The organism is Methanofollis aquaemaris (assembly GCF_017357525.1).
Lineage (GTDB): Archaea > Halobacteriota > Methanomicrobia > Methanomicrobiales > Methanofollaceae > Methanofollis > Methanofollis aquaemaris.
Map to the genome: position 1 here is coordinate 2,618,271 of NZ_CP036172.1, position 56,380 is coordinate 2,674,650.

Sequence of the window (56,380 nt, forward strand, 5' to 3'; positions counted from 1 at the left end):
TGACCGGAATAAAAGAGAGACCTGAGGATGGATCGGGCCCCGGGTGGATGCCCCCCCTTTTTTCTCAGAGACCCCGGTCTTCAAAATTTTTGCCTTATGACTCCTCGACCAGATGGCCCTGGAGCCACATGACCCCCGAGATGGGGTCACCGACTGCCGGGACATAGCCGTCGGTGACGTGCTCTGCGGCATAGAGCATGATCTCCACATCGTCGTGCCCCTCTCCGTGCATCTGTCTGAAGAGGGGGGCGGTGATCTGGTAGACCGTCCGCGTCCCGAAGGTGAGTTCTTTGACCTGCCTGACCACCGTCTGGAAGACGAAGTCGTCGACATCCCCATTCTGGAAGGGGAGGTATGCCGCCATATGCTCCAGCGATAATGCTCTCCCGTCAGGCCCGGCCACCGTTCCCGGATTCGCTCTCCTGAGTTGGTAGGCAAGAGCGGAGAGAGAGAATCGGTATCGACCGCCGTTCAGGTATTTTTCCCGGTTCATGAAATACCGGGTGTCGAAGAAGGCCAGCCACGCCTCGCCGATATGGCCCCTGACCTGTCCTTCGACCTCGTTCATCCACTCCTCAACCCCCTCGACCTCGACATCGTGGACGATGCCCTCCGTGATGTAGGGATAACCGGTGCAGAGTTCCTGGTCGACGACGACCGAGCAGGTCTTCAGGGGATCGCCTCCTGACTGCGCCGCAAGGACCGTCCTGCGCCCCTTCTCGACCATCTTCAGATCGCCGGGATGTTCCAGTGCGTCGATGATCGATGCCTGGATCTCGCTCTCAGACGTGACGAGCGTGTCCCAGTGACTGCCATGGCACCCGATCTTTTTCGGTTTTTTCTTCTCTTCGGATTTATTTTTGAGTGCATCAGAGATTCCCATCGTATCGCCTCGGGTTATGGGGGATTATGGTGGCTGATTTATCTTTGCAGGAGCATATGGGATTATACATATTTAGTTTACCAGAATAATTTGGACAAATATCATATTCATGACTTAAAAAGTATTTGATAGTGGATTCAATTCGTCTTCAACTTGTTTAATACGGTGTCGCTCGTCTGAAGCAGCTGTTTATCCTCATGTGGTTCAAGTTTTCGGATCGCTGCAGCCCTCGCCTAATGTTCGTGCGAGGAGGATGGTTTCGGGACATGAAAGGGGTGTTGCCGATTTCGAAGTGCTCCCTTTGATGGAGAATCTCCCCTGTGAACAGAACCGCAGGATCGTTTCCGGGCTCCATAAGGAAGAACGATTCGCACCGTTGCAGAGCAAAAAAAGAGTTATTTCGGGATCAGCACCGAGTCGATGACATGGCAGACACCGTTCGAACAGACGATGTCTGGCTGGATGACGCTGACCCCGTTGATCCTGACGCCGCGGGTGGTGTCGACCTCGAGGTCCGAGCCCTGCAGCGACTTGATCGAGCGCATCTTCACGATGTCGTCGGCCATGTGCGTGCCCGAGACCACATGATATTTCAGAACCTCGGCCAGCTGGGTTGGGTTCTCCATCAGGTGGTCGATCGTCTCCTTCGGGATCTTGGCGAAGGCGGCGTCATTTGGTGCAAAGACCGTGAAAGGCCCCGGACTGCTGAGCGTCTCGACCAGACCCGCCGCCTTCACTGCTGCGACCAGGGTGGTGAACTGCCCGGCATCGATCGCGGTCTCCACGATATTTTTCTGTGCTTGAACTGCTCTCTGTTGCATCTCTCATCCCCTCCACGGGAGTCCCCTCATAGAATCTCGTCATATTTAACAGATTCGGCCGAAAATCGCCCCGGTTGCCGGTGCGATCAGGTGGGTGTCAGGACGCTCTGTCCTGTCCGGTTGCCCGGCTCGGATTCGGGCGGTCATGCGGTCTCGTTGCCACGCGGCGCCGGGGTAATGGCGACCTCGGAGGAAGGGGAGACGCGGGAGGGGCCGCGGGTCATGGGTTCAAAGTTGGGAGGCGGGCGATCTGAAAAATTCGCCAGAAAAAAAAATCAGACCGTTGAAGATCCATGCTTCGCCTTCAACTCCCTCACCTGGTCGCGCAAAAGGATCGCCCGCTCGAAGTCGAGGCGCTCCGCCGCCTCGTGCATCTGCGCCTCCATCTCGATGATGAGGTTGGGGATCTCGGCCTTCGGGACATGCTTCGTGTCGGTGAGGTCCACCTCCTTTGCCGGGACCGGTTTGGTGACCGTCTGCGGCACGATCCCGTGCGCCCGGTTGTAGGCGACCTGCATCTGCCGGCGGCGTTCGGTCTCGGCGAGGGCGGTGCGGATCGAGTCGGTCTCGCGGTCGGCGTAGAGTATCACGCGGGCGTTGACATTGCGTGCCGCCCGGCCGATGGTCTGGATGAGACTGCGGGCGTCGCGGAGAAATCCCTCCTTGTCGGCGTCCAGGATCCCGACAAACCCGACCTCCGGGATATCGAGCCCTTCGCGCAGAAGGTTGATCCCGACCAGCACGTCGAAGGTGCCCAGGCGGAGGCGGCGGATGATCTCGCTGCGTTCGAGGGCGTTGATCTCAGAGTGGAGATACCTGGTCTTGATCCCCTGCTCCGCGAGGAAGTCGGTCAGTTCCTCGGCAAGCCGCTTGGTGAGCGTGGTGACCAGCACCCGGTCGCCGCGGTCGACTGTCCGCCTGATCTCCTCCATCACGTCCTCCACCTGCCCCTCGACGGGACGCACCTCCACCACCGGGTCCACGAGCCCGGTCGGCCTGATGATCTGCTCGACGACCGCCGCGGAGTGCTTCAGTTCGTACTCGCCGGGCGTCGCCGAGACGCAGATGACGTTCTTCATGTAGCCCTCGAACTCGTCGAAGGTGAGGGGGCGGTTGTCGAAGGCCGAGGGGAGGCGGAAGCCGTACTTCACCAGGGTCTCTTTGCGGGAACGGTCGCCGTGGTACATCCCCCGCACCTGCGGGAGGGTCTGGTGGCTCTCGTCGACGACCATCAGGAAGTCGTCAGGGAAATAGTCGAGGAGACAGTACGGTTTCTCGCCGGACGTGCGCCCGTCGAAGTGGCGGGAATAATTCTCGATCCCCTTGCAGGCCCCCGTCTCCTCGATCATCTCGATATCGAAGAGGACCCGCTGTTCGAGACGGTGGGCCTCGAAGATGTCGAGGGTCGGGAGCACCTCGTCGAGTTCCTCTTTGATGGAGACGACCGCGCGTTTGCGCTCCTCCTCGGTGGCGACGAAGTGGCGGGCCGGGTAGAGATAGAAGTACTCCATCGTCTCCTTCCTCTTCCCGGTGACCGCATCGATCTCTGATATCCGGTCCACCTCGTCGCCGAAGAGTTCGATCCTGATGATGTCGTTGAAGTACGCCGGGATGAGGTCGATGGTGTCGCCCTTCGCCCTGAACCGGCCGGGTGCGAGGTCGAGGTCGTTGCGTTCGTACTGGATCTCGACCAGACGTTCCATGAGGTCGGCCCGCCGCACGCGGTCCCCGCGCTTCAGCTCAAAGCCCATCCCCCTGAAGTTCGCCGGGTTGCCCAGGCCGTAGATGCAGGAGACCGAGGCGACGATGATGGTGTCTGGCCGCGAGAGCACCGAGGCCGTGGCCGCAAGACGCATCTGCTCGATCTTGGGGTTGACGGCGGTGACCTTCTCGATATACTGGTCCTTTCTCGGGAGGTACGATTCGGGCTGGTAGTAGTCGTAGTACGAGACGAAGTACTCCACCCGGTTCTGGGGGAAAAATCCCGAGAACTCGTGGTAGAGTTGTGCCGCCAGGGTCTTGTTGTGGGCGAGCACCAGGGTCGGCCGCTGCACCGCCTCGATGACGTTGGCGACCGTGAAGGTCTTCCCCGATCCCGTGACGCCAAGGAGGGTCTGGAACCGCTCGCCCCCCTCGATCCCGCCGGTCAGTGCTTTGATCGCCCCTGGCTGCGAACCCTTCGGGACAAATGCCGCATCCAATTCAAATTCAGTCATCCTCTCATCGCCTTCCTCCGCAGGAAGCGGTTGTAGGTGATCGCAAAGCGGTGCGCCTCGTCCCTGATCTCCTGGACGAAGAGGGACGAGCGGGCGTCGTTTTTGATCGGGAGGGGGTACGGGAAGCCCGGCACATAGATCTCCTCCTCGCGCTTTGCGATCGAGATGATCGGGAGGCGGAGGCCGAGGGCGGCGATCGCATCGGTCGCCGCCTTCAACTGCCCCTTCCCGCCGTCGACGATGACCAGGTCAGGCATCGGCTTCTCTTCCCTGAGGAGACGGGCGTACCGGCGGCCGACCACCTCGGCGATCGCCGCGAAGTCGTCGATCCCCTCGACCGTCCTGATCTTAAAGCGTCGGTAGTTCCGTTTGTCCGGCCGCCCGCCCCTGAACTGCACCATCGACCCGACCATCGCCGTCCCGGCGAGGTGGGAGATGTCGAAACACTCGATGACATTCGGGGAGTCGGGGAGACGGAGGTCTTCCCTGAGGGCCTCGACCTTCATCCGGTCGGCGAAGAAGGTGAGGTCCAGGTTCTTGCCCGCGAGGTCGAGGAGCCGTCTCTTGTCGCCCCGCTGCGGGACCGTCACCCGGACCTTCCCACCCCGGCGGTCGGCAAGATACTCCGCGACCGGTTCGCCGACCCCGGCCGGGAGGACCACCTCCTTCGGCGGGGCGTGCTCGCCGTAGTACTGTACCAGGAACTCCTCGACGGCGTCGTCCGAGGACTCGAAGACGTACTCCTGTTTTCCGGTCAGGGTGCCCTTCTCGACATGGAAGAGGAGGAGGAAGAGGTTGCCGTCCTGCTCCTGGTAGGCGATGATGTCCTCGTCGTGGTCGGTCCGCCGCTCCATCCGCTGCCGCTCGGCCAGGTGCCGCACCGCCGCGATCTCGTCGCGGAGTTCGAGGGCCCGCTCGAACTCAAGACGCTCCGACCGCTCGGCCATCTCGGCCTCCATCTCCTCGATGAGGTCCTTTCCCCGGCCCCGGAGCACGGCCCGCGCCCGCCCCACCCGTGCGGCGTACTCCTCCTCAGGCATTGTCCCGGTGCATGGGGCCGCACAGATGCCGAGGTGACGGCGGAGACAGGGGCGCTTGGGGAGGCGCCGGCACGAGCGGAGACCGAAGGCCCTCTTCACCACGTCGAGCACCTCGTCTCGCTCTTTCGCCGAGACGAAGGGCCCGAAGTACTCGCCGTCGTCCCCGACCTCCCGGGCGATCGCGATCCGCGGGAACGGTTCCGCACTGAGATGGATGTAGGCGTACCGCCGGGCGTCCTTGAGGTCGATGTTGTACTTCGGCTGGTGCCGCTTGATGAGCGTGTTCTCCAGGATCAGCGCCTCGACCTCGGTCGCGGTCACGATGAACTCGGCCGAGGCGATCTGCCCGACGAGTTTCTGCGTCTTCGCGTCGTGGTCGTGCTTCTGGAAATAACTCGAGACCCGTCGCTTCAGGTGCTTTGCCTTGCCGACATAGATCACCGTCCCGTCGGCGTCGCGGTACAGATAGCAGCCCGGCTCTTCGGGGACGAGCGCGAGGTCGATCATGGCAGGATCTCTGCGAGATAGTGCCCGGTATAACTCTCCTTCACCCCGGCCACCTCCTCCGGCGTGCCGACGGCGACCACCCGGCCGCCGCCGTCCCCGCCCTCCGGCCCGAGGTCGATGAGATGGTCGGCCGACTTGATCACGTCCAGGTTGTGCTCGATGACCACCACGGTGTTCCCTTTCTCGACCAGGCCGTCGAGGACGGCGACGAGTTTCTTGACGTCGTGGACGTGGAGCCCGGTCGTCGGTTCGTCCAGGAGATAGACCGTCTGCCCGGTCGCCCGCTTCGAGAGTTCGCGGGTCAGTTTGATCCGCTGGGCCTCGCCGCCGGAGAGCGTCGTCGAGCTCTGGCCCAGGGTGAGGTAGCCGAGCCCGACCTGGCAGAGGGTTTCGAGTTTGTTCCTGATCGAGGGGACGTGCTCGAAGAATGTCGTGGCCTCGTCGACCGTCATGGCCAGGACGTCGGCGATGGATTTGCCCCGGTATTTCACCTCAAGGGTCTCGGCATTGAACCGCCGCCCCTTGCACTCGTCGCACTCCACGAAGACGTCCGGGAGGAAGTTCATCTCGATCTTGATGACGCCCTCCCCCTGGCAGGCCTCGCACCGCCCGCCCTTGATGTTGAAGGAGAAGCGGCCCGGTTTGTAACCCCGCACCTTCGCCTCTTTTGTTTCGGCAAAGACCTTCCTGATCTCGTCGAAGACCTTGGTGTAGGTCGCCGGGTTGGACCTGGGCGTCCGGCCGATCGGGCTCTGGTCGATGACCACCACCTTGTCGACGGGAGCGTCGAGGGTGAGGGCGTCGTGGGGGCCGGGGTTTGTCCTGGCGCCCGAGATCTTTCGTGCGAGGGCCGGGTACAGGGTGTCGGCGATGAGCGTGGACTTGCCCGAGCCAGAGACGCCGGTGACGACGGTGAGGGTGCCGAGCGGGATGGCCACGTCGATCCCCCTGAGGTTGTGCGCCCGGCACCCGGTGAGGGTGATGTAGTCGCCGTTGGTCCGGCGCGACGACGGGACCGGGACCGAGAGGTCGCCGGAAAGGTAGCGCCCGGTGAGGGAGGCTGGGTTCTTCGCCACCTCCGCGGGCGTCCCTTCGGCGACCACCGTACCGCCGTGCACCCCGGCGCCGGGCCCGATGTCGACCACATGGTCGGCCGCCCTGATCGTCTCCTCGTCGTGCTCGACGACGACGATGGTGTTGCCGAGATCGCGGAGTTTCTGGAGGGTCTCGATGAGCCGCCGGTTGTCCCGCTGGTGGAGCCCGATGGAGGGTTCGTCCAGCACGTACAGCACTCCGGTCAGGTTGGAGCCGATCTGGGTGGCGAGCCTGATCCGCTGGGCTTCGCCGCCGGAGAGCGTGCCGGCGCTCCTGGAGAGCGTGAGGTAGCCGAGCCCGACCTCCTGGAGGAAGGAGAGCCTGGCCCTGATCTCCTTGAGCACCTGGGCGGCGATCGTCGTCTCCTTTGGGGTGAGGTCGAGGCTCTCGAAGAACTCGACCGCCCGGCTGACCGGCAGGTCGGTCACCTCGATGATGTTCTTGCCGCCGACCTTCACCGCGAGCACCTTCTCCTTCAGGCGACGGCCGCCGCAGGCCGGGCAGGGGAGGACCCGCATGAACTTCTGGAGTTCGTGGCGGCGGTACTCTGACTTCGTCTGCTGGAAGAGGCGTTCGGCCTGGGGAAGGAGCCCTTCCCAGGCGCCGGTGTGCGACCAGCTGGCGTCGCCGTTCCTGGTGCTCACCGAGAAGTGGATCCTGTCCGGCGCACCGTACATCAGGGCATGGTACTGCTCGGGGGTGAGGTCTTTGATCGGCGTGAGCACCGAGAACCCGAAGTGTTTTGCGACGGCCCCGAGGTGCTGGGCCCGGTAGCCGTCGAGGAAGTTCCGGTAGGTTGCCACCGCTCCGTCGACGATGGACATCTCGGGGTCGGGGATGATGAGGTCGGGGTCGAACTCGGTCCTGAACCCGAGGCCGTTGCACTCCTCGCAGGCACCGAAGGGGGAGTTGAAGGAGAACATCCGCGGCTGGAGTTCTTCAAAGGAGAGCCCGCAGACCGGGCAGGCCATCTTTGCCGAGTAGGTCTCTTCCTCGCCGTCCTCGCCGAGGGCGACGACCAGGCCGTCCGACTTTGCGACGCCGGCCTCCACCGCCTCGACGAGCCGCGAGCGTTCGGCCGCGGGGTCGAGGCGGTCGACGACCACGTCGATGTCGTGCTTGACATAGCGCTCCAGCGGATGCTCCTCGTCGGTCCTGACGATCTCGCCGTCGAGACGGACGCGGGCGTAGCCTTCGGCGTCCAGGTCCTTGAGGAGCTGGGCATACGTCCCTTTCTTCTGCCTGACCACGGGAGCGAGGACGGTCACCTGCCGCCCGGCAAATCTCTCGGCGACGGCGTCGGCGATCGCCTCGGGCGAGCGCGACTCGATCCTAGTCCCGTGCTCCGGGCAGTACGGCACCCCGATCCGTGCGAAGAGGAGTCTGAGGTGGTCGTAGATCTCGGTGACCGTGCCGACGGTGCTGCGCGGGTTCTTCGAGGTGGTCTTCTGTTCGATGGAGATCGCGGGGGAGAGCCCCTCGATCGCGTCGACGTCGGGTTTCTGCATCAGTCCGAGAAACTGGCGGGCATAGGCGGAGAGCGACTCGACGTACCGTCGCTGTCCCTCGGCGTAGATGGTGTCGAAGGCAAGGGTCGACTTGCCTGACCCGGAGACGCCGGTGAGGACGATGAGACGGTCCCTGGGGAGCGAGAGGGTGATGTCTTTGAGGTTGTGTTCCCTCGCGCCCCTGATCACGAGGTGTTTCATCTTCAGGATCGTCTTGTCCCTGACCCTAATAGAAGGGTTGGCGCGGGCAGTGAAAGTGAAGGGGTGGGGCGTCGCTCGGGTATCTGGTGCTTTTGTTATCGCGTCCGGGTCAGACCATAACGATTGCCTGGAGGAGAACGTGACGCAGAGTGGGCCGCCTCCATCGCAGGATCTTTTTCACCGTCTCGCGCCGGGGGGCGCGGGCGGCGAAGAACTCTTAAAAATGATTGAAATCTCAAAATAAAGGATGATTATATATTCTGACGAGTTTCCCGGATCTTGCAGGTACGAGATCCCGTGAGCGTGACCCGATGTGTAGAGAATCCGCTCACAATCGATATATATAACGAATATGATATTCCGCCGCGTGGAGATTGAAAGAGATTCCATAGGTCAGGTAATCCCTTCATCTTTTTCGAGGTGAACTGATGAAAAACATTCACTATTATATTGTTGCCTCTGTTATTGTGGTCGTGCTGGCCGTTGTCGTCATATTCATGGTTTCAGATCTCTCCCCTGATGCGACTCCCCCGCAGCAGGAGAACGAAACTCCCCTGCCGACGGTGGAGGAGACCATACGGCCGGACACATCATATATCGAGATCCGCACCATCGATGGCCGGAGGGTCATCCTCTATCCTGAAGACCAGAGATACCCGGCCATCGAAGCGGAGTGCCGCGAGCAGGTGCAGGGTATCAACGGTCAACTCAAAACCGGTTTTTCCCGGCGAGAACTGGATGCCATGAAGCGCAATGGCACCTCTGTGACAATCCACTTCTCAGAACCCACACACTTTGTGACAAGTTACATCGTCGACGGATCACCGAAGGAGATCACCATCGAAGAGGCGCTCTTCTTCCTGGACTACGAAGACGATCCGAATATGGTCATCACCCCGTCACAGAACGGTTCAGGGGTCTGGACTACATCACGCGATCGCTCGAAACTCGCCGCTCTGGCCACACAAGTCCTCGTCGAGGAGGGGCGGAGCGGGGAGAAGGTCTCAACCTCTCCGGCCAACCTCACCTTTGCCCCGGTCGACTTCCAGCCGATGCCTGAGACGGTCCCTCTCTACCGGTTGGAGACGCCTGAGGTGACAAAAGAGATGTTCTCTGAGATGGCGGAGGCGCTGGGACTTGAGGGGACGGTGCGGGAGGCATATGACCAGTTTGTCCTCGAAGACGGAGTCTTCTCGCTGGAGATGCATATGCAGTCCGGCCGCGTTGCCATGATCGACATCTCTCGCTGGGTGATTCCAAATGACAAAGATCTACCCGAAAACCTCCCTTCAGATGAGGAGGCGGTCGAGATCGCAACAGAATATCTAGAAGAAAAGGGGTTGATGCCTCCTGATGCAGTATTGTTGGATGTCCAGCATCCCCATATCATTACAAGCAATGAGAATGGTGAGGTGATCGGTATCGCCTATGAAGCCATCCAGGTCTCGTTCTGCCGCGAGGTCGACGGGCGGGAGGTTGCCGGGTCTGAGTTGACTGTCGATGTCGGCGGCGGCGGGGACGTCATCGGAGTCTACAAACTCTGGCGCGACTGCGTCGAGGAGAGGGAGGTCGAGGTCATCACGCCGGAAGAGGCATTCGAGGAGGTGAAGGCCCTCGGGGTGCCGAATGATCCCATGAAACCGCAGACCGCGGAGATCACCGAGATCGATCTGGGTTACTACGAGGCGCAGGCCATGGAAGCCCCGGCCTACCTGGTGCCGGTCTACATCTTCTCCGGCGAGGTGACGGACGAGAGCACGACGACACCCTTCGTCAGGTATGTCGCCGCCGCCCCAGAGTTCAGGGGTGAAGTGCCGCTGGTCAAGGCGGCATCCTGATTTTTTTTTCATCCGGGTGACGCTTCAGGTCTCCACAGATCCCGTGCCTTCCCTTGTGCCCCAGGCGCCGAGCATGGAGGAAGGCACGTCGATCAGAAGGCCCACCTCGTTTGAAAGATCAGGTCAGAGATCGCGATCTTCTGCTCCCGAGGCGCGGCCCGGGCCGGGCGCGCCTTTATGCCCGGAGGGTCCAAGAGTTGAGAGGATGGAGACAGGAACGGCCGGGGAGCGGGCATGCCGGTTCGCCGCCGGGATTGCGGCGGCCCTCGGGGTGAGGGAGGAGCAGGTGGCGGGGACGGCGGCGCTCCTCGCGGGCGGGGCGACGGTCCCCTTCATCGCGAGGTACCGGAAGGAGGCGACCGGGTGTCTGGACGAGGTGGCCGTCGCGGCGGTCAGGGACTGTCTTGCCGCGATGGAGCGGCTCGAAGAGCGGAGGGAGACGGTGCTCGCGTCGCTCAGGGAGCAGGGCGTGCTCACCCCTGACCTGACGGCGCGGGTGATGGGGGCGGAGAGTCTGGCCGTCCTCGAAGATCTCTATCTGCCGTTTCGGCCCGGACGCCGGACCCGCGCCTCGGCGGCGCGGGAACTGGGGCTTGCCCCCCTGGCCGCGGCGCTGCTCCGCGGGGAGTGTGCCGACCCGCTCGCCGCGGCGCAGAGGTATGTCCGGCCCGACGGCCCGGCCGACGCTGCGGCGGCGCTTGCCGGTGCGAGCGACATCATCGCCGCCACGGTCTCTGAGGATGCCGGTGTCAGGGCGTCGATGCGCCGGCTCTTCATGGAGGCGGGTGTGCTCACGGTGCGGGCGGCCCGCGGGAAGGACCTCGCCGCCACCCCGTACGCCGACTATGCGGGATATACCGGGCGGCTCGGGGCGATGCCCGGCCACCGCGTCCACGCGGTGCTGCGCGGGGCGCGGGAAGGGCTGCTCTCGCTCACCGTCGCCCCGCCTGAGAGACGGGCGCTCGGCCTGATGGGGATGCGGGGCCGCGGTCCGGGGGCGGAGGTGGTGGCTGCGGCGGTGCAGGACGGGTACCGTCGCCTCCTTGCCCCGGCGATGGAGCGCGAGAGCCTCGCGGCCGCGAAGGCGCGGGCCGACGAGGAGGCGGTGCAGGTCTTTGCCGCCAACCTCAGACGCCTCCTCCTCGCACCCCCGCTCGGGAGAACAATCGTGCTCGCCGTCGACCCTGGTTTCGCGGCCGGATGCAAGGTCGCCTGCCTGGACCGGCAGGGGACGCTCCTCCACGCGACGGTCGTCCGTCCCCTCCCGCCGCACCGGCAGGAGGGGAAGGCCGGGGCGGTGCTCGCCGACCTCTGCCGGCGGTACGGCGTCGAGGTGGTCGCCGTCGGGAACGGCCACGGCGGCCGGGAGGCGCGGGCCTTCCTGCTGGGCCTCGGCCTGGGGGTGCCGGTGATCACGGTGAGCGAGTGCGGGGCCTCGGTCTACTCGGCCTCGGCGGAGGCCCGCCGGGAGTTCCCCGACCTCGACCTCACCCTCAGGAGTGCGGTCTCCATCGGCCGGCGTCTTCAGGATCCGCTCGCCGAACTGGTGAAGATCGACCCGCAGGCCCTGGGCGTCGGGCAGTACCAGCACGACGTCGACGGACGGCTCCTGACCGCGGCCCTCGACGACACGGTGGTCAGCGCCGTCAATGCCGTCGGGGTGGAGGTGAACACGGCGAGCGCCCCGCTCCTCGCCAGGGTCTCCGGGATCGGGCCGAAGCAGGCCGGACAAATCGTCGGCTTCAGGGAGGAGCACGGCCCCTTCGGATCGCGGCAGTCCCTCCTCGAAGTGCCCGGCATCGGCCCGAAGACCTTCGAGCAGGCGGCCGGGTTCCTCAGGGTCGTCGGCGGCGCCGACCCGCTGGACGCCACCGCCGTCCACCCGATGCACACTCCGGTCGTCAGGGCGATGGCCGACGACCTGGGGGTCGGGGTCGGCGACCTCGTCGGCAACCCGGCCCTCCTCGGGCAGGTCGAACCGGAACGCTATGTGCACGGTGCCGTCGGTCTCCCGACGGTGCACGACATCTGCGCCGAACTCGCTGCCCCGGGCCGCGACCCGCGGCCGCCCTTCGACCTGAGCGCCTACGAGGGCGCCCCGGCCTCGATCGACGACCTCGCGCCCGGCATGGCCCTCCAGGGCACCGTGACCAACGTGACGGCCTTCGGTGCCTTCGTGGACATTGGAGTCGGGACCGACGGCCTGGTCCACGTGAGCGAACTCGCCGACGCCTATGTCGCCCGCCCCCTCGACGTCGTCGGGGTGCACGACCGCGTCGCGGTCACCGTCCTCTCGGTGGACCTGAAACGCCGGCGGATCGCCCTCTCGATGCGGGAGCGTCGGGAAGGATGAGCGGCCTCCCCCCGGTCGTCGGGCCGTCGCCGATCATTCTCGTGCTCGGGAGTTTCCCGAGCGTCGTCTCGCTCCGCGCTCAGGAATACTACGGCAATCCGCGGAACGGGTTCTGGCGGGTGATGGAGGCGCTCTTCGGGGTGCCGGCAGACCGCCCCTATCCCGAACGGCTGGAAGGACTGAAAGCGGCCGGGGTCGCGCTCTGGGACGTCGTCGGGGCGTGCACGCGGGACGGGAGCAGCGACGCATCGATTAGAGAGGTGGCGGCAAACGACATCCCCGGCTTCCTCGACCGCCACCCGACCGTCTCCGTTGTCGCCCTCAACGGCCGGACCGCGGAGCACTGGCTCCGGCGCGTCCACCCCGCCGTCTGGAACCGCCCCGGCGTGCAGGTGCTCGTCCTCCCCTCGACCAGTCCGGCGAACGCCCGCCTCACCATCGAGGAGAAGATCGAGGCATGGCGGGCGGTGGTGGGGACCGGCGAGAAAGTTTAAACCCGGTGCGGCCCACTGCGGGTGAGCGCCATGCGATGGCCCGGGTTCGTTCTTGCCGGCGGGATCGCCGCCCTCTTTCTCATCGTCAGCCTCAGGGCCGTCATGCAGGGCGGGCCTCCGCTCGGGCTTGCCATCCGCCTCGTCGCCCTCAACGGCGTCCTCGCCCTCTCGGTCGCGGCGGCGATGACCCCCTTCCTCGGCGGGATCAGGGCCGTCTTCGGCCGCTCCTTCCTCACCGTCCACCACCTCTTCGCCGTCGTCGGCCTCGCCGCCGTCATCCTCCACCCGGCGCTCGTCGCCATCAGGGCCGGCGACCTATCGGTCCTCGTCCCATCCTTCGCCTCGTGGACCCTCTTCTGGACCTACGGCGGGCGGGTTGCTCTCATCCTCATCCCCATCGCCCTGGCGGCCGTCCTCCTCAGGAAGCGTTACCCCGCCTCGTGGCGGCCGTTTCATATGCTGATGTACGCCGCCCTTCTCCTCGTCGTTGTTCATGCGAACCTCATCGGCACCGACTTTGGCGATCCGGTCGTCCGGGTGGTAGTGAATGGCGCCTTTGTCGTGGTTGTGGGGGCTTTTGTGGCGAAGCGGTGGCGGGGGAGGAGGAAGAAGGTTGAGGGAAGATAGGGAGGAAGTGGGAGATTCATTGTCTTCCTACGATCTCTTGCCGGATTGTTCACTCCCTGTATGAAATCAGCCTGGAGTTTTTCCAACAAAGTCCTCTTTCCTGTCTTTCATCATCGCCTCCATGACCTGCAGAGAATTCGCACAGAAGGGTCAAATATATCAATGGATCTATTCCTGGTGATGAATGCCAGGATCAATCCCCCAAAGGCGCAGGAAACCGCCGATGATGCTGGAGCGGGAAGAACATGAATATGGAATCCATTCCTGTTCTCGTGGGAATATTTCTTATATTCGGCGTGCCTTTGCTGCTCTTCGCGGCATATACCACCGTGCTCTATTATCTCATCCGGAAGATCCCAAATACCGCCGTCCGTATTCTCGCACCCCTCGGCATCGCCCTTCTGTTTCTCTTCGTCGAACTGGACAATCCATTTTTTATCCTTCAAGCACTGGCTGTCCTCCTGCCGTTTCCGCTCATCGAAGGCCATCTGCAGGCAAAGAGAAAAGGAGTCCCCGTCTTTATCTGTGTAACTCTGACGATGTTCTATGTGTTCATAACCGGGTTTGCGACCTTCATGAGTTATTCCGGGCCTGATAGTAGTGTGGGGCCGTTATTTTTCGATTTAATCCAGCCATGTCTCGATTCTTTCCAGAGCGACTATCTCTTCAAGGTCGTGTACAGGCTGATGCAATTTCTTGAAGCGATTCTTGTGGGGGTGGTGGTCTATGGGATACTTCTCGTTGCGTACAGAGTCAGGGGTATGATGGGCGGGTTAAAACAGTCCGATTCAAGAGATCAATAATCTGGGATCTTCAGTGTTTTCATGATGGAAATATTCCCATGAAACACACCGTGGTGTTTTTCAAAGAATTGTCTGAAGTTCTGTTTCACCGGCGATTCTATCGAACTTGAAAATTATTATTCGAGAGGATCTTATCCTGTGCCGGAGATCATCTCATCCCTTCATCAATCCCCGCGAACGGGTCGAGCAACGCGCCGACCGGCACCCCCCGCAGCGCCACCGCCGCCAGGGCGCCGACGACTCCCCGCCCGCCCTGGAGGAGGATGCCGCTTTCGGCCGCGAGGTTCCTCGCCTCGTCCTGGGTGACCCGCACCGAGCGTGCCCGCACCCCGAAGCCCCGGAGGGCCGGCAGGAGCCTGAACCCCTCCCTGACCGCAACCCCCCACTCAGGCGAGAGCGCCTCGGCCGAGACAAACCGGACCGCCCGCTCCGTGACCTCCTCGACCTTCATGGGCTCCACCGCGAGTTCGATATAACTGCACGAGTTCCCGGCCGTCCGCTCGGGCAGGTCGGGCTTGAGCATCGCCACCTGGTGACCGATCGGGATCACCCCCCTGATGGTGCTCAGATGCTGGAGGAGGGCGAGGGCCAGGGCAAAGGTCGCCCCCCCGCCCGGTGCGTCGGTATCATCGACCCCGATCCCGAGATGGACCAGGGCCCGCGTCCGCACCTCGCCCTCGATCGTCTGGCCGCGCTGCCGCGCCTCGACCCCGCAGACCCCCTCGGCCTCGGCCATCTGGTCGGTGAGCGAGTAGGCCGGGCCGCCGACGCATCGGATCCGCTGCACGATCTCGTCGCCCTCGCGCCTGATCCCGACCACCCCGACCGCCGGCAGGGGGGCAAGCCCGATCTCGACGCCGTCGTGCTCGGAGATGACCCCGCACTCGCGCAGCAGCGTGCCGTCCCGCTGCACATGGAGGAGCGGCCCGCCGGCCAGGGCATGATGATACGCGCAGAAGGCCGCACACCCGCTGCTCATGCACTCGTGATAGCACTCCACCAGGTCGCCGTCGACCGTCGTGAAGATCCGGCGGCACGCACTCGCCGGCAGGGCCGAGGCCGCTGCATAGATCGCCGGGTGCCGCCCGCGCCGCTCCTCCTTCTGCACGATACACCCCTCCTCAAAGAGTCTGGTCACCCAGTCCTGGACCGTGCTCCGCGGGAGCGTGCAGAGTTCCATCACCTCGGGGACCGTGAAGTGTCCCCTTTCCAGTGTCAGCCTGCGCATCACGGCGAGAAGTTCCCGCCGCCTCTCAATGACCCTCGACATGACAGTCTCTGATAAAGAGAAGATCGCCGATGACCGCACTCGCCGTCTCGACCGACCCCGCCCCCTTCCCGACCTCGGTGACCGCTCCGGCAAGGTCGGTGACCACCGTCACCGCGTTGAGGTTGTCGCGGACGACCAGCGGGTGCTTCTTCGGGAGGATCCTGGGGGATACCCTGAGCAGCCCCTTCTCAGGCACCACCTCACCGATGAGCCTGATGGTAGAGTTCTTTCTCCCGGCAAGAGAGAGGGCCTCCACCGTCAGGAGGTCGATGCCCGTGCAGTCGACGTCGGCCAGGGTGGCGCCGTTCTTCCAGATCGTATTGGCCAGGATGACCAGTTTCAGGGCGGTGTCGATCCCCTTCACGTCGAAGGTCGGATCGGCCTCGGCATACCCCATCTCCCGCGCCTCGTCGAGGGCCTGCTCGTAGGTGAGCCCCTCGTCGGCCATCCTGGTAAGAATATAGTTGCAGGTGCCGTTCATGATCCCGTAGACCGCCTGGACCGTGTTCCCGGCAAGCCCGTGCTGCAGCGTCTGGATGATCGGGATCGCCCCGCAGACCGTCGCCTCGTAGCGGAGCTGCACCCCGTGCTCCCCGGCAAGGTCCATCAGTTCCCTGAACCTGAGCGCGAGCGGCCCCTTGTTCGAGGTGACCACATGCTTCCCCATCGAGAGGGCCATCCGGATCGCGGTGAGGCCCGGTTCCCCGCTCTTGATATCGGTGGGGGTCACCTCCACCAGGACGTCGTACTCGCCGCGTTCCACGATCTCCATCGCAGAGATCGCCTGGTCGCCGCAGCATCCGGTCGTCTTCTTCTGTTCGAGGGCGGCCGCAAGATCGATACCCTCAGGCTCGATCAGCCCGCTCTTTGAATCGGCAAGCCCGGTGACCGTGAGCCCGAGCCCCTTCTCGGCGATCACCGAGACGACGCCGCGGCCGACCGACCCCATGCCAAGGACCGCGACTCTCATGCGGCCTCCTCCATCGTCTCGACCATGAGCAGATCCTTCTCCCTGGCCACCGACCTGAGGCCCTCCATCGCACGCTCCATATTTTCCTCGTTGGTTGCAGATATTGTGAGGAGGGCCGACGAACGCTGGTTGATCCCCGGCATGGTCACATGCATCTCCACCACCTCGGCATACCCCGTCTGATCGATCGAACCGACGGTGTCTGAGAGGTCGGTGTGCATGATATGCCCGATCATGATGACGCTCCGTTTCATCAGGAGACGTTCCTCGCCGATCCCCAGGATCGAGACCCCCCGCGCCTTGAGGATCTCGATGAGGTCGTCGAGGCGCTCGTCGGTGATCTCCAGGACCACCTGGACGATACGCGTCTTCGGCCTCAGGGTGGGATCCCACTCATGGATCACCGCCATAATGTTCCCGCCGACCTCAGAAATCGGCTGCAGGGCGCCCACAAGTTGCCCGGGGGCATCTTTCACCTCGATCTTCATGGAAACCTGCAACAAACCACCGTTCTAATATTTACATCCCGGCAAAATAAGCCTTCCATAAGAGCGCACTCCGGGCACCCCCGCGAACTGATCCTATATAATTCACATGAAAAATATATTTATAATCTTACTCCAAAGTTATAAACAACCAGAACAAAAGGTCCCTGCTCACTGTCAGAACACGAAAAAAATCTCGTTTTGGACATCTTATTTATGATGTTCAACATGGGTCCTGACAGAGTTTGGCAGAACACCTGCATTGTCCGGGTATACCTGTAATGCACCTGTAGTGGGGATCCAGAAACCGCTTAGCGGAGGTTTTCATGGATCAGGAGATGGAAAAACCCAAACTCGTTATCAAATCGCTGTATAAAATTTTCGGAAAACACCCCTCCGATGCAACCGCCCTCATCAAGGAAGGACGGTCCAAAGAAGAGATCCTGGAAAAGACCGGGCAGACCGTCGGTCTCAGGGACGTCAACCTCTCGGTTGAAGAGGGTGAAATTTTTGTGGTCATGGGCCTCTCGGGTTCAGGTAAGTCCACTCTTCTCAGATGTGCAAACCGGCTCATCGACCCGACGTCGGGTGAGATCCTCATCGACGACACCGACATCGCTTCTCTTGATGAGGACGCACTCAGAGATGTGAGACGGAAGAAACTGGGTATGGTCTTCCAGAACTTTGCCCTCCTCCCCCACCGCAGCGTCATCGAGAATGTCGCCTTCGGCCTGGAAGTCCAGGGGATGCCTGAGGAAGAACGGATCGAGAAGGCAAAGAAGACCATCGAGATGGTCGGACTTGTCGGATATGAGGAGAGCATGCCGGATGCCCTCTCTGGCGGGATGAAGCAGCGGGTCGGTCTGGCCCGCGCCCTTGCGAGCGACCCCGACATCCTCCTGATGGACGAAGCCTTCAGCGCCCTCGACCCCATTATCAGGAGCGGGATGCAGGACGAACTCCTCGACCTCCAGAACGAACTGAACAAGACGATTATCTTCGTGACCCACGACCTTGACGAGGCCCTCAAACTCGGGAACCGCATCGCCCTGATGAAGGACGGTGTCGTCGTCCAGGTCGGCACGCCCGAGGAGATCCTCACCTCGCCGGCCGACGAATATGTGACAAGTTTTGTCGCCGGGGTCGACATGACGAAGGTGCTCACCGCCGAGGGCGTCATGAAGCCACCCGACCCGATGGTCTCGATCGTCTCCGGTCCCAGGGTCGCCCTGAAACTGATGGAAGACCATGGGATTTCGACGATCTTTGTGGTCGGGAAGGGGAGGATCCTGAAGGGTCTGGTAACCGTCGAGGACGCCATCGCGGCGGCACGCGCAAAGAAGACAAACCTCGAGGAGATCCTGATCACCGACACCCCGGTCACGAGCCCTGACACCCCGGTCCGCGACCTGATGGGCCTGGTGGCCACGAGCCAGTACCCGGTTGCGGTCGTCGATGGGTGCAACCGGTTCAAGGGCGTCATTGTCAGGGGTTCGCTCCTTGCCGCCCTGGATGTTGGCAACGGTGAGGAGGGAGAAGCATGAACGAAACATTCGAACTCCCCAAGATCCCGCTCGGCGATGCGGTCGAGGCTCTTGTCGAGTGGATCGAGATCAACTTCGCCGTCATCCTGGACTGGATCAGCGACGGCCTGGACTGGATCATCAGCGGGATCAAATTCCTTCTCCTCCTCCTGCCGCCGCCGGTCTTCATCGTCCTGACGGCGGTGCTCGTCTGGTTTGTCACCAAACGCGACACCAGACTTGCCATCGGTTCGGCGCTCGGGCTTCTGCTCATCTGGGACCTGCACCTCTGGACTCTGGCGATGGAGACACTTGCTCTGGTCCTGGCGTCCACGCTCTTTGCGCTCCTCATCGGGATCCCGACCGGGATCTTTGCGGCGCGTTCAGAGACCGTGCACAAGATCGTCAAGCCGTGCCTCGACTTCATGCAGACGATGCCGGCCTTCGTCTACCTCATCCCCGCGGTGGTCTTCTTCGGCCTTGGCAACGTGCCCGGCATGATCGCCACCGTCGTCTTTGCGATGCCGCCGGTGGTCAGACTCACCGCCCTCGGGATCCAGCAGGTGCCCAGGGAACTGACCGAACTCGCCGACGCCTTCGGGACCACCGAGCGGCAGAAACTGGTCAAGGTGCAACTGCCGGTCGCCCTGCCGACGATCATGGCCGGCATCAACCAGTGCATCATGATGGCCCTCTCGATGGTGGTCATCGCCGCCATGATCGGGGCCCAGGGTCTCGGTTACAAGGTGCTGGAGGGGATCCAGCGTCTCGACATCGGCCTCGGCTTCGAGGGCGGGCTTGCGATCGTGATCATCGCGATCATCCTCGACCGGGTGACCCAGAGCCTGGCTCCCGGGCCCATCGAACAATAACAACCAGTGATATCCATGAAACAGCACAACACAATCGGAATGATCCTCTGCGGTTTCCTGGCCGTTGCACTCGTCCTCAGCGCCGGGTGCACCGCCACCGGGGACACAGGAACACAGCCTTCAGAACAGAAATCGATCTCCATCGGGTATGTCCTCTGGGACTCCGAGATCGCGAGCACCAACGTGCTCAAGCAGGTCTTCGAGCAGGCAGGGTATGACGTCACCATCACCGCCGTCGACGCCGCACCCCTCTACCAGGCCGTCGCCAGCGGCGACGTGGACTGCACCGTCTCGGCCTGGCTCCCCAGGACTCAGGAAGCCTATATGGACGAGTTCGGGGATCGGCTCGACTTTGTCGGGAAGAACCTCGAAGGTGCGAAGATCGGCATGGTCGTCCCGAGTTATGTGACCATCGATTCCATCGAGGAGATGAACGGGGTCAAGGACCAGTTCAGCGGGAAGATCGTCGGCATCGACGCGGGTGCCGGAGTCATGAAGACGACCGAGGACGCAATCGAGGCATATGATCTCGAGTACGATCTCATCTACAGTTCGAGCGCCGGCATGGCCTCGGCCCTGAAGAAGTCGGTCGATCGGGCCGAATGGGTCGTGGTCACCGGGTGGACGCCACACTGGATGTTCGCCCGCTGGGACCTGAAGTACCTCGATGACCCGAAGGGGGTCTACGGCGGCGAGGAGTACATCGGCACGCTGGCCAGGAAGGGCCTCGCCGGAGACGACCCCGAGGCCTACGGGATCCTGAAGCGCTTCCACTGGACTCCTGAAGACATGGAGTCGGTGATGCTTGATATCGAGGACGGTATGTCTCATGAAGACGCTGCACAGAAGTGGATCGACGCCCACCCGGACCAGGTTAACACCTGGCTGGGTAAGGCATAATACTCCTTTTTCTTGCCCCACTGAAGGTTCTGACCCTCGTCTGCTGTATGCCCGGTACGAGCAACGACGACGTTGGACATCTCTTTCGTGAGGCCCTGGCACTCCTGCGTGCCACCTGATGAACACATTTTGCATCCTGAATGATGAACATGAAAAAAACCAGCATAATTATGGTCTTTTGCCTCCTGGCCGTTGTTGCACTTGTCCTCACCGCCGGATGCACCTGCACCGGGGGGGCACCGCCTTCAGAACAGAAATCGATTTCTATCGGCTATGTCCTCTGGGACTCCGAGATCGCGAGTACCAACGTGATCAAGCAGGTCTTCGAGCAGGCCGGCTACGACGTCACCATCACCGCCGTCGATACCGCTCCGCTCTTCGAAGGGCTTGCAAAGGGAGACATCGACTGTTCGGTCTCGGGATGGCTCCCGGTGACGCAGAACGTGTACTGGGAGAAATATGGGGATCGGATCGACCTGGTCAGGAAGAACCTCGAAGGCGGGGCGTTCATCGGCCTGGTTGTCCCGTCCTATGTGACTGTCGACTCGGTGGAAGACCTCAATGACCCTGTGGTCAGGGAGAAGTTCGGCGGGAAGGTCTATGGGATCGACCCGGGTTCGGGGACCATGCACACGGCCGAAAAACTGATCGAAGCGTACGATCTGGATTACGAACTCGTCCCGAGTTCGACCGCCGGGATGGTCAGCGCCCTGAAGAGAGGGATCGACCGCAACGAGTGGGTGGTGGTCACCGGGTGGACGCCGCACTGGAAGTTCGCCCGCTGGGATTTGAAGTTCCTGGACGAGCCGCGTGACGTCTTCGGGAAGAACGAATATATCGCCACCTTTGCACGGCAGGGTCTGGCCGAAGATGATCCCGAAGCCTACGGGATCCTGGAACGTTTCCACTGGACCGCCGAGGACATGAACAGCGTGATGCTCGATATCGAAGAGGGCATGACGCCCGAAGACGCCGCACAGAAGTGGATCGACGCCCACCCCGAAGAGGTCAAGGCCTGGATCGGGATAGCGGCCTAAAATGTAAAGATATAATAATTACGACTCCCTTTTTTCTGGTGAAGGTCCGGGTCATCGCCTGCTGCACCCTGCATCTGGGCAACGACGGTGTCGGACGCGCTGTTGTGAGGACGGTTTTCCCTGCTCATACCTTTGAGCCGATGATCGTTGTGAGCAGTCTCGGCGGGTTTTGATGATCTCTCCTGACCGGAGGGCCCGGACCCTGTGCCCGGAGACACCACGAAAAACTCTGGAAAGGTGTAATGTATGATTCAATCTGGAAAATTATCATGTATCCTTGTCACTCTTCTGGCCGTTGCATGTCTTTTCGCTGCCGGGTGCACCGGCACCGGCGACGGACCTCCTCCTGCCGGGACGCAGACTTCCGAACAGAAATCGATCTCCATCGGCTACGTCCTCTGGGACTCCGAGATCGCGAGCACCAATGTGATCAAACAGGTCTTCGAGAGGGCGGGCTACGATGTCACGCTCATTGCGGTCGATGCCGCCCCTCTCTACCAGGGACTTTCGAAAGGCGAATTTGACTTCACTGTCTCTTCATGGCTGCCAAGAACCCATGGGGCCTATATGGAGAAGTTCGGAGATCAGATCGACGAAGTCGGCAGAAACATGAACGGCACCAGGATCGGCCTGGTCGTCCCGACCTATGTGACCATCGACTCCATTGAGGAGATGAACAGTGTCAAAGATCGGTTCGACGGCAAGATCACCGGTGTCGAACCTGGTGCCGGGATCATGTCCGCGACTGAGGAGGCGATCAAGGAGTACGACCTTGACTATGAACTTGTCTACAGTTCGAGTGCCGGCATGGCTTCGGCCCTCAGAAAAGCGGTTCAGGGCGAGGAGTGGATCGTGGTCACCGGATGGACCCCACACTGGAAGTTTGCCCGCTGGGATCTGAAGTACCTCGAAGACCCGAAGGGCATCTATGGCGGCGAAGAGCACGTCGCCACCCTCGCACGCACAGGCCTGGCCGAGGATGATCCCGAAGCATATGCGATCCTTCAGCGTTTCTTCTGGACCCCTGACGACATGCAATCGGTGATGCTCGATATCGACGACGGGATGTCGGAGACCGAGGCGGCGCAGAAGTGGCTCGACGCCCACCCCGACCAGGTCGATGCCTGGCTTGGGAAGGCATAATAATACCGAACACCCCTTTTTTCTGATGAAGGTCCGGGTCATCGCCTGCGGCAACCCCTATATGGGCAACGACGGTGTCGGTCATGCTGTGATGGAAACTCTCTCTGTAGAACACCCTGAACTCGATGTCGTCGACGGAGGGCTCGGCGGGTTCGGGCTCATACCCCTGATGGAGGAGTGCGATCGCGTCGTCATCGTCGACGCCACGACCGGGATGGGAACACCCGGCGAGGTGCAGGTCTTCCATGAGGTGCCTCCCTCTTCCGCCTTCCCGATGTCCCTCCACGACCTCGGGATCGCCGAGACGCTTGCCCTCGCCCGCGAGGTCGGGGTGACCGCCGAGGTGGTCATCGTCGGGATCGAGGGAGGAGAGATCGAGGCGTTCTCGAAAGTTCTGACCCCTGAGGTGACGGCGGCCGTTCCTGAGGCGTGCCGGCGGGTGCTCGAAGAGGTGGGGAGGGAGTAAAGGAGTTATTCCAGCTCTTTAGAGTGCCTATTCTTGTGCAAGGAGGTGGGAAGGCAGATCGATCAAAATGGTCGCCCCGACAGAAGGAAATTCTCAGTTGCTCTCTCGCGCCGGGGGGCGGTGAGGTGCTCTGTTCTCGCCTGCTGCCATGGTGAGAGGAGAGTGATCGAGGCTTTCTACGGAACCCTGCAATCTTTGATCGGAGGATCGTCACGACAGAACTATGAAAAATTCTCCAGAGCAAAAAAAAAAAGTTCTAAGATCAGGACAAATCCCGGACGTCTACTTCTTGACCGAGCCCGGTGCGCCGGTGACGATCGGGAGTGCCTCGGCGATATCGGGCAGGAGTTCGACCGGGATGCCCATGACCATCTCGCCGTCCTCGATCCCGGAGAACTTTCTGGAACCGTCACACCCGAGCGAGAAGTTCACCTTCCCGTTGAGGTAGGTCTGGGTGGCGGTGTCGGCGCAGACCGACTGGATCCCGGAGAAGTTCGACTCGATCCTTCCGCCGAGTTTGTACAGCACGGCCTGGGCAAGTTTGAGCATCATCCTGGCCTCGGCAACGATGAGGACGACCGTCGGAGTGAAGGGCGTTTTCTCGAGCGGGGCATACATCGTGGCATAGGTCGTCCCCGACTCAAGGTGCGGGATGCGGTCGATGGTCCGCTTGCACGCCGCCCAGGTGTCGAACTTGCCGAGTTTGAAGTAGAACTCGCCTGACTTCAGGCTCGGGGTGATCTCCTTGAGCCCGAGAGCCCAGGCACCGCCCGAGCACGAGTGCTTGTCCGCGGTTGCATAGAAGATCTTCCCCTCCTTCCTGGCCAGACTGACCATCTGGCAGTGGCGGGTGTTCTCGGCGAGCGCTTCGACGCCCTCCGGGATTTCTTCTTCCGTCCGGGCGAACTTTACGGCGACCGGCGAACCTGAGAGACCAAGGTTCTTTTTCAGGCTCTCAGAGACTTCTGCATAATCAATCGTGGTTCTTATGTCTTCCATCGAGGTTACCTCCACTCTCTACTCTGATCCAGGAGATAAAAAATGTGGGTATGGAGGAAAAATATGGGTTTAGAGAGAATGGAGTTTCTCGCGCACCTTCAGGAAGAAATTTTTCCCGGCGTCGATGAAGACTGCCGGGTTCTCGGCTCGCCGGATCGTGAGTTCAACGTTGGTGCCGACCGGGACACTGCCCCGGCCGTCGAGCACGAGTTGAGCTGCTTTCGCACTCTCCAGCCTGATCTTCAGGTCTCGACTGCTGTCGATGAGGTGCGGGCGGGAGGAGAGCATGTACGGGGCCAGCGGGACGAGGAGAAACCCGTCGAACTTGGGGTCGACGATCGGTCCGCCGCCGCTCATCGCATAGGCCGTCGAACCGGTCGGGGTGGCGACGATGAGACCGTCGGCCCTGAACTCTTCTACCTCGACGCCGTCGATGACGATGGTGAACTTCAGCATCTTTGCCGGGCGTGCGGTGACGATTACCGCTTCGTTGAGGGCCTCGCCAAGGTGCTCTGAGTCGGTGCCGAGCGAGATCCGCATCCGCAGTTCCAGGCGCATCCGCCTCTGGAGGTTGCGGAAGAATGCCGGCACCTCCCCGGACTCGAGTTCTGCGAGAAAGCCCACATGCCCCTTGTTGATCCCGATCACCGGGATCTGCCGCTTCATCTTCTGGACGGCGAGGAGGACCGTCCCGTCCCCGCCGATGGCGACGACGATATCGGCATCGGTCTCGTCGAGCCATTCCCCTTCTTCTTCACGGCCCATGGCGATGGCCGTGCTCCCTTCGAAGGCCACGTGATAACCGTACGAGAGGAGGAGATCCCCCACCTCGGCGGCATAGTTCAGCACATCGGGGACGTCAATCCGCGAGATCAGGAGCGCTTTCACGTCACTTACCTCAGATATTCGATGACCTTGTTGTGGATGGCGCCGTTGGTCGCGATGAGGCAGCGCCCCATGCTCACCTCGTCGGGGAAGGTGATCGCCTGGCCGTCCAGATCGGTGACCGTGCCGCCTGCCGCATGGCAGAGGACGATCCCGGCGGCGGCGTCGGTGATCCGCAGGGTATTCCTGACGTCCACGAAACCGTCGAGCCGTCCGCAGGCGACATAGGCGAGTTCGAGCGAGGACGCACCAAGGAGTCGCCACCGCCTGATCTGCTGGCCGAGGCGGAGGACGCTGCTCGGATCGAACTTTCTTCCATAGACCGATAGCGCGCTCTCTTCGAGGAGAGCGGTCTGTGAGACCCGGCACGGTTTGCCGTCGACATATGCGCCCTTCCCTATTTCTCCCCAGAAGGTCTCATGAGTGCAGAGGTCTCTGATAAAACCTTTCTTGAGGATGCCCTCCTCGCCGTACCCGATCGAGAGCGTGTAGAAGGGGATCCCATGCACCGCGTTGTAGGTTCCGTCTACGGGATCGAGGTAGATGGTACCCTTCTCTCCGCCGATTTCCATGCGCCCGAGTTCCTCGGAGATGAGGCGTTTGCAGACCGGTTCCTCCTGCAGGGCCGCCACAACGCAGTCCTCCGCTACCTGGTCGATCCTCTCGGTCGGGGTGCCGTCGGCACCCATCTTGATATATCTTCCACCTTCCGGCGTGCCTGCGATCTCCCTGACCTCCTCCTCCACTCTGTCGGCCAGGTGCTCGCACCATTGTATGAAGTCCATGGAAACGCTCGTGCGTTGTATTTATTTACTGCCTTTCAGATAAATTACTACTGCGAGCGTGAACTCAATGAAGGAACAAACTGAGACTGGAAAATTAAAGGAAGGCAGGTACGTTGTGGTCGATGATGAGCCATGTAAGATTCTCTCGATCGCCACCTCCAAGCCGGGTAAGCATGGTGCGGCAAAGGCACGCATCGACGTGGTCGGTATCTTCGACGGGCAGAAGCGCTCTATTGTGCAGCCGGTTTCGGCAAAGGTCTATGTGCCGATCGTCGAACGCAAGATGGCCCAGATCATCTCGGTCGCCGGCACCACCGTTCAACTGATGGACGTCAAGGACTTCGAGATGTTCGAACTCGATCTCTCCGAGGACGTCATCTCCAAACTTGAGGCCGGGCAGGAAATCCAGTATATCGAGGCGCTCAACAAGCGGAAACTGGACCTCTGAGCCTGCCGCCGGCCCTCGAGGCCTGTGGCTGAACCAGGGGTGCATACCCATGGAAGCATTCTTAAATAACCTTTTTGCGGACGCCGAGGCCGAATATACCGATGCGCGGTATGTGGTCTTCGGCGTGCCTTATGACGGTACGTCGTCATATCGCGCGGGATCGCGCGAGGCGCCCGGGGCGATCAGGGCCGTGTCGTACAACTTCGAGACCTATCTTCCGAGCGTCGGCGTCGAACTCTGGGAGGTGCCGGTCACCGATCTCGGCGACCTCGAACCGCTCTCCCTCCCCGACCTGGTGGTCGGGCAGGTGGAGGAGACGGCGGCGATGATCGCGGCCGACGGGAAGATCCCGATCATGATCGGCGGCGAGCACACGATCACGCCCGGCGCGGTGAAGGCGGTGAAGCCTCAGTGCTATGTCGTCTGCGACGCCCACCTGGACCTGCGCGACGAGTTCGGCGGGACGAAATGGAACCACGCCTGCGCGACGCGGCGGGTGATGGATCTGGACGTCGAGGACATCTTTGTCATCGGGGCGCGGAGCGGACCTGCCGAGGAGTTCGAACTCGTCGAGGAGTCGGAGCGGCTCCACATGTATACGGCCGACGAGGTGCGGGCGCGGGGGATTGCGTCGGTGATCGAGGAGATACGGGCGGCGGTCGGTGACCGGAGCCTGTACCTCTCCGTCGACGCCGACGCCGTCGACTGCTGTCTTACCCCGGGCCTGGGGACGCCCGAACCCTTCGGGATCACCACCTGGGATCTCCGCAGCGTGGTGCGCGCCTTTGCCGCACGGGCGTCGGGCTTCGACTATGTCGAGGTCTGCCCGGTCGACGCCGGTCAGACGGCGGCCGTCGCCGCAAAACTGATCCGAGAGTTCATCGCCTGGAACTGGGCGGGGAAAGAGGGGCTCTGAGCCCCTCGCTTCATTTCTTCAGTCTAAGTAGTAGCAGAGGAGGAGTTCCTCGCCGGTATGCGCGTCGAGCCAGGCGCTCGCTGGGCCCGCGTCATAAGGCCTGACATAATCGTCTTCGAACTCGATCTTCCAGGCCAGAGAGATCTGCTCGCCATCCTGGTCATACCAGCGCAATTCGGTCGAGAGGATCGTCATCCCCTTCGACCCGCGTTTCTCTTCCATGGCGGTCGTCAGGATCACGGTAGCCTCTGCGGCGGAGAGGGTGGGGGTCGGGTCGGTCTCGATCGTCGCAGGGAGGTCCCAATTGATATGATATTTCAGGACCGTGCCGTCCTCTGGATCGATGAATATCCGGACGCCGTCAAAGGAGGGGATCCCGTCGATCATCCGCACATAGGTGACCCGGTAGCGTCCGATATCCCCGGCAAAGTGCGGGGGTTCGTACGACACATCGGGATCGGTGAGGGTGCCTTCGATCTCTTCGCCCCTGAGATGATTTCCAGCGATCTCTCCCGCCTTCTCCATACTGATGCCGGTATTCACCCCCGCACGATCCGCGATCTCGCCGTAGGCGTACGACACTTCTCCGGTCTTTGTGTCGATCCCGATCACTCCTGATCCCTCATCTTTCGAGCGGACTTGAAACTCCCAGACCGGGTCTTCAGGAGCGTCGTCCATGAGGTTTCCTTCCACTGGCATCTCTGCGGCAGGGATCTCGGCGCGTACGATCGAGCGTGCCGCGCTCTCGTTCATATCGATCTCTGCGCTCGCCTGTTTTTCTTCAGTCGGTGAGAGGAGCATTGCCGCCCCCAGCAGGACGCATCCTGCAAGGAGGGCGGTGACGAGGAGATAGATCACACGTGGGGATTTGTGAGGGGGTGCCATAGGTCATCCACAGTTCCGGCTATGGCACCCACAGTACTTGTGCTTTCTGTGACGATCCTCTTATTGTCGTGAGGTGGAGATGAGCGAAGGCGTAGGATTGGTCTCACCGGTTTCTCATGAGTGAGGGAATGCACCGTATCTCAAAGTATCGTCCCTTCTGCCAGGGTGATACCAGTCATAGAGGTCATCCCAGAACTCCTGACTGGGAGGGGGTTTCTATTGGTGGGGGAATCGTAGTATTTTTGTTCGCATCCGATTCCCCGGGAAGTACCGTTAAAACACTCCCATTGCATGCGATATGGGTATCGAGATCAGTGAGGTTATCGTAAAACATGCAGAAGTGCGATGCGGGTAAAGTTATCGTGTTATTCTGTGCATCGGCAAGGAATCTTTCGTACATGCTCTCTGGCATCCGTACCAGAACTACCGCATCATCGGGATCGATGTTTGTTTCGATGAATATAGTCTGGTGTTCTCTGTATTTCATGAACCGGGGATCTTGACATGGAGATGAACCAGGGAGTTCAATGATCCCGTTTCTTTTATCCTGCGCCGATGTGTTGAGCGTTTTTTCTGAGAGAATGAAAGAGATCATTTCTGATTCTGGCAGGGGTGTTGCAGGTCTTGCGTCCTTGAAATATTCCGGAGGAATAAAATGATCCGGCACATCTGTGGATTTGTTCACCTCAGCACGATCGTGTTCATTGAATCCTTCTCCCGCCGCGCCCAGCATCGACACCATCGTCGTCACCGCGATGAGCATTGCAAGCAGGAGGACGATCAATTTCAGGGCTTTCATGGATCTTCATACCTCCTATTCTCTGAGATTGCAGAGGCGGAGCCGGATACTCATGCGAAGTTCACCGGGCCGTGCCCCCGATCAGGCGGAACGCATCATCAAAACCTTACCTGAGGGTGAACCGTTCAAGGTTGCAGACGCCTTTCTGGTGGATATGATGATATCAACACACCAATATAATTCGATTCATACTCCTGCACAGATATACTGATCCCCCTTCCTGGAAATATGGGCTTTGTTGAATCGGGCATGAGCCTCGGGCTCAAGCATCCGTGATGAAAATTCTTGTGGCTCTCCGTTGTGAGGATGGATCGATCCTTGATCCTTCTTCTTGCGTTCGATGAGCGAACAGAAATCGAGCATCGTGCCGCCCCCCGGCGCGAGACGGTTGGGAAGATTCTACGATTGAGGGCGGCATGTCTGATCATTTCCCTCACGATCGGGACCGATGCAGACTGTTTGTTAGGGAAAGGGATGCACCCGTTCCCGTGGTTTCTTCAGGCAGCCGGTTGAGTTCTGCAGTACGATACGAGATTATCTCACGGCAACTTTTTCTCAAGTTTGAGTGTGGCATTTGCTCCGGGCGGAACATATGTACCTATATAGTGAATTTCGATAGGAATACCTGGTGATTCTGCCACGCTATCATTTTCCAGAGTGATCCCTCGAAAGCCCACCACCATGCCATCGATCTGATACTCTTCGTCCAGATTCACAGGAACATAGCGTGTTCCGTTTTCCACCTGTATGATATATGTCCCGTTATCGTCATGTAAGATCGTTCCAATAACGGTTTCTTCCTCGGTTTTTCCTGTATCAGTACAACCGCTTGAGAGCGAAGCTAAAATGAGAACGAATGCAATTGATACAGTTGAAATGTAGAGAGATATCCTACGCATAATATATGTGCTCATTTTATTAATTTAAACTTCTTGGTGCTACCCTTTGGAACCTTGAAAACAGGTAATGAGACGAGAAGAATTGTCCATGAATGCGATGAGCCATCTGTCCTGGCCGTTCAGGGCAATCATCTTCCTCATACTGATCACCACTCTCCCATGGGTGAGAAGAATTCGATAGATCGTATTTTGCGGAATATTGACGCCATATTCTTTCTCAATTTTCTTTTCAAGGTGGTTTGGTCCGAGAGAGTACATCTCGTGGGCGGTAAGCACGAGGGCTTCAGTCTCAGACGGGATTGAGGTGGATTTTTCCTGGGGGGTTGCAGGGAGGAAAACCATGCTCACGATAAAATGAAACAATCGGGTAAATCCGTTGCCGATTTACGTGATGGTAATCGGCAAGATCACGAACAGGTTTTCCCCCCTTCCATTGACGAATGATACCCCGGATATCCCGGTCGGAGAGTTTGCTCACATCGGCATATAACTCTGATGTCAAATGATTGCGGGATACTACACCAAAAAATTGTATTAAAATCTTTAATCGGCCTCAATGTATTAGAACTGATACTCCAAAAATGAAAACGGTAATTGACGATGACAAAAGTCGTTGCATTTAACGGCAGCCCCCGAAAAAATGGGAACACCTCTATCCTTATCGGGCTGATGCTCGAAGAACTCAGGAAAGAAGGGATCGAGACCGAGGAGATCTCTCTCAGCGGACGCGTCGCACGGGGATGCACTGCCTGCATGAAATGCTTTGAGAAGAAGGACGGGCATTGCGTCTTTGATGATGATTGTGTCAACGACTGCATCGACAGGATGGTCGAAGCGGACGGCATTATTCTCGGTTCGCCGGTCTACTTCACCGATGTCACCGCCGAGATGAAGGCCCTGATCGACCGGGCAGGCCTGGTGTCCATGGCAAACGGTGGACTCTACCGGCGCAAGGTGGCGCAGGCCGCGGTCGCGGTGCGGCGGAGCGGGACGTTCCATACCCTTGACACCCTTCTGCATTTCCTGCTCATAGGCGGGATGACAGTGCCGGGATTCCCGGTTGTCGGTGTCGGAAGAGAGATCGGGGAGGTTCTTGAAGATGAGGAAGGCCTGATGCGGGCAAAAGACGCAGGGAAGAACATGGCATGGCTCCTGAAAAAATGTGAGAATAATGAAGAACTTTCCTGATACTACAGAAGAAAGCAGGCATCGCTGGGAAACAAATGCGGACTTCTGGGATGCCCGGATGGGAGATGATTCCAACTTTTTCCATTGTTCTATAGTACGCCCGCATACCGAAGTACTGCTTGATATTCAGGAAGGAGATCTGGTCCTCGACATTGCATGCGGGAACGGTAATTTTTCCCAGAGGCTCGCAGAAAAAGGAGCACAGGTTGTCGCATTCGATTACAGCGAAAAACTTGTCGCACACGCAAAACGCCGCCGTTCTGCATATCCGGCGCAGATCTCATTTCATACCTGTGACGCCACGGATAAAGACCAGATCCTTTCCCTGGCACAGGGACGCTCGTTTGACAAGGCGGTCGCAAATATGGCGGTCATGGATATAGCAGATATAGGTCCGTTGCTTCACGGGATGTATGATATGCTGAAGCCCGGCGGTATCTTTGTCTTCTCCACTCACCACCCGTGTTTTGTCAGGCCGGAAGAACGGTACCGCACCGCCTGCACCCACGAGGGTGTGGCAATCCAGGGACAACCGGTTCTCCAGCTTTATTATCACCGGTCATTGCAGGATATCTTCCATCAATGCTTTGATGCCGGGTTTGTACTGGATGGTTTTTACGAGGAAACGGATGATGACGCTGAGAAGCCGGTCGTTATTATTGTCAGGCTGAAGAAAATGTAAGGGAGACGGCTCTGTTGAATCAGGCATGAAGCGAACGCACGCCTCAAGCATGCTGCATGAAAAGTTTTTTCCATGAAGCATATCCCAGAAGTATCCTGGGCTCGATCAATCGGATCGAGACTCTTCTCGGCCATTCCTCTGCCTTCCCCGCTTCAATTGCAATCCCGAGAGTTCCGGGGGCAGCGCCCCCGGCACCGATGTTTGGGAAGGTGTGATGGAATGATCAGGCATGCCGCCCTCAATTGCAGAAACTTCCCTGTCGTCTCGCGCCGGGGGGTTGCACCCCCCGGACCCCCCACGGACGAAGATAGCCGAGGGGCGGCACGATGCTTGATTTCTGACCGTTCCCCTGTCACGAGGAGAAGGATCCTCTCACACCCAGAGACTTGCACTATGATATTTTCATCACGTATGCTTGAGGCGTGCTTTCCCCTCATGAAAAATTCTACAATGCCAAAAAAAGTATGAGCGTTCTCTGGAACCACTCTGTTCACTCACTCTCAGGCAGGGCGTAGTAATACTCGCCCTGCGAGCGCTGCTCGCGGTCGAGATACGAGCCCGGCTTGTTGATCCTGGGCCGCCCCGTCTTGTCCCGCCTGAAGGTGACGCCGAGTTCTGAGAGGAAGAGGTTCATGCCGTTCCGCATCGAGAACGGACCCTTCGCCTCGCCCGCCACACCGGGCTTGCCGTCGAAGACCACGAGCCGCTCGGAGATCATGTCGATGAGATAGATGTCGTGGTCGATGACGATCACCCCGCACTCCTTCCCCTCGGCATGATGCTTGAGCACCCTGGTCAGGCCCATCCGCTGCTCCACGTCGAGGTGGGCGCTCGGTTCGTCGAGGATATAGAGGTCGGCGTCCCTGGAGAGACAGACGGCGATGGCCACCCGCTGCAGTTCGCCGCCTGAAAGGGTGTTGACCGGCGACTGGAGGATCTGCTTGAGGCCGAGGGGCTCGATCACCTCGTGCTGGTAGAAGGAGGTGTCGAAGCGCCGGGTGATCCGCCTGAGCATGAACTCCACGGTGTCGGTGGAGTCGGCCTTCACGTACTGCGGCTTGTATGAGATGGTGACCTTCTCCTCGATCGGGCCGCCGTCGGGCTCTTCCACCCCGGCAAGGAGTTTGGCGAAGGTCGACTTCCCGATACCGTTCGGACCGACGAGCCCGAGCACCTCGCCCTTCTTCACCTCGCCGCCCTTCACCGTGAGCGTGAACCGGTCGTACGACTTCGTCATCTCAGGGAACGAGAAGAGATCTTCTCTCACCGTCTCCTCGGCATGGGCCCGCTTCTCGAAGACCACCGCCGAGTCCCTGAACCGCACGTTCTCCTCGGGCAGGTAACCTTCGAGGTACTCGTTGATCCCGATCCGCACCCCCTTCGGCCCGGTGATCACACCGAAGACCGCCGGTTTGCCGTACGCCACATGGACCGTATCGGCGAGCATGTCCAGAATCGCGAGGTCATGCTCCACGATCACCACCGGACGGGTTCCGGCCACCTCTCTGATCAGGTTTGCCGCCGCCATCCGCTGGTAGATATCCAGGTACGGCGTGATCTCGTCGAGGAAGTAGAAGTCGGCCTCCCTCGCAAGACAGGCGGCGATGGCCACCCGCTGCAGTTCGCCGCCGGAGAGATTCTTGATCTCCCGGTCTACAATCGAGGTGAGGTTGAGGTTCTCGACCAGGTGGTCAAGCACCCCCCGCTCGTCGGTGGAGGCGAGCAACTCCCGCACCGTCCCGGCAAAGGCCTTCGGGATATAGGTGACGTACTGGGGCTTGACGGCGACTTTGATATCCTTCCCTGAGATATGCTTGAGATAGTCGAAGAGTTCGGTCCCGGCAAAACGCTTCAGCACCTCGTCCCAGGATACCATCTCCTCGAAGATCCCGAGGTTCGGCCTGATCTGGCCTGACAGAACCTGGAGAGAGGTGGACTTTCCGATACCGTTCGGTCCCAGGATCCCGGTCACCTTTCCCTCGACCGGGATGGGCAGGCCGTAGAGCACAAAGGTGTTCGGCCCGTACCGGTGAGTCGGGTGTTCGAGTTCCTCGGGGAGGTTCACGATATCGATCGCTTCAAACGGACACTTCTTCACGCATATGCCGCACCCGACACAGAGTTCCTCGGAGATCACGGCCTTGCCCTCCTCGTCGAGGAGGACGGTCTCGTCTCCGGATCGCACTCTGGGGCAGTAGATGATACACTCGTTTCCGCACTTCTTAGAATGGCACTTGTCTTTGTGGACGACCGCTATGCGCATGGATGATCACATCAGAGTGGTGGTGAGCATGGTGGACCAGGAAATGAACCAGAAGGCAAAGGTCATGAATGCCTGATAGAACCAGTCCTTCCCGCCGAGTTCGGTGTAGTCGATCCGCATCAGCATAAAAATATGCTTCTGGAAGACCACCCCTGCCATGAGGAAGAGGACGCCGATGATCGCATTTGGCTGCAGCCCGGTTGCGGGGTTCACCGTACCGGAGACATAGAACGAGACCAGACCCATGGCAATGCCCATAAAACAGGCCACCAGAGTCCGTTTGATCCGCTGCATATGCGCAGCCTGTTTTTGCGCCTTTTCATCCGCACCCTTCCCCTTCGGCGCTTCAGGCGTTATTTGCAACTGTTCCTCCTCGCTCATCATGCATCAGTAGACTATTTCTTGGTGCCAAAGCCATATTTAATTTGGTATAATTCATGGCAGACCAGAAGGGGATGAGCGGGATCGACGTCAGGGCAATGACGGCCGAGCTTTCGGAGATGCTCCCACTCTGGGTGGGCAAGATCTACCAGTACGACAACAGGACCCTGGGCATCAGGCTCAATGGCGAGGGCGGGGCCAAATATCAGTTCTTCGTCGAGGTCGGTCGGCGGGCCCACCTCGTCGGCTCCCTTCCCGAGGCTCCGATGTTTCCTCTCAGTTATGCGATGCTTTTGCGCAAGCACCTTGATGGGGGGAAGGTCGTGGGGGTCGGGCAGTACGGCCTCCAGCGGATCTTCTATCTCGATGTCGGGAAGAAGGGGGGAACGCTCAGACTCATCTTCGAACTCTTCGACGAGGGCAATATCGTCCTCCTCGACGGGGAGGGTGTGATCGTCAAACCGCTCCTGCACCACCGGTTCAAGGACCGGGCGGTCGTGCCTGGCGAGGAGTATGTCCTTCCCGAGGGGACTGACTGCAGCGGGTACGAGGAGGAGGGGTTTGCCGCGATGCTGGCGGAATCAGATCGCGATCTGGTCAGGACGCTGGCGGTAAGATGTCTTCTCGGCGGAAAATATGCCGAACTGGTCTGCGCCGATGTCGGGGTCGACAAGAATATGCCCGCCCCTGAGGCCGACGCCGGGGCGGTCTATGCGGCCCTCCACCGGGCCCTCGACGCGATCGAGGGGGACCGCCACCCGGTGATCACCGATAAGGGGTGCTGGCCGGTAGGGGGGATCGGCGAGGAGAAGAAGGCGTTCCCAACCTTCAACGAGGCGCTGGAAGCCTTCTACCCCATGACGGCGGCCGAGAAGAAGGCCGAGGAGAAGAAGCCGAAACTCTCCAGGGAGGAGGTGATCCTTCAGCAGCAGAAGGCGGCGATCAAGAAGTTCGACGGGAAGATCGCCAGGGCCGAGAAGGCGATCGAGGCCGTCTACACCAACTACACGGTGGTGCAGGAGGTGATCGCCGTCCTCGACCCGGCGAGTCGGGAGCGCTCCTGGCAGGAGATCGAGACGGTGCTGAAGGGGAGCGACCTGCCGGCGGCACAGGTGATCGCGGCCGTCCACCCGGCGGATGCGGCCGTCGACCTCGACCTCGAGGGGGTGCGGGTGAAGATCTACGTCCACGAGGGCGTGGAGACAAACCTTGAGCACTACTACGGGCAGATCAAGAAGTTCAGGAAGAAGAAGCAGGGCGCCATCGATGCGATGGCACGCGGTGTGCCGAAGAAGAAGGAAAAGCCCAAAGAGACCTTCACGCTCCTGAAGAAGAAGTGGTTCCACCGGTTCAGGTGGTTCTACACCACCGACGGTACGCTGGTCCTCGGCGGGCGAGACGCCTCCCAGAACGAGGAACTGGTCAAGCGCTACATGGAGGGGAAGGACACCTTCGTGCATGCCGACGTGCATGGCGGTTCGGTGGTCATCGTCAAGGGGGAGACCGCCCATATGGATGACGAGGTGGCCCAGTTCGCCGCCTCGTACTCGAATGCCTGGAAGGCCGGGCACTTCACCGCCGACGTATATATGGCGCGGCCCGACCAGGTGAGCAAGACGCCCGAGTCCGGCGAGTACGTGGCGCGGGGTGCGTTCATCATCAGGGGCGAGCGGCGGTATATCCGCAATGTCCCCCTGGGTGCGGCCATCGGGGTGCAGTTCAAACCGAGCGTGGCGGTGATCGGCGGGCCGCTCGAAGCGGTGAAGGAGCGGGCCGAGCATGTCCTCGAACTGACGCCCGGCACCTTCGGCCCCAACGACGTCGCCAGGAAGGCCCAGCGGATCCTGAAAGAGAAGGTGGGCGAGGAGACCTGGAAGAGTCTGCGGGTCGCCCTCAACACCGAGGCGATCGCCGCCTTCGTCCCGCCGGGCGGCACCGACATCGTGGGAGAGGAATGAAAGTCGAGTTCGGAGAACTGAAGCGGTCGTATGGCGAGGCGAAACTCTTCCCTGAGAACGTCGACGACCTCTGGCACCTCAAGCACCTCATCTCGCCCGGCAACCTGGTCTTTGCGACCACCTTCCGGAGCGTCGACGGGGCGACCGACAAACTCAGGCCCGAGAAGACCGAGAAGAAACCGGTCCGTCTGGGTATCAGGGTCGAGAAGGTGGAGTTCCACGCGTACGCCACCCGTCTCAGGGTCGGGGGGACGATCGAGTACGGGGTGGATGTCGCCTCGTACCACACCTTCAACCTCGACCCCGGACACGAGGTCTCGGTCATCAGGCGCTGGCGGCCCCTCGACCTCGAACGGGTCGAGCGGGCGGTGGAGGCGACACTCCATGACGTCATCCATGTCCTGACCGTCGAGGAGGGTGAGGCCGAACTCTTCCGCATCAGACAGTACGGTCCCGAGCGGGTGGTGACCGTCACCGGCGGGAGCGGGAAACGGGTCGACACCGACAAAAGATCCGCCTTCTTTGCCGACGCCCTCGCCACCCTCTCGAAGGTGACCGGACCGGTGGTCGTGGCCGGGCCGGGGTTTGTGAAGGACGACTTTGTCAAGTATCTCAAGGAAAAAGACGCCGACCTCGGCGAACGGGTCGTCACCGTCGAGACGAGGCGCACCGGGCGGGGCGCCGTCCAGGACGTGATCGGCCAGGGCGTGCTCGAGCGTCTGGTCGGCGACCTCCAGCTCTCCCGTGAGGTGACCAGAATGGAGGAGGTGCTCAAGCGGATCGGGAGCGGGGGGGCGGTCACCTACGGACGGACTGAAGTGGCCGACGCTGTCAACTTCGGGGCGGCGGAGGAGGTGCTCGTCCTGGACGAATACCTCAGGGATCCCTGGGTGAACCGGCTGCTTGAGACTGCCGAGCAGATGAACGCAAAGGTCGTCGTCCTCAGCTCCGAGTTCGAACCCGGCCAGCAACTCGAAGCCCTGGGCGGGGTGGCGGCGCTCCTGCGGTTTAAGATCGGATAGGTCTGTGTACCTGTCAGGATAGATCCGGAAACCGGGCTCTGCAGAAAACATCCTCTTTTCATCACCTCAACTCCCCCTGTGAACTGAATCCGTCGCCTTCACTCATGCTCACGCCCGGGGGCTCCGCCCCCGAGACCCCAGGGACGAAGATAGGGCTGGGAAGGCACAATCAATGATTATGAAGAGGGGGCCGGCCAGCCCTCCGCAGAGAGAGTTATCCAGAGCAATTCTACGAAGCGGTTCCCGGCGTTCTTCGGAGCAAGACACCACGCAGGATCACCCTTGAATTGCCGCCCCCGCCTATCCTCGCCGGAGGGCTTTGCCCCCCGGAACCCCTCACGAACGAAGATAGCCAGGGGGCGGCGATAGAACGGTGTCCTCGCCCGCCGCACTTTAGCATGGGCGTAATCAAGAACCCTTTCACACTCAGGAAGATCGCCTCCGAACAATTTTCATCCTGTATGCTTGAGCCCAGGGATCATGACCAATACCATGAATAACTTTTCATGCGGTATGCCTGAGGCGTGCGTTCGCTTCATAAGCAATTCTACGAAGTTGTATTCTCCTCTCTTTCGGCACGAAATACAAACCCCCGCAGGACGCGGGCGGCCGCGTTGTAGATGATGGAGGCGATCGCACCGATGAGGAAGGCCCCTCCCGCGTAGATGAAGGGGCAGACGAGGAGGTCGAAGGCGAAGGTCTCGGTCTCCGGGAGGCCGGGCAGGAACGGAAAGCCGGTGATCGCGCCGAGGAGCATGGTTGCAACAAGGAGGCACCCAAATCCGAACCCGATCGCCGCCGCGGCCCTGGCGACCGTCGGTGTGGCGAAGGCTCTGATTGCGTACATCCTGTCCGTAAACTCTTCCCCGTCACCCCCGGCCGTCCCCCTGACGGTCACCACCGCACCGCGAGTCCACGGCAGAAAGAGGTTGTACAGGAGTGCGGCACCCCCGAAGATGACGAAGCCGACCGCGACCTGGGAGATAATCCAGAGGACGGTGATGATCATCTCTGTCGTGTTCGATCCGTAGATCGCCCCGGAGTGCGGCCACCAGATGGAACTCAGCCACCCCAGACCCATATAGAGGAGGCACGTGCAGGCACCCAGTCCGAAGAAGATCACGCCCCCGATCCCGCCTGCAGCACATACTCCCACGTCCCTGATGACGATCTCTCTTTCCTCCGCCGGAGAAAACCCGGTCCTGACCGTGACTCCACCGAAACGGCCGGCGACCAGGTTGTACATCGCGATGGCGACCGCCGCGAATACCAGCCCGACCACTACAAACAGGAGGGAGTTGAGGAGGATGGCGGGGTCAGGAGGCGGGTTCATCTTCGCCACGGTGAACGTTCCCGAAGGAGTTTTTGAGATCATCTCGGAATACGGCTCATAGGTGAGGAGGGCAATCGCGGCGAAGACCAGGATGAACACTCCGAGATAGAGGAAGATCGGTGTCAGGGCCTTCATCGTCGGCCGGAACCTGACCGACGTGATCTCAACGGTGCTGTCGGCATGGGAGGGATTGTGCATTGATTGATCCTTATGCAAACCCAGAATATATTTTTACTCTCATGATCAGCTTCACTGCGATCCAGAAGACCGACCTGAAACATTCTGTGAGAGAACATCTTTCTATGCAGACTCCCATCCTCTGTTTTGACCAGAGGATGCGGATCCGTGCTACTGAGAGAAAAAATACTTTTTACGCTTGCTGTGCTGGTTCTTGCGGCCGGCCCTGTGGCGGCCGGTGCGGCAGGCCCGGTCGCCGACGCCGATGAGGTCGCCCTCCGGACGGTGGCGGCCTACGAGCAGGCGGGCTCGATCTCGGCGACAGTGGCGGTGCACGGACCGGGAGATCGAGAGGAAGAGATCCTGATCAGGGCAGAACCGCCCGACTGTTTCAGGGCCGATCTCCTGCACCCTGAATATCATGACGGCGTCGGGGTCGTCGTCGTACGTGACGGACTCCTGTGGAAGTACTGGCCGCCGACCGCAGATTTCCCGGCGACGAGAGGCGCCACAACAGACAACCTCTCGAACGTTCCGGGCACATATCTTGAGACCGCCGTCAGCGCGCTCAGGAGTATGACGGTCGGAGCGGCATGGACGGCAGAGCATGACGGCCGTCCCGTCTATCTGCTCCGGACCGCAGCACCGGCAGACCCCCGGCCGTTTCCTTCAGAGACCGAAGCCCTCAGGGCCATGGTCGACGCCAGGAGTATGGAGGTCCTGCAGGTCGAGGGGATCGACCGGGACGGGGCGGTGGTCCAGATCGCGGAGTTCAGGGATATGAAGACCGGCGTCCCCCTCCCTGAGGACACCTTCGCCTTCACCCCTCCGAAGAGCATCTGGCAGAGGGTTCCCCAGGTGACCGGCACTCCGTTTCTGGACCTCGCTTTTTTCCTCTCTCACCTCCTCTTCTTTGCTTCTGATCTCGCCGTCGTCTTCCATGCCTGGTCCTATCTCGGGTACCGACAAATATCCAGAGAGAATATCCTCGAGAACAGCACCAGACGGCGGATCTACGAGGCGGTCCGCTCGATGCCGGGCGCCCATATGCACCTGCTCTCCAGGTTCACCGGCACAAACATCGGCACGCTCCGCTATCACCTTGCACTCCTCGAAGACGCCGGCAAGATCGTCGCCGCACGCACTGGCGGGTATGTACGCTACTATGAGAACAGCGGCAGGTACCGCGAAAACGAGATGAAGGTCCTCGGTGCTCTCAGGAACGAGGCGAAGAGCAGGATCATTTCCATCCTCCTCGAAGAACCAGAACTCACTCGAAAAGAGATCGCGACACGTCTCGGGATCTCAGGCCCGGCGGTCTCCAGACACCTGGCACAACTCTGCGACGACGGGACGATGGAGGCCGGAGAGGACGGACGCACGGTCAGGTACCGCCTTGATGCACGGGCCAGGACATTTCTCGACGATGTCCTGAGAGGAAAGTGAAAAAAGTATTGAGGATTATTCCTCAGCCTGCTTTTTTGCAGTCTTTTTCGCGGGCTTCTTGGCAGGTTCCTTAGCCGGTTCCTTAGCCGGTTCCTCGGCAGCGGCCTCTGCGGGCTCTTCTGCTGCGACCTCGACGGGCTCCTCCTTCGGGAGCTCGGGGCGCTTGAAGGACTCGACAAAGACGACTTCCTTGACCTCTTCGAGGTACTCGAAGATCTGGTAGACGACAACGCCGCGGGACATGGTCCAGCGCTTGTCATAGTTGATGCCTGCCGGCAGGGTCACGGTCAGGACGCCGTCGGCGAAGACGAGGTCCATGTCGCGGCCGGAGAAGAGTTTGATGAAGCCCTGTGCCTTCTCTTCGACGTCCTCGACGATCCCCTCGATGTTGAAGGTGTACGTGAGAGTCTGGCCCGCGAGCGGGTGGTTGAAGTCGATGACGGCACGCTTGCCGACGACATTGACAACGACGCCCTCGCGCTCGCCGGTCTGGACACGCATGCCCGGCTTGGGCTTCTCTCTGAAGTTGTTGGTGCTCACCGACTCGACGAGCTTCGGGTCATGTGGCCCGAAACCCTTCTCAGCCGACACCTCAGCCTCATAGTCCTCACCGATCTCCTTGCCGACGAGCGCCTCGTCGAGGCCGGGGATCACGTGGTTGCTCCCGACACGCACAACGATCGGGGCATATTCCTTCTTCGGGTTCTTGATGCCTGCTTCTTCAGCCTCGGCCTCGATGGTGGTGTCAAAGATCTCACCTTCGATACGGCCGATATAATTGAGTCTGATGACGTCTCCTTCCTGGATTGCCATGGGATACACCTTGTCTATATTAACTCATGACGAAGATACTTAAATTGGTGCCATCGGATGTTTGAAGTCGAAGCAAAGATACGGGTTCTTGATATCGAAGAAATTCGGGCGCGGCTTGTCAGGGTCGGCGCCGCAACGCCGATCTCCAGCGAACAGCGTGACGTATACTATAATCACCCTGACCGGGACTTCAGAGAGACCGACGAGGCACTCCGTCTCAGGTACGAGGGCGAGCGGTGTACGGTCACCTACAAAGGACCGAAGTGCATCTCAGAGAGTGCCAAGGCGCGAGAAGAGTTCAATGTCACCGTCGAGTCGGGTGCGGTCATGGAAGAGGTCTTCGTCCGCCTGGGCTTCAGAAAGAGCGCCGAAGTCAGGAAACACCGGGAAGAGTTCGCCCTCGGCATTGCATCCGTCGCCCTCGACGAGGTCGAGGGGCTTGGCAGTTTTGTGGAGATCGAAGTGATGGTCCGCGACCTGGACGCCGGGGCCGAAGAAGAGATCGCCCGCATAAAAGGTGAACTGGGGATCGAAGGCGACCACATCCCGCAGTCCTATCTCGAACTCCTCACACGGTGAGCAGTTCGATCGTGATCTCGCCGGGTTCGTCGCCGAAGGTGAGCATGGCGCAGTTGCCTTCTGAGGCCGGGCCCGGGTTGACGATCTTGACCCCGTCCACCTCGACGACGCCCTTGTGCTCGTGCATGTGAGCGCAGCAGACAAGGTCGAACTCCTTGAGGTGGTTTCTGACGCTCGTGCTCCCGACATGGTTCTCGCCCGCCAGGTCGAGGACGCCGTGCGGCGGGGCATGGGAAATGAGCACATTGTAGACATTCCGGTCCATCAGAGCGGTGGCCCGTGTGATCAACTGTTCGATCTCTTCTTCCTGAAGTTCGAAGGGCGTCTCGAACGGCGTTGGGTTGGACCCGCCGATCCCGGCCATCGAGACATTCCCTATCGTGAAAGCCGCCCCATGGAGGTTGACGCACTCCGAGCGCTCGATTGCATCGCAGATCTCGCGAGGGTCGCAGTTTCCGGGGACCACAAAGCATGGGACGTCGATGAACGAACCGATCTTCCCGACCAGATCGCACGGCCCAAACTGCGTGAGATCACCGGCAATGATGACAAAGTCGGGCTTCAAGTCAAGGAACGCATCCATTTTGCCCAACTGGCCATGGAGATCAGCCAGCAATAACACATTCATCATGATAGAACATCTGAATGGTTCCTAAAAAACCTTCTCTCAGGATCGTCCCAGGATCCCGTGATCCTGCCTGCAAGGGCGAGTTGTCCGAGGGCTCGCTGCGTCTCGGGGAGGAGGGGTCGAGGTTCCATCCCGGCCATCGGCGTCCCTGGAAGCGGGATGAACCGGTGGACATGAGCTTTGCCGTTCCTCACGACCTCACGGACCAGCGAGAGCGTCGCCGCTTCGTCTTCGTCCTCGTCGCAGGGGAGGCCGACGATGAAGTCCACCACCGGGAGGAGGCCGTGGTCCCGGCAGAGATCGAGGGCCTGCTCGACGTCGGCGACGGTGTGGCCGCGCCTGAGCGCCCTGAGCACCCGGTCCGAGCCCGATTGCGCCCCGAAGTGGAGGCGCCGGTTCGCACAGTAGCCTGTGATCAGGTCGAGCGCCTCCTCTGAGACGAACTCCGGGCGCACCTCCGAGGGGAAGGTTCCGAAGTAGATCCTGTTCTTGCGAAGGGCCTGGAAGAGTTTCTCCACCTTATCGAGCCGCGGGTGAACACCGTCCGAACCGTAGGCGAGGGCGTTGGGGGTGACGAACCTGGCGTCCCTGAACGCGGTGGCGGCGCGCGCGATCTCGTCGATGGGCCGGTGCCGCATCCGGCGGCCGAAGATCCTGGGGGTCTGGCAGTAGGCGCACCCGAATGGGCACCCCCGCGAGATCTCAAGATACCCTTTGAAGTGTGAGAACGGCGGGTACGCCGGGAGAAAAACCGTATGGTCGGGTGGGCAGAGTCCTCCCTCCCGGGTGGCCACGCCGGGGATCCGGCCTGCCTTCCCGGCCTCGATCGCGTGCAGCAGACGAGGGAGAGTCCATTCCCCCTCGCCGACCACTACATAGTCGGCGTACGCCGCCGTCTCCATCGGGCAGGCCGTGGCATGCGGGCCGCCGACGACGGTGGTGCAGGGGGCCGAGGCGATCTCCTCCCTGAGACGAGGAGCGTTGAGCGAGTTGAGACTGTAACAGGTGACATCGCCCTCGGGTGCCTTCACCGGTTCGAGCCTGAAGCCTTCGCCTTCGCAGGCGGCGTACAGGGCGGCGAACGAGTTCTTCGCGTGGGTGATCTCCCGCCAGTTCACCTGCATCAGGCGGCCCTCAGGCTTCCCAGGCGACCGTTCCCTCGTCGCCGTCGACCGTCACCTCTGCCCCCTCCGGCAGGTCTGAGAGCCCGACTTCGAGGTGGTCGACCATCGGGATCCCGCTGATGATCGCACCGGTGGCGATGATCGGTTCGGCCTCGATGTTGATGATGGCCGCCGGGGCCTTCTCGTTTCTGCTAAGGGCGTACATCACGTACGAACCGACCGTCGAACCTTTGCCGTACGGGAAGGCAAAGACCGTCCCGGCGATCGACCGCCCCTCCAGGGGGTGCCCCTTCTCGATGATTACACCGCTCTCCGGGTCTACGCCCGATAAGAACGAGAGCGGCGCGTCTGAGACCAGCATTTTCCCTGACGCCGATCCCTTCGCGATACCTCTTCCTTTGACTATCACTTCCACACCTAATAAATGGTATAAAGAATCCACTATATTAGAGACATGGAAGACTCAGTGGTTAACGTCAGCAATGACAATGACCTGTATAAACTTCAGCTCCAGGAGATGAAGGCAAAGATCCTGGATCTGAAGATGCAAAACGAGTTGCTCCAGAAAGAGGTCAACCAGCTGCGCCGGGAGAACAACCAGCTCAAGCGCGTGCCTCTTTTTGTTGCTGCAGTCGTCGACAAACTCGACGACGGCGAGGTCTACCTCAGGCAGCAGGGCAACAACCAGGAATATATCACCAGGGTCAACCCCGAGCTCTATGCCGAGTTGAAGACCGGGATGAAAGTGGCAGTGAACAATGCCCTCTCCATCGTCAAGACGGTCGGCACCATCTATGACGCACGCGTGCGGGTGATGGAACTGGAGTCTGTTCCGGACATCACCTTCGAGCAGATCGGAGGGCTGAAAGAAGAGATCGAGGAGGTGCGTGAGGCAGTCGAATATCCGCTCACCAGACCTGAAATATTTGAAGAGGTCGGTGTCGAACCTCCGAAGGGCATCCTCCTGCACGGGCCGCCGGGCACGGGCAAGACGCTCATCGCAAAGGCCGTGGCGCACAATGCCGAGGCCGAGTTCATCAGGATGTCGGGCTCGGAACTGGTCCACAAGTTCATCGGCGAGGGTGCCCAGCTTGTGCGGGAACTCTTCACCTTTGCCCGCGAGCACGCCCCTTCAATCGTCTTCATCGACGAGATCGATGCGGTGGCGAGCATGCGGACCAACGACGGGACATCGGGCAGCGCCGAGGTCCAGCGGACCTTGATGCAGCTCCTGGCCGAGATGGACGGCTTCGACAACCGGGGCAACGTGCGGATCATGGCGGCCACCAACCGCGTCGACATGCTCGACCCCGCCATCCTCCGGCCGGGCCGCTTCGACCGGATCATCGAGATCCCGGTACCTGACACCGACTCTCGCCGCGAGATCTTCAAGATCCACACGGCAAAGATGAACCTCTCGGGCGTCAGCATCGAGAACCTGCTCTCGCTGACCGAGGGAATGACCGGCGCCGAGATCCAGGCGATCTGCCGGGAGGCCGGGATGCGTGCCGTCCGCCGGAACGTCAGGAAGGTGGATCATGCCGACTTCCTCGAAGCCATCGAGAAGGTGGGGCACGCCGAGAAGAACGCCCCCGACGCCAGGATGTACATCTGAGGATATGCATCTCCTCCTCATCCCGCGTGAGGGGACCGACCTCTTCCATACTCTTTTTGCTTCTGAGACCAGCAGAGAGGTGCTCAGGTTCTACCGTCCCCAGAAGAGCGGGTGCGGCGTGGTGATAGGAGTGATCTCCCTCGGTGCCGCTCTCTCTCTGGCCAGCGAACTGCGCTGGTACCTGCGGCGCTACGTCGCCCTCACTCTCCTTGAGTTTGAGGTCGGGCGATACTGCACCCTCGGGTATGCGAGGGCCATCGACCACCGGGACGTCGACCCTGACCGTCCACCCGAAGACCGCCGGTACGTTGTCGTCAGGGACGGCACGGTCAGGGAGGTCGGGGCCGGGGGAGAGGACGCCGTCGAGGTCTGGGCGCTGCCGGGGGAGAGGATCTCGGTATGAGGAATCTGTACAATCGCTCATGAAGCGAGAGGATGCCTCAAGCATACTGCATGAAAATTTCTTCTCGCAATTCTTCGGGGCGTGGAAAGATCTTTGATCCCTCAGAATCTTCGCCCCCCGGTTATCTTCGCCGTGGGGGGTCCGGGTTTTTTTCCCCCGGCGCGAGACAGGGGGGAGAATCCTTCGATGAGGGCGGCACGCCTGATCATCACGCCTTCCCCCATCTTCACGCCGGGGGCGCTGCCCCCGGACCCCCGGGATTGCGATTGGGTCGGGAAGGCAGAGGACTGATCGTCCTGAAGGTGTTTACTGTTCTCTGTGCGTCAAGTCCATGCGGGGGCTCGGGGCGATCAAATCTTTGTTCAACACTATAAAGCCGATATTCTGGATCATTTTCATAATAATCGGGTATGAGCCGAGTGCCCCCCGGAACCCCCCACGGGGGGAGGATCGGCAGGGGCGGCAGGCACAGAGATTTCTGGCCGTTTCCCCCTTTCACAAGAAGAAGGATCAAAGATCCTTCTACACCCCGAAGAACCGCGATGAGAGATTTTCATGCGGTATGTCTGGGGCGTGATTTCGCTTCATGCCCGATTCTACAGGGCCAATATTCGGCTATATTCATCGAGGCCCGGCATAGGCCGGAAAAAAAAGAGAATATTCAGGCGAACATCTCGCCGAACGTATTTTTGAGCGTCGAACGCATGAACCCGTTCGAGACCTTCTGCATCGCGCGGATAAAATCTTCCTGGGTGATCTCGGTCCGCTCGTCCCGGATCGCAAACATCCCGGCCTCCATGCAGATCGCGTGGAGATCGGCGCCGTTCCGCCCCTCGGCCTCCCGTGCGACTGCCGGGAGATCGACGTCTGCCCCCAGGTTCATGCCTTTCGTATGGATCTTCAGGATCGAGAGGCGCCCCTCCGGGTCGGGCAGAGGGATCTCGATGATCCGGTCGAACCGTCCCGGCCGCAACAGGGCCGGGTCGAGGATATCGATCCGGTTCGTCGCCCCGATGATCTTCACGTCGCCCCGCGCGTCGAACCCGTCCATCCCGGCCAGGAGCTGCATCAGCGTCCGCTGGACCTCGCGGTCGCCCGAGGTGATCGACTCGGTCCGGTGCGCGCCCACCGCATCGATCTCGTCGATGAAGATGATCGTCGGCGCCTTGTCCTTTGCGAGTTCGAAGAGCTCGCGGACCAGCCGCGCCCCCTCGCCGATGTACTTCTGCACCAGTTCGGAACCGACCACCCTGAGGAAGTAGGCGTTTGTCTCATGCGCCACCGCCCGCGCCAGCAGGGTCTTGCCCGTGCCCGGCGGCCCGTACAGGAGCACCCCCTTCGGCGGGGTGATCCCTACTTTCTCGAAGAGTTCGGGTCTGGTGAGCGGGAGTTCGACCGCCTCCTTCACCTCTCGGATCTCATGATCAAGCCCGCCGACATCCGAATAGACCGCGTCGGGCCGCTCCTCCAGTTCCATCCCATAGACCTGCGGGTCGTAGTTCTGCGGCAGCACCTCGATCAGGGCCAGAGACTGCTGGTTCAGGGTGCACCGGCTTCCGGCCTTGAGGTCCTTGGGCTCGATGAACTGCGAGACCCTGACCAGGAACCGGGGCCCTGCGCTGCTCCTGACGATGACCCGGTTGTTATCGATGATGTCGATGATCTCGCCGACGACAAGAGGTGGGCTCCTGAGCTGTTCGATCTCGCTCCGAAGTTTCCGCATCTCGCGCTCGTACCGGATCTTCTGCGTCTCGACATAGCGCTTTTCCGACTCCATCTGGCGCATCCGCTCCCTGAGCTCCAGGTTGCGGTTCTCGAGATTGGAGATCCGCTCAAGCAGGCACTTGCAGAGTTCTTCGTTATTCTGCAGATCGGTTGGATCACAGCCACTGTCCCCCATCAGCCCTCCTCGAATAGGTATATAGTATAAAATGACTTAAATGTGTTTGCGAGTAGTATGCAGTGTGAATTGTGTGGGGCTCCAATTCGCGGCGCCCCGAAAAAAGTACAGATCGAGGGTGCAGTGCTCCAGGTGTGCGAGAAATGCGCACGTCTGGGAGTGGAAGTGGCACCGCCCCGCCCGGTCGCGACAGGACGGAGAGCACAGGCGAGAACACAACCTCGGGCCGCGGCCAGACCGCCGCAGCGGGGTCGCGATGTTTTCGACATGATGGTCGGCGAGATCGTCGAAGACTTCGGGGACAGGATCAAGAAGGCCCGTCTCGATAAGAACTGGACCCAGAAAGACCTTGCAAACGAGATCAAGGAACGCGAGATCCTCATCAAGAAGATCGAAAAGGGCGACCTCATCCCTGAGGACAGTGTCAGGGTCAAGATCGAGAAGGCGCTCGGGATCAAACTCCTCGACGTCTCCGATGACGACATGGAACGCCGGGGGACCGGCAAGATCACCACGACCGTCGGCGACATCATCAAGATCAAGAGGGAATGAAATGACCGGACCCCTGATCATCGTAAATCTCAAGGCATATGCCGAAGGCACAGGGGAACAGGCAACTCGCATAGCCGCCGCGGCCCGGGAGGTCGCGGAAGAGAGCGGGGCCGTGATCGGCGTCGCTCCGGCGTATACGGACCTGGGCATCATCGCCCGGGACTATGATGTCCCGGTCTATGCCCAGCATATCGACGGCGTTGTTCCCGGTGCTCACACCGGGCACGTGACCGCCGAACAGGTCAGGGCCGCAGGGGCCTTCGGCACCCTTGTCAACCATTCGGAGCGGCGGCTGACCCTTGCAGAGATCGATGCCGCCCTCTCCGCCGCGAGGCGGTGCGGGCTCCAGGCAGTGATCTGCACCAACAATGTGGCGACGACCGCGGCCGCAGCGGCGCTCGCACCCGAATATGTTGCCATCGAACCGCCCGAACTGATCGGGACCGGAGTCTCGGTCTCGAAGGCCGACCCCGGGATCATCGAGCGGTCGGTCGCAGCGGTCCGTGCAGTCAACCCTGAGGTAAAAGTGCTCACCGGCGCCGGGATCAGCACCGGCGAGTGTGTGAAGATCGCCCTTGAACTCGGGACCGACGGTGTCCTCCTCGCCTCAGGCGTCGTGAAGGCCAGAGATCCCGCGGCGGCCCTGCGCGATTTGGTCTCCCTCCTCTAGGCGATGAGGGCGATCAGGTCGTGTTTTGTGATCACGCCCCTGACCTTCCCGCCGTCGAGGACGAGAACGGCATGCTGCTGCTGGAGGAGATGAACCACCGTCTCGATCCCGACATCCGGGGGAACGGTCGGGAAACTGGACTCCATAAAGTCCTTTACTTTTCTTGCGTGTGCTCGTGTCAGGCCGACCTGCTCGACGGTGTTGACGATCGCAGACTCTGAGATGCAGCCGATCGGAACGCCGTCCAGGATCACCGGGAGTTGAGAGACATCCTCGCGGCCCATGATCTCGACTGCGGTCGTGATCGAGTCCTCGGGGGTGACGGCGTGGACCGGAGCGTGCATCACCTGCGAGGCGGTGATCGCCGGGTGTTCGGCCACCTTCAGCACCTGGATGATCTTTTTGAGCGTACTCACTCTCGGGTCGACGGTCCCTGACTCGATCCTGGCCACCATTGACTGGGAAACGCCTGCCCTGCTGGCGACGTCGGCCTGCCTGAGGCCGAGCATGATCCGTTTTGCCCTGATCTCAGCGGGCGTTGGGATATACATGGTATTACTCATAGTGATTTCATGAGATAAAAATATACAGAAATTTGCCCGACGGGAGGCCGGGTGATTTTTCCCTCAAAAAGGCTTTGTAGAAATTATCTTGATGGTTCTCTTCGCCGGGGGGCTGGCCGCCCCCGGTCCCCCCGCATCATGATAAGGAGGTGGACTGCACCCCCCTCTCTGTGGTCATCTCTCCGCCTTCCCGACCCTATCGCAATCCCGGGGGTCCGGGGGCAGAGCCCCCGGCGTGAAGATGGGGGAAGGCGAGATGATCTCGCAGGCCGCCCTCAATTGCAGAAACTTCCCTGCCGTCTCGCGCCGGGGGCCGTGCCCCCGGATCCCCCACGGATGAAGATAGCCGAGGGGCGGCAGGTCAAGATATCTCTGACATTTGCCCTGTCACGAGGAGAAGGATCAAGGATCATCTCACACCCCGGAGACCTGCACTATGAAATTTTCATCACGTATGCTTGAACCCCACGTTCATACCTGATTCTACAGAATACTCAAAAAAAAGAGTGAAACCGTCATCAACTGGTTCTTCTCAGTGCGATGAAGGCACACGCGACAATGGCGAGGAGTGCCCCGAAACCGGGCAGCGATGTGGCGGGCACCTCGCTCTTTGCGTAGATCGTGGTCTTGAAGATGTCGGAACCGGTCAGGTGCCATTCGGCACTCTTCTCATTGACCGTGTTGGCATTGGAATCGACGATTTTCCCCGGCATCTCCAGGTAGTAGTGGAGGACACAATCACTGAGCAGGGCACCGGTGAGTTTGTCCGAGGTGTCCATCTCTTCTTCCCCGTCCTGGAATCTCAGGTCGTTGTAGATCAGGTACCCGTCCTCTTTTGTAATCGTCCAGTTCGATCCGTCCGGGGTGACGGGTTCGTTGCTCCGGATCTTGAGGGTCACGGAGTCATCATCCCAGACCTCTTCATAGGATATGCTTCCGGGCCCGGATTCGGCCTCGACATATTCCCTGACGTTTGCGTACCCGTTCTCTTTTGCACTCTCCTTGAGGAGATTATAGACAAATGAGGAGGTGGTGAGTTCGACGCGGTAGTCGCTGACTGTCCCATCAGTATTTGCCGTGGCATGGACATTCATCGTGAAGCACCCTGAGACCAGAACAAGTCCCAGCAGCGATAAACAGACGAGAGCAATGGTTTTCTTCTTTTCAAACGCCATATTATTACTCTATATTTTAAAAAATGGATCAATATTTAATAGTTATGAAATTGAATTCGGCATTGGGATCATTTTGGTGATGAAATGGTTGTTTATGTTGTGGTGTCCGAGTGAACAGATAAATCATGAATGAGAAGTCGAAGAGGGACCGGCACAATCCTCCGGTTCGTCCTCATCTCCTCTTCGGAAGAATGTCAGTGGCGCCGCCTCTTCCTGTACACCACAACAAGAGCAAGGACGAGCACGACGCCGGCCACGACCATCATAACAGGCTGGCCTTCCGGCTCATAGAAGGGGTTGTTCTCCGGGGGAAAACAGAACGACTCTCTCCGTGATCTTTCGATAAAAGTTGTCTCATCGCTCCCGACGACCTCGCCGTCCTCCCCGTACGCCACGATCAAGTAGGTGTGATTGCCTGGCGTGAGGAGAAGGGAGTTCTCTGAAGGCAGTTCTGCAATCCTGATCCCGTCGATGAAACCGGTGACCTCAGCCACCTCTTTGGGCCTCTTGATCGTATAGGCAAGAGAACGAATGCCGGCAAGCCATTTTTGCAGGCCAGAGGTCTCAATAACCTCCTGCGAGCGTTTGCCAGGGATGGCGATCCCTACGCTGTTGTTTGCCGCGACCGGGAGATCGAGATCTCCCCCTTCTGCGGTGAGGTGTATCCTCTGTCGGTTACCGGCGGGGTCATAGCCGACGACGTCCACCTCGTGGGTACCGTGAGGCAGGGAGACTGCACCCGATGGATAGGTACCCAGGTTCTGGTCGTTCACGATCACCTCGTAGGTGAGGTCTTCAGAAGAATCGTAGTAGATGGTCCCATTCTCCACCCGGGCCACACATTCGGGGGGCGTCAGGTCGCCGGTGCCCTCCACCCATGCGATGCCCCCGGCCACCGCCCCGGCACACTCTGCGGCGAGAGTGTAGTTGAGTCTCTCAGGGCGGTCGTCCGGCGTATCCCAGATCGTGACATGATCTCCGTTGTCGATCAACCTGATCACCGGGAGGTGATGTTCCTGAAACCTGAACTCGTCCCCCATCGCCACCCCGGCGGCGCGATCATAACTGATACTTCCACTCTCAGGAAGCCACTCATAGAGCCAGCGGTGCTGGGGGAGAGCGACGGCCCTGAGAGAATCGCCATATGCCACGCAGTCGAGGTTGATGGCGGCGATGATCTCGTCGTGGCAATCTTCGTGCGCGTCCAGCCACTTTTTGCTCCCGAACAACCCCACATCCTCACCAGAGAAGGCGATGAAACAGAGAGTCCGGTCCAGGTCCTCGTCCTGGAGGAGACGGGCGACCTCCAGCATTGAAGCGACGCCGGCGGCGTTGTCGTCGGCACCTGGGTACTCCTCGCCAGGGTGTTCGGGGGCGGCGGTATCGTAGTGAGCGCAGACGATCACGGTCCGGTTGCTCTTCCCTTCCTTCACCCCGATCACATTGGAGCCGATGAGCACCGGTTGTTCTTCAGAATCTTTTCCTACTTTAAGAGAGGTCTCGACCGGCACCTCGAAGGACTCGACCGTCACCGCAAGCCCGCGTTCGCACATTTTTTCACTGATATACTCGGTCGCTTCTTCCTCGCTCCCCGTGAACCGTGAAAGGTTGCAAAGGTCGCGGGTGACAGTCTCGATCTCGTCGGTGTCCGCGGTGAAGGCAGAGGACGCAGGGACGAGAAGAATGAATAGAGCAAAGACAAAATAGAGCCCCTTTGTGGGGATTAATGTTTTTTCACGAGATAAACCAAAAAAGAGGGGAAATTTTTGTTTCATCTAGGCATCTCCGATCACTCGTGAAATATAATGTCAATTACATCACTTGCTGATTCAGATCCCCCACTACAAGAAATCTCAAAGTTAAACACGTCATTAGCGCTATTTGGCCTGAACGTATACTCAAGCGTTCCTCTCCAACTCTCGTCACCGCCTGGCGTGTCTAAAATTTCTTTCGAGTCGAGTACTCTTCCGCCTGAATCTTTCAAGAAGAATCTGGCAGTCTGCAACCACTCATCACCAGTCTCAATATACTCACAGTTGACTTTGATTTTGTATGTAAGACCACGGACATATCTGGCATTGAATGATTTTGCATCTGCGACACAGGTCATACCACCAGTTTCGTCAACGATTAATTCTCCAGCATCGAGTATTTCCACAGACTTAACTCCAATAGAGTCAGTCTGTTCGCTCTCGGCACTCACTGCAGGAACCAGGAACATCCCGACAAGGAGAAGTCCTGCGAAAACAGCGAGCGCGCTTTTGCTTTTTCTCTCCATTTTTCTCACTTTTCTCCTCCCGAAGGCGCGGCACCGCAATGGCTATCAAGGATGATGACCTACAGCACCATAGCCTTCGGGCGATTTGTTGGGGCCGGGAAGTACTCGTGTTAAGTTCTCCGGCCCCGGCGGGACACCGGTTAAGGTGTCCACAACCCCAAATATATCTACGGAGATATATACCGATTGTGTGTCGATTCTATGCATCGTCGAAAAGATGAGAGCCTCTTTCTGGATGCAATGAACCTCCATAATTTTGTGACCGAACAACACCCATGTCGCGGGGGTGCCGTGAATCACTCATGATCGTGTATGATTCCAGTCGTGGTCATATCATATTCGGTGAACATCTTCCAGATTGAACGATATTTTCCAGGCAGGAGGGAGAGTCGAAGACCTGCGGGTCTTCTCAAGTTCGCTCATTTCGCACCTCGCGTCAGAATAGAACCAGGGACGGCACCACCATCTTCAGGATCTTTTCCTCTGCCTCTCCATCGCCATCCCCGGCGTCCCGGGGCTGCGAGCGATAACGAACTTGAGAAACACGGAGTGTTTCGAAGGTGCCCCGGGCGCGTTTGATGAGGAAAGGCCGGCGGCTCATGATCGCGGGGGAACGGGGAGGGCTCCTTCTGAGCCCTCTATGCAGAAGATCCGCTCAGAACAGTTATCATGCAGTATATCTGAGGCATGCCTTTCGCTCACAGACTGAAAACAGAAAATCAAGAAAACCGAACCAAGAATAATGGAGTCGGAGGAGTAAGCCCCCTTCTGTTCATTGCGGCATTCGACTTAGCGCCATACCCGGACAGGCCCAGGCGCCCATATGTCCTGTTCTGGCTTGCACCCGCAGGGATTCACCGTTTCAGCGTTTCCTGCCGTTACGTTCAACGGGTTAACTCACGCACCGGAGTGCGCTTCTCGCCCGAAGGCTCGGCCGCATCATCACTGGCGGCAGGGCGTGTCGTTTCTGTGTCATTGCCATGACTCTCGCCACCCGCACTTGCATGCGGCTGCGTGCCTGGTTGGTGGGGGGACTTTCCTCAGCAGCTCTCAAGCCACCGTCGGCCGCACTCTCCCTCTCCTCTTAATATATGGAACGCCCTGAATATATTGCTAATGTTTGCGCTGACCAGTGAAGAGGGCAGAACTGCGGTCCGGATCGCACGCGCCGCCCTCGAAAAAAATCTCAGGGGCGAAGCGTTTACCATGCCCGACCTTCCCCCGGCATTCTCAGAGAAGCGAGGGGTCTTTGTCACCCTCACCGCGGGAGGAAGCCTGCGCGGGTGCATCGGCCTCCCATACCCGGTGATGCCCCTCGCCGAAGGGATCGTGCATGCCGCCCTCTCGGCCGCCCTCGAAGACCCGCGTTTTCCCGCGGTCCGCACCGGGGAACTGGCCGGGATCAGGGTGGAGGTGACCGTGCTCTCGGTCCCTGAACCGCTCACCGGCCCGGCGGCCGAGCGGGCCGGGCACGTCGAGGTCGGCAGGCACGGACTGGTCGTCAGCGGACGGGGCCACAGCGGGCTCCTCCTTCCGCAGGTCGCAACCGAATATGAGTGGAACACAGAAGAGTTCCTGGACCACACCTGTCTCAAGGCCGGGCTCCCGCAGGGGTGCTGGCGACGGGACGAGTTCGAGGTCGCCGTCTTCGAAGGCCAGATCTTCACCGAGGAGGTAGAGTAAATGGGAATCAGTTTTGAGATCCTGCAAAAAGATATCGCCGCCAGGAACGGGCGGCTCAAGGTCGGCGATAAGACCATACGGACACCTGCCCTCCTCCCGGTCGTCAACCCGCACCTCCCGCTCGTCACCCCGCGGGAGATGCAGGAGATGGGCGTCGAGGCGATCATCACCAACGCCTACATCTTCTCCAAGAGCAGCGAGTACCGGGACCGGGCCCTCACCGAAGGCCTCCATAAAGTCCTCGACTTCGACGGCGTGATCATGACCGACTCGGGCTCCTTCCAGTTGATGGTCTACGGCGAGGTGGAGATCACCAACATCGAGACGATCACCTTCCAGCAGGAGATCGGGTCCGACATCATCGTACCCCTCGACATCCCGATCACCCCGGACACCCCGCGTGAACAGGTCGAGGAAGAACTTGCCGTCACCATCGACCGGATCAGGGAAGCCCGCGAGTTCCTCGGCCCCGACGCCCAACTCGCCGGGCCGGTCCAGGGGGCACTCTTCCCTGACCTGCGTGAGTACGCGGCCAGGAGCGTGCAGGAGATCGGCTTCGACTTCTGCCCCATAGGGGCAGTCGTCCCGCTGATGGAGAACTACCGGTACAAGGATCTGGTCGACGTCGTCCTGGCCGCCAAACGCGGCCTCTCGCCCTCGACCTGCGTCCACCTCTTCGGGGCCGGCCACCCGTCCATGCTCGCCCTGGGTGCGGCGATGGGCTGCGACATCTTCGACTCGGCCGCCTACGCCCTCTTTGCCAAGGACGGCCGGTACCTCACCACCTATGGGAGCCTGAAGATCGACGAACTCTCAGAACTCGCCTGCCCCTGCGAGGTCTGTCGGAACCACACCGCCGAGGAACTGAAGAAGAGCCCGGAGAGAGAACGGCTCCTCGCGCTCCATAACCTCTATGTCACCCTCGCCGAGATCGCCAGGATCAGGCAGGCGATCACCGACGGCACCCTCTGGGAACTCCTCGACCTGCGGTGCCGGAGCCACCCGCGTCTCCTGGAAGGCTACCGCGAGCTCCTCCGCCATGCCGAGGAACTCGAACGGCAGGACCGGGTCTCCAAGCGGCGGTTCTTCTACCAGGGCACAGAGAGTTGCCGGCGGACCGAGGTGGTCAGGTACCACGACATGATCGAGCGCTTCACGCTCGGGGAGCGGGTGCTCGTCACCATGACCGGCGAGAGCATGGAGGATTACGACGACGTCCTCTCCTTCAAGCCTCCCTTCGGGCCGTTCCCGACCGGTCTTGCCGAGACCTTCCCGATCGGCCAGTCCGAGATCCCGGCCTGGGACGAGGCGATGATGCGGGCCGGGTGCCAGGGAATTGCGCGGCTTGCCGAGACCCATCCTGAGAGCAGGGTGGTTGTCCTCGCACCGTCCGGATGGGCGGCCTTCGTGCGGCAGGCCCTCCCAGACCTGGAGGTGCTGGAATGAAGGCGTTCTTCGAGGTGAAGAACAGGGACGGGATGGCGCGGGCCGGGACGTTCACCGTCGGCGAGAAAGTCCACCAGACACCGACGGCCCTCGACCTCGAGGAGGTCTATCCCTCCCTTGCGGCGATGACCCACACCAACGTCCCCCTCACCGCGGACCAGGCGTTCGTGGACGAATACCTTGTCCAGCCAGAGGAGGAAGAGGTGCGGATCGTCCAGCCCCTCAGGGGGGAGGCCGCGGCGGGGGGCTGCGCCCTCGTCGCCAACTGGCAGACGCTCCTCGAACGTCCCAGGGACTATGTCGCCACCCTTGCGGCCCTCAGGGGGGCTGTGCCCCCCGACGCCGCCTGGTACGCTCCGGCGGCGGCCCTGCCCTCGAACGTCCCCTTCCTGGTCTACACCGGTTTTGACCTCTTTGACTTTGTCGGGGTCGACCTCATGACCGCGCGCGGGCTCTTCTGCACCCCGGAGGGTGAGATCCCGGTGGCCGAGGTGGAAGAGGGGACGTGCCGGTGTGCCGGGTGCGAGGCAGGAGACCTCGGGCTCCACAACCGTCTCGCCCTCCTCTCGGCCTGTGCGACCGCCAGGCAGTTCATCGGGAAGGAACAACTCCGCGAACTGGTGGAGATGCGGTGCAGACTGGACGCGAACCAGGTGACCGCCCTGCGGCTCATCGACCAGGAATACACGATGGCCGAGGCCGCCGCACCCGCGGCGCGCCCCTGCCGGCTGCTGGCCAATGCCGGCGAGTCGATGGAGCGGGCCGAGGTGAAACGGTTTGCGGCGCGGGTCGTGGAGCGCTATGTCCCGCCGAGAGACGACGTCGCCGTCCTC

At 60.4% G+C, this 56,380-nt stretch carries 54 protein-coding genes and 1 other RNA gene (2 of these 55 only partly in view); 28 read left to right on the plus strand and 27 right to left on the minus strand.

Going from position 1 to position 56,380, the window contains the following annotated elements:
- Positions 1-25, plus strand: the end of a protein-coding gene (locus RJ40_RS12420) for an AI-2E family transporter (protein ID WP_265581174.1). Its footprint begins 1,130 nt before the window's first position; the window shows 25 of its 1,155 coding nt (coding positions 1,131-1,155); its start codon lies beyond the left edge, outside the window; its stop codon occupies positions 23-25.
- A 69-nt stretch (positions 26-94) separates the two neighbouring features.
- Here RJ40_RS12420 and RJ40_RS12425 read toward each other — a convergent pair whose 3' ends face one another.
- From RJ40_RS12425 to uvrA, 5 genes are all read right to left on the minus strand, one after another.
- A complete protein-coding gene (locus RJ40_RS12425) occupies positions 95-883 on the minus strand; it encodes a hypothetical protein (protein WP_265581175.1) in 789 nt (262 codons plus the stop codon).
- Positions 884-1,278: 395 nt separating this feature from the next.
- Positions 1,279-1,704 (minus strand): fasciclin domain-containing protein, encoded by a 426-nt coding sequence (locus RJ40_RS12430; RefSeq protein ID WP_265581176.1) that lies wholly within the window; start codon positions 1,702-1,704, stop codon positions 1,279-1,281.
- Positions 1,705-1,979: 275 nt separating this feature from the next.
- Positions 1,980-3,920 carry an excinuclease ABC subunit UvrB gene (gene uvrB, locus RJ40_RS12435; RefSeq protein ID WP_265581177.1) on the minus strand — a complete coding sequence of 647 codons (1,941 nt, stop codon included), beginning with the start codon at positions 3,918-3,920 and terminating at the stop codon, positions 1,980-1,982.
- Positions 3,917-5,467 (minus strand): excinuclease ABC subunit UvrC, encoded by a 1,551-nt coding sequence (gene uvrC, locus RJ40_RS12440; protein ID WP_265581178.1) that lies wholly within the window; start codon positions 5,465-5,467, stop codon positions 3,917-3,919. Before uvrC ends, uvrB begins: the two co-directional genes overlap by 4 nt.
- Positions 5,464-8,271, minus strand: a complete 2,808-nt coding sequence (gene uvrA, locus RJ40_RS12445) for an excinuclease ABC subunit UvrA (protein WP_265581179.1) — start codon at positions 8,269-8,271, stop codon at positions 5,464-5,466. Before uvrA ends, uvrC begins: the two co-directional genes overlap by 4 nt.
- A 428-nt stretch (positions 8,272-8,699) precedes the next feature.
- Here uvrA and RJ40_RS12450 point away from each other — a divergent pair, with 428 nt between their 5' ends.
- The 5 genes from RJ40_RS12450 to RJ40_RS12470 all read left to right on the plus strand — a co-directional run bounded on the left by RJ40_RS12450 (position 8,700) and on the right by RJ40_RS12470 (position 14,386).
- A complete protein-coding gene (locus RJ40_RS12450) occupies positions 8,700-10,109 on the plus strand; it encodes a hypothetical protein (protein ID WP_265581180.1) in 1,410 nt (469 codons plus the stop codon).
- A gap of 205 nt (positions 10,110-10,314) precedes the next feature.
- Positions 10,315-12,462 (plus strand): helix-hairpin-helix domain-containing protein, encoded by a 2,148-nt coding sequence (locus RJ40_RS12455; protein ID WP_265581182.1) that lies wholly within the window; start codon positions 10,315-10,317, stop codon positions 12,460-12,462.
- On the plus strand, positions 12,459-12,956 hold the full coding sequence (locus RJ40_RS12460) for a DNA-deoxyinosine glycosylase (protein WP_265581183.1): 498 nt from the start codon (positions 12,459-12,461) through the stop codon (positions 12,954-12,956). The genes RJ40_RS12455 and RJ40_RS12460 overlap by 4 nt, the downstream gene beginning before the upstream one ends.
- A gap of 30 nt (positions 12,957-12,986) precedes the next feature.
- On the plus strand, positions 12,987-13,583 hold the full coding sequence (locus RJ40_RS12465; protein ID WP_265581184.1) for a hypothetical protein: 597 nt from the start codon (positions 12,987-12,989) through the stop codon (positions 13,581-13,583).
- A 251-nt stretch (positions 13,584-13,834) separates the two neighbouring features.
- Positions 13,835-14,386 carry a hypothetical protein gene (locus RJ40_RS12470; protein WP_265581185.1) on the plus strand — a complete coding sequence of 184 codons (552 nt, stop codon included), beginning with the start codon at positions 13,835-13,837 and terminating at the stop codon, positions 14,384-14,386.
- A 148-nt stretch (positions 14,387-14,534) separates the two neighbouring features.
- On the opposite strand, the gene RJ40_RS12475 is transcribed toward RJ40_RS12470, so the two are convergent.
- The 3 genes from RJ40_RS12475 to RJ40_RS12485 are packed head-to-tail and all read right to left on the minus strand — an operon-like array spanning position 14,535 to position 17,126.
- Complete coding sequence (locus RJ40_RS12475; protein WP_265581186.1) at positions 14,535-15,656, minus strand: sugar-specific transcriptional regulator TrmB; 1,122 nt, start codon at positions 15,654-15,656, stop codon at positions 14,535-14,537.
- Positions 15,640-16,626, minus strand: a complete 987-nt coding sequence (locus RJ40_RS12480; protein ID WP_265581187.1) for a homoserine dehydrogenase — start codon at positions 16,624-16,626, stop codon at positions 15,640-15,642. The genes RJ40_RS12475 and RJ40_RS12480 overlap by 17 nt, the downstream gene beginning before the upstream one ends.
- Complete coding sequence (locus RJ40_RS12485) at positions 16,623-17,126, minus strand: amino acid-binding protein (RefSeq protein WP_322743883.1); 504 nt, start codon at positions 17,124-17,126, stop codon at positions 16,623-16,625. The genes RJ40_RS12480 and RJ40_RS12485 overlap by 4 nt, the downstream gene beginning before the upstream one ends.
- A 311-nt stretch (positions 17,127-17,437) precedes the next feature.
- On the opposite strand from RJ40_RS12485, the gene RJ40_RS12490 reads away from it, so the two are divergent.
- From RJ40_RS12490 to RJ40_RS12520, 7 genes are all read left to right on the plus strand, one after another.
- Positions 17,438-18,655 (plus strand): quaternary amine ABC transporter ATP-binding protein, encoded by a 1,218-nt coding sequence (locus tag RJ40_RS12490; protein ID WP_265581188.1) that lies wholly within the window; start codon positions 17,438-17,440, stop codon positions 18,653-18,655.
- On the plus strand, positions 18,652-19,506 hold the full coding sequence (locus tag RJ40_RS12495; RefSeq protein WP_265581189.1) for an ABC transporter permease: 855 nt from the start codon (positions 18,652-18,654) through the stop codon (positions 19,504-19,506). Before RJ40_RS12490 ends, RJ40_RS12495 begins: the two co-directional genes overlap by 4 nt.
- Before the next feature lie 15 nt (positions 19,507-19,521).
- On the plus strand, positions 19,522-20,406 hold the full coding sequence (locus RJ40_RS12500; protein ID WP_265581190.1) for a glycine betaine ABC transporter substrate-binding protein: 885 nt from the start codon (positions 19,522-19,524) through the stop codon (positions 20,404-20,406).
- Positions 20,407-20,555: 149 nt separating this feature from the next.
- Positions 20,556-21,443: a glycine betaine ABC transporter substrate-binding protein gene (locus tag RJ40_RS12505; protein WP_265581191.1), complete on the plus strand. Its 888-nt coding sequence runs from the start codon at positions 20,556-20,558 to the stop codon at positions 21,441-21,443.
- A gap of 38 nt (positions 21,444-21,481) precedes the next feature.
- Positions 21,482-21,616, plus strand: coding sequence for a hypothetical protein (locus RJ40_RS12510; protein ID WP_265581192.1), 135 nt, complete (start codon positions 21,482-21,484; stop codon positions 21,614-21,616).
- 73 nt (positions 21,617-21,689) lie between these two features.
- The gene (locus RJ40_RS12515; protein WP_265581193.1) at positions 21,690-22,586 is read left to right on the plus strand and encodes a glycine betaine ABC transporter substrate-binding protein; all 897 of its coding nucleotides are present in this window, start codon (positions 21,690-21,692) and stop codon (positions 22,584-22,586) included.
- Positions 22,587-22,611: 25 nt separating this feature from the next.
- Positions 22,612-23,052 (plus strand): hydrogenase maturation protease, encoded by a 441-nt coding sequence (locus tag RJ40_RS12520; protein ID WP_265581194.1) that lies wholly within the window; start codon positions 22,612-22,614, stop codon positions 23,050-23,052.
- 282 nt (positions 23,053-23,334) lie between these two features.
- On the opposite strand, the gene RJ40_RS12525 is transcribed toward RJ40_RS12520, so the two are convergent.
- From RJ40_RS12525 to RJ40_RS12535, 3 genes are all read right to left on the minus strand, one after another.
- Entirely contained in the window at positions 23,335-24,051 is a 717-nt protein-coding gene (locus RJ40_RS12525) for a DUF169 domain-containing protein (RefSeq protein WP_265581195.1), read from the minus strand.
- A gap of 69 nt (positions 24,052-24,120) precedes the next feature.
- Positions 24,121-24,939, minus strand: a complete 819-nt coding sequence (locus RJ40_RS12530) for an NAD(+)/NADH kinase (protein ID WP_265581196.1) — start codon at positions 24,937-24,939, stop codon at positions 24,121-24,123.
- Between the two features lie 5 nt (positions 24,940-24,944).
- Positions 24,945-25,721, minus strand: coding sequence for a bifunctional fructose-bisphosphatase/inositol-phosphate phosphatase (locus RJ40_RS12535; RefSeq protein WP_265581197.1), 777 nt, complete (start codon positions 25,719-25,721; stop codon positions 24,945-24,947).
- A 67-nt stretch (positions 25,722-25,788) separates the two neighbouring features.
- Between RJ40_RS12535 and RJ40_RS12540 the strand changes: the two genes are divergently transcribed.
- Together RJ40_RS12540 and speB are read left to right on the plus strand one after the other, a co-directional pair.
- Positions 25,789-26,169: a translation initiation factor IF-5A gene (locus RJ40_RS12540; protein WP_265581198.1), complete on the plus strand. Its 381-nt coding sequence runs from the start codon at positions 25,789-25,791 to the stop codon at positions 26,167-26,169.
- A gap of 49 nt (positions 26,170-26,218) precedes the next feature.
- Positions 26,219-27,085, plus strand: a complete 867-nt coding sequence (gene speB / locus RJ40_RS12545) for an agmatinase (protein ID WP_265581200.1) — start codon at positions 26,219-26,221, stop codon at positions 27,083-27,085.
- Between the two features lie 18 nt (positions 27,086-27,103).
- Here the strand turns inward: speB and RJ40_RS12550 are convergent, their stop codons facing one another.
- From RJ40_RS12550 to RJ40_RS12560, 3 genes are all read right to left on the minus strand, one after another.
- On the minus strand, positions 27,104-27,943 hold the full coding sequence (locus RJ40_RS12550) for a PepSY domain-containing protein (RefSeq protein ID WP_265581201.1): 840 nt from the start codon (positions 27,941-27,943) through the stop codon (positions 27,104-27,106).
- Positions 27,944-28,154: 211 nt separating this feature from the next.
- Positions 28,155-28,769, minus strand: a complete 615-nt coding sequence (locus RJ40_RS12555) for a hypothetical protein (protein ID WP_265581202.1) — start codon at positions 28,767-28,769, stop codon at positions 28,155-28,157.
- Positions 28,770-29,308: 539 nt separating this feature from the next.
- Positions 29,309-29,683 (minus strand): hypothetical protein, encoded by a 375-nt coding sequence (locus RJ40_RS12560; RefSeq protein ID WP_265581203.1) that lies wholly within the window; start codon positions 29,681-29,683, stop codon positions 29,309-29,311.
- Between the two features lie 585 nt (positions 29,684-30,268).
- Between RJ40_RS12560 and RJ40_RS12565 the strand changes: the two genes are divergently transcribed.
- Entirely contained in the window at positions 30,269-30,856 is a 588-nt protein-coding gene (locus tag RJ40_RS12565) for a flavodoxin family protein (protein WP_220681736.1), read from the plus strand.
- Positions 30,840-31,538 (plus strand): class I SAM-dependent methyltransferase, encoded by a 699-nt coding sequence (locus tag RJ40_RS12570; protein ID WP_265581204.1) that lies wholly within the window; start codon positions 30,840-30,842, stop codon positions 31,536-31,538. The genes RJ40_RS12565 and RJ40_RS12570 overlap by 17 nt, the downstream gene beginning before the upstream one ends.
- A 490-nt stretch (positions 31,539-32,028) precedes the next feature.
- Here RJ40_RS12570 and RJ40_RS12575 read toward each other — a convergent pair whose 3' ends face one another.
- Together RJ40_RS12575 and RJ40_RS12580 are read right to left on the minus strand one after the other, a co-directional pair.
- The gene (locus tag RJ40_RS12575) at positions 32,029-33,801 is read right to left on the minus strand and encodes a ribosome biogenesis/translation initiation ATPase RLI (RefSeq protein WP_265581205.1); all 1,773 of its coding nucleotides are present in this window, start codon (positions 33,799-33,801) and stop codon (positions 32,029-32,031) included.
- 6 nt (positions 33,802-33,807) lie between these two features.
- Positions 33,808-34,185 (minus strand): EMC6-like membrane protein, encoded by a 378-nt coding sequence (locus RJ40_RS12580; protein ID WP_265581206.1) that lies wholly within the window; start codon positions 34,183-34,185, stop codon positions 33,808-33,810.
- A gap of 53 nt (positions 34,186-34,238) precedes the next feature.
- On the opposite strand from RJ40_RS12580, the gene rqcH reads away from it, so the two are divergent.
- Together rqcH and RJ40_RS12590 are read left to right on the plus strand one after the other, a co-directional pair.
- Positions 34,239-36,140: a ribosome rescue protein RqcH gene (gene rqcH, locus RJ40_RS12585; RefSeq protein WP_265581207.1), complete on the plus strand. Its 1,902-nt coding sequence runs from the start codon at positions 34,239-34,241 to the stop codon at positions 36,138-36,140.
- Positions 36,137-37,162 carry an mRNA surveillance protein pelota gene (locus RJ40_RS12590; RefSeq protein ID WP_265581208.1) on the plus strand — a complete coding sequence of 342 codons (1,026 nt, stop codon included), beginning with the start codon at positions 36,137-36,139 and terminating at the stop codon, positions 37,160-37,162. Before rqcH ends, RJ40_RS12590 begins: the two co-directional genes overlap by 4 nt.
- Before the next feature lie 547 nt (positions 37,163-37,709).
- Here the strand turns inward: RJ40_RS12590 and RJ40_RS12595 are convergent.
- Positions 37,710-38,693, minus strand: coding sequence for a hypothetical protein (locus RJ40_RS12595; protein ID WP_265581209.1), 984 nt, complete (start codon positions 38,691-38,693; stop codon positions 37,710-37,712).
- Positions 38,694-38,840: 147 nt separating this feature from the next.
- Between RJ40_RS12595 and RJ40_RS12600 the strand changes: the two genes are divergently transcribed.
- The gene (locus RJ40_RS12600; protein ID WP_265581210.1) at positions 38,841-40,118 is read left to right on the plus strand and encodes a winged helix-turn-helix transcriptional regulator; all 1,278 of its coding nucleotides are present in this window, start codon (positions 38,841-38,843) and stop codon (positions 40,116-40,118) included.
- 15 nt (positions 40,119-40,133) lie between these two features.
- On the opposite strand, the gene RJ40_RS12605 is transcribed toward RJ40_RS12600, so the two are convergent.
- Positions 40,134-40,931, minus strand: coding sequence for an FKBP-type peptidyl-prolyl cis-trans isomerase (locus tag RJ40_RS12605; protein ID WP_265581211.1), 798 nt, complete (start codon positions 40,929-40,931; stop codon positions 40,134-40,136).
- A 57-nt stretch (positions 40,932-40,988) separates the two neighbouring features.
- Between RJ40_RS12605 and cyaB the strand changes: the two genes are divergently transcribed.
- On the plus strand, positions 40,989-41,510 hold the full coding sequence (cyaB, locus tag RJ40_RS12610) for a class IV adenylate cyclase (protein ID WP_265581212.1): 522 nt from the start codon (positions 40,989-40,991) through the stop codon (positions 41,508-41,510).
- Here the strand turns inward: cyaB and RJ40_RS12615 are convergent.
- Genes RJ40_RS12615 through RJ40_RS12625 form a run of 3 tightly spaced genes read right to left on the minus strand, consistent with a single transcriptional unit; the run spans position 41,500 to position 43,671 of the window.
- Positions 41,500-42,141: a metallophosphoesterase family protein gene (locus RJ40_RS12615; RefSeq protein WP_265581214.1), complete on the minus strand. Its 642-nt coding sequence runs from the start codon at positions 42,139-42,141 to the stop codon at positions 41,500-41,502. The genes cyaB and RJ40_RS12615 overlap by 11 nt on opposite strands.
- A complete protein-coding gene (locus tag RJ40_RS12620) occupies positions 42,138-43,262 on the minus strand; it encodes a TIGR04013 family B12-binding domain/radical SAM domain-containing protein (protein WP_265581215.1) in 1,125 nt (374 codons plus the stop codon). The genes RJ40_RS12615 and RJ40_RS12620 overlap by 4 nt, the downstream gene beginning before the upstream one ends.
- 10 nt (positions 43,263-43,272) lie before the next feature.
- Positions 43,273-43,671: a DUF126 domain-containing protein gene (locus RJ40_RS12625; RefSeq protein ID WP_265581216.1), complete on the minus strand. Its 399-nt coding sequence runs from the start codon at positions 43,669-43,671 to the stop codon at positions 43,273-43,275.
- Positions 43,672-43,716: 45 nt separating this feature from the next.
- On the opposite strand from RJ40_RS12625, the gene RJ40_RS12630 reads away from it, so the two are divergent.
- Together RJ40_RS12630 and RJ40_RS12635 are read left to right on the plus strand one after the other, a co-directional pair.
- Positions 43,717-44,877 (plus strand): proteasome-activating nucleotidase, encoded by a 1,161-nt coding sequence (locus RJ40_RS12630; protein WP_265581217.1) that lies wholly within the window; start codon positions 43,717-43,719, stop codon positions 44,875-44,877.
- A gap of 4 nt (positions 44,878-44,881) precedes the next feature.
- Positions 44,882-45,280 carry a DUF5804 family protein gene (locus RJ40_RS12635; RefSeq protein WP_265581218.1) on the plus strand — a complete coding sequence of 133 codons (399 nt, stop codon included), beginning with the start codon at positions 44,882-44,884 and terminating at the stop codon, positions 45,278-45,280.
- A gap of 661 nt (positions 45,281-45,941) precedes the next feature.
- On the opposite strand, the gene RJ40_RS12640 is transcribed toward RJ40_RS12635, so the two are convergent.
- A complete protein-coding gene (locus tag RJ40_RS12640) occupies positions 45,942-47,180 on the minus strand; it encodes a proteasome-activating nucleotidase (RefSeq protein WP_265581219.1) in 1,239 nt (412 codons plus the stop codon).
- A gap of 57 nt (positions 47,181-47,237) precedes the next feature.
- On the opposite strand from RJ40_RS12640, the gene RJ40_RS12645 reads away from it, so the two are divergent.
- Both RJ40_RS12645 and tpiA read left to right on the plus strand, forming a co-directional pair.
- Positions 47,238-47,732: a multiprotein bridging factor aMBF1 gene (locus tag RJ40_RS12645; RefSeq protein ID WP_265581220.1), complete on the plus strand. Its 495-nt coding sequence runs from the start codon at positions 47,238-47,240 to the stop codon at positions 47,730-47,732.
- A 1-nt stretch (position 47,733) separates the two neighbouring features.
- Entirely contained in the window at positions 47,734-48,402 is a 669-nt protein-coding gene (gene tpiA / locus RJ40_RS12650) for a triose-phosphate isomerase (RefSeq protein ID WP_265581221.1), read from the plus strand.
- Here tpiA and RJ40_RS12655 read toward each other — a convergent pair.
- From RJ40_RS12655 to rnpB, 5 genes are all read right to left on the minus strand, one after another.
- Positions 48,399-48,953: a CBS domain-containing protein gene (locus RJ40_RS12655; protein ID WP_265582581.1), complete on the minus strand. Its 555-nt coding sequence runs from the start codon at positions 48,951-48,953 to the stop codon at positions 48,399-48,401. The two genes, tpiA and RJ40_RS12655, sit on opposite strands and share 4 nt — an antisense overlap.
- Before the next feature lie 530 nt (positions 48,954-49,483).
- Positions 49,484-50,140, minus strand: a complete 657-nt coding sequence (locus tag RJ40_RS12660; RefSeq protein ID WP_265581223.1) for a hypothetical protein — start codon at positions 50,138-50,140, stop codon at positions 49,484-49,486.
- A gap of 194 nt (positions 50,141-50,334) precedes the next feature.
- Complete coding sequence (locus tag RJ40_RS12665) at positions 50,335-51,915, minus strand: M28 family metallopeptidase (RefSeq protein ID WP_265581224.1); 1,581 nt, start codon at positions 51,913-51,915, stop codon at positions 50,335-50,337.
- Between the two features lie 14 nt (positions 51,916-51,929).
- A complete protein-coding gene (locus RJ40_RS12670) occupies positions 51,930-52,427 on the minus strand; it encodes a hypothetical protein (protein ID WP_265581225.1) in 498 nt (165 codons plus the stop codon).
- 736 nt (positions 52,428-53,163) lie between these two features.
- An RNA gene (gene rnpB / locus RJ40_RS12675) (RNase P RNA component) lies at positions 53,164-53,499 on the minus strand.
- A gap of 35 nt (positions 53,500-53,534) precedes the next feature.
- Here rnpB and RJ40_RS12680 point away from each other — a divergent pair.
- The 3 genes in view from RJ40_RS12680 to arcS are tightly spaced (each overlapping or abutting the next) and all read left to right on the plus strand, a layout consistent with a single transcriptional unit that may run on beyond the window.
- Complete coding sequence (locus RJ40_RS12680; protein ID WP_265581226.1) at positions 53,535-54,101, plus strand: TIGR00296 family protein; 567 nt, start codon at positions 53,535-53,537, stop codon at positions 54,099-54,101.
- Entirely contained in the window at positions 54,102-55,547 is a 1,446-nt protein-coding gene (gene tgtA / locus RJ40_RS12685; protein ID WP_265581227.1) for a tRNA guanosine(15) transglycosylase TgtA, read from the plus strand. It abuts the gene before it with no gap.
- Positions 55,544-56,380, plus strand: the 5' portion of a protein-coding gene (arcS, locus tag RJ40_RS12690; RefSeq protein ID WP_265581228.1) for an archaeosine synthase subunit alpha. 810 nt of this gene lie beyond the right edge of the window; the window shows 837 of its 1,647 coding nt (coding positions 1-837); it begins with the start codon at positions 55,544-55,546; its stop codon lies beyond the right edge, outside the window. The genes tgtA and arcS overlap by 4 nt, the downstream gene beginning before the upstream one ends.

Excerpts from the sequence above, each read along its gene's own strand:
- uvrB (WP_265581177.1), bottom strand. The coding sequence starts at position 3,920 with ATGACTGAATTTGAATTGGATGCGGCATTTGTCCCGAAGGGTTCGCAG.
- RJ40_RS12595 (WP_265581209.1), bottom strand. The coding sequence starts at position 38,693 with ATGCACAATCCCTCCCATGCCGACAGCACCGTTGAGATCACGTCGGTC.
- RJ40_RS12630 (WP_265581217.1), top strand. The coding sequence starts at position 43,717 with ATGGAAGACTCAGTGGTTAACGTCAGCAATGACAATGACCTGTATAAA.
- RJ40_RS12640 (WP_265581219.1), bottom strand. The coding sequence starts at position 47,180 with ATGGGGGACAGTGGCTGTGATCCAACCGATCTGCAGAATAACGAAGAA.
- RJ40_RS12520 (WP_265581194.1), top strand. The coding sequence starts at position 22,612 with ATGAAGGTCCGGGTCATCGCCTGCGGCAACCCCTATATGGGCAACGAC.
- RJ40_RS12465 (WP_265581184.1), top strand. The coding sequence starts at position 12,987 with ATGCGATGGCCCGGGTTCGTTCTTGCCGGCGGGATCGCCGCCCTCTTT.
- RJ40_RS12575 (WP_265581205.1), bottom strand. The coding sequence starts at position 33,801 with ATGCGCATAGCGGTCGTCCACAAAGACAAGTGCCATTCTAAGAAGTGC.
- RJ40_RS12500 (WP_265581190.1), top strand. The coding sequence starts at position 19,522 with ATGAAACAGCACAACACAATCGGAATGATCCTCTGCGGTTTCCTGGCC.
- speB (WP_265581200.1), top strand. The coding sequence starts at position 26,219 with ATGGAAGCATTCTTAAATAACCTTTTTGCGGACGCCGAGGCCGAATAT.
- RJ40_RS12665 (WP_265581224.1), bottom strand. The coding sequence starts at position 51,915 with ATGAAACAAAAATTTCCCCTCTTTTTTGGTTTATCTCGTGAAAAAACA.
- RJ40_RS12515 (WP_265581193.1), top strand. The coding sequence starts at position 21,690 with ATGATTCAATCTGGAAAATTATCATGTATCCTTGTCACTCTTCTGGCC.
- RJ40_RS12430 (WP_265581176.1), bottom strand. The coding sequence starts at position 1,704 with ATGCAACAGAGAGCAGTTCAAGCACAGAAAAATATCGTGGAGACCGCG.
- RJ40_RS12480 (WP_265581187.1), bottom strand. The coding sequence starts at position 16,626 with ATGAGAGTCGCGGTCCTTGGCATGGGGTCGGTCGGCCGCGGCGTCGTC.
- RJ40_RS12475 (WP_265581186.1), bottom strand. The coding sequence starts at position 15,656 with ATGTCGAGGGTCATTGAGAGGCGGCGGGAACTTCTCGCCGTGATGCGC.
- RJ40_RS12655 (WP_265582581.1), bottom strand. The coding sequence starts at position 48,953 with ATGTATATCCCAACGCCCGCTGAGATCAGGGCAAAACGGATCATGCTC.
- cyaB (WP_265581212.1), top strand. The coding sequence starts at position 40,989 with ATGTTTGAAGTCGAAGCAAAGATACGGGTTCTTGATATCGAAGAAATT.
- RJ40_RS12565 (WP_220681736.1), top strand. The coding sequence starts at position 30,269 with ATGACAAAAGTCGTTGCATTTAACGGCAGCCCCCGAAAAAATGGGAAC.
- RJ40_RS12535 (WP_265581197.1), bottom strand. The coding sequence starts at position 25,721 with ATGGACTTCATACAATGGTGCGAGCACCTGGCCGACAGAGTGGAGGAG.
- RJ40_RS12605 (WP_265581211.1), bottom strand. The coding sequence starts at position 40,931 with ATGGCAATCCAGGAAGGAGACGTCATCAGACTCAATTATATCGGCCGT.
- RJ40_RS12560 (WP_265581203.1), bottom strand. The coding sequence starts at position 29,683 with ATGAGCACATATATTATGCGTAGGATATCTCTCTACATTTCAACTGTA.
- RJ40_RS12455 (WP_265581182.1), top strand. The coding sequence starts at position 10,315 with ATGGAGACAGGAACGGCCGGGGAGCGGGCATGCCGGTTCGCCGCCGGG.
- RJ40_RS12425 (WP_265581175.1), bottom strand. The coding sequence starts at position 883 with ATGGGAATCTCTGATGCACTCAAAAATAAATCCGAAGAGAAGAAAAAA.
- RJ40_RS12495 (WP_265581189.1), top strand. The coding sequence starts at position 18,652 with ATGAACGAAACATTCGAACTCCCCAAGATCCCGCTCGGCGATGCGGTC.
- RJ40_RS12490 (WP_265581188.1), top strand. The coding sequence starts at position 17,438 with ATGGATCAGGAGATGGAAAAACCCAAACTCGTTATCAAATCGCTGTAT.
- RJ40_RS12525 (WP_265581195.1), bottom strand. The coding sequence starts at position 24,051 with ATGGAAGACATAAGAACCACGATTGATTATGCAGAAGTCTCTGAGAGC.
- RJ40_RS12590 (WP_265581208.1), top strand. The coding sequence starts at position 36,137 with ATGAAAGTCGAGTTCGGAGAACTGAAGCGGTCGTATGGCGAGGCGAAA.
- RJ40_RS12555 (WP_265581202.1), bottom strand. The coding sequence starts at position 28,769 with ATGAAAGCCCTGAAATTGATCGTCCTCCTGCTTGCAATGCTCATCGCG.
- RJ40_RS12580 (WP_265581206.1), bottom strand. The coding sequence starts at position 34,185 with ATGATGAGCGAGGAGGAACAGTTGCAAATAACGCCTGAAGCGCCGAAG.
- RJ40_RS12505 (WP_265581191.1), top strand. The coding sequence starts at position 20,556 with ATGAAAAAAACCAGCATAATTATGGTCTTTTGCCTCCTGGCCGTTGTT.
- RJ40_RS12635 (WP_265581218.1), top strand. The coding sequence starts at position 44,882 with ATGCATCTCCTCCTCATCCCGCGTGAGGGGACCGACCTCTTCCATACT.
- RJ40_RS12450 (WP_265581180.1), top strand. The coding sequence starts at position 8,700 with ATGAAAAACATTCACTATTATATTGTTGCCTCTGTTATTGTGGTCGTG.
- RJ40_RS12615 (WP_265581214.1), bottom strand. The coding sequence starts at position 42,141 with ATGATGAATGTGTTATTGCTGGCTGATCTCCATGGCCAGTTGGGCAAA.
- RJ40_RS12540 (WP_265581198.1), top strand. The coding sequence starts at position 25,789 with ATGAAGGAACAAACTGAGACTGGAAAATTAAAGGAAGGCAGGTACGTT.
- RJ40_RS12460 (WP_265581183.1), top strand. The coding sequence starts at position 12,459 with ATGAGCGGCCTCCCCCCGGTCGTCGGGCCGTCGCCGATCATTCTCGTG.
- uvrC (WP_265581178.1), bottom strand. The coding sequence starts at position 5,467 with ATGATCGACCTCGCGCTCGTCCCCGAAGAGCCGGGCTGCTATCTGTAC.
- RJ40_RS12645 (WP_265581220.1), top strand. The coding sequence starts at position 47,238 with ATGCAGTGTGAATTGTGTGGGGCTCCAATTCGCGGCGCCCCGAAAAAA.
- RJ40_RS12570 (WP_265581204.1), top strand. The coding sequence starts at position 30,840 with ATGAAGAACTTTCCTGATACTACAGAAGAAAGCAGGCATCGCTGGGAA.
- RJ40_RS12660 (WP_265581223.1), bottom strand. The coding sequence starts at position 50,140 with ATGGCGTTTGAAAAGAAGAAAACCATTGCTCTCGTCTGTTTATCGCTG.
- RJ40_RS12620 (WP_265581215.1), bottom strand. The coding sequence starts at position 43,262 with ATGCAGGTGAACTGGCGGGAGATCACCCACGCGAAGAACTCGTTCGCC.
- uvrA (WP_265581179.1), bottom strand. The coding sequence starts at position 8,271 with ATGAAACACCTCGTGATCAGGGGCGCGAGGGAACACAACCTCAAAGAC.
- tgtA (WP_265581227.1), top strand. The coding sequence starts at position 54,102 with ATGGGAATCAGTTTTGAGATCCTGCAAAAAGATATCGCCGCCAGGAAC.
- rqcH (WP_265581207.1), top strand. The coding sequence starts at position 34,239 with ATGGCAGACCAGAAGGGGATGAGCGGGATCGACGTCAGGGCAATGACG.
- RJ40_RS12680 (WP_265581226.1), top strand. The coding sequence starts at position 53,535 with ATGTTTGCGCTGACCAGTGAAGAGGGCAGAACTGCGGTCCGGATCGCA.
- RJ40_RS12470 (WP_265581185.1), top strand. The coding sequence starts at position 13,835 with ATGGAATCCATTCCTGTTCTCGTGGGAATATTTCTTATATTCGGCGTG.
- tpiA (WP_265581221.1), top strand. The coding sequence starts at position 47,734 with ATGACCGGACCCCTGATCATCGTAAATCTCAAGGCATATGCCGAAGGC.